Below are 57,671 nucleotides of genomic sequence, written 5' to 3'. Positions count from 1 at the left end.
TCTGCTTGGTAAGCATCTACATATTTAGAAAAGAACAATGCCCATGTATCATAATATTTTGGCAATAATTTTCCGCCAACCCATTTTTTATTGTCTTTCATCCAAGGAGCAGCCGTCCAAGGAGATGCAAATATTTTAAATCCGTCTTTAGACGCTTTCATCGCATCTTTTATCATCGGAATTAAATCATCCATATCATCTTTAATGGTGAAATGCGCTAATTCCATATCTTCTGCTACCGGAGAATATGAGTATTGACTTATAGAAAAATCACAAGAATTCATGTGGGTTCTTGTTAGCGAATAGTTTGCGCCTTCTTCTGAGAAATACGCTTGTATAATGGTATCTCTATTTTTTTTGCTTAATTTATTTAATAAATACGCAGAAGACTCTGTAAAAGCACCTCCAAAACCAGTAATGGTTTGAAAGGTTTTATCAGGATTTAAGATAATTGTAGCTGCATTTTCAGCAGAAGTGAAATCAGTAATTTTGGTAAGTTTATTTCCTGCTTTCGAAGTTTCGTAAACAGCTACTTTTAAATGATTGTCTTCGGTTTTACAACTCATAGCAATCAGTAAAATACTGCAGATTAAAAATTTAATTGGTTTCATTATTTTATGGTATTTGTACAAGACCTCACAGGTTTTAAAAACCTGTGAGGTCTAAAAATTAATTCATCTATTATATTCTGTATTCGGAACTAAGACCTTTTTCATTAAAGCATCTATATTTCCTTTATAAGTTTTTGTTATTGATTTCCCATCTCTAGTTAATCCATTAAAAACGCCTTTATCTACTAAATTCCAAAGTGCATATTTAGCTTCTCCTTTAAAGTTGATCAAACCAAAGTGATTTTCTGATCCATCTGGGTTTTCTGCATCTTTCCATTGTTCGTCAAAAGCTTCAAAATAAAAGCACGAAATGCCTTCTTTATTGGTCCATTCTCTTAAGTGATTATAATACAAACCTTGCTTATACTCATCTGTAGCTCTAGAACCATTTGTACCATAATGTCCGCTAGAAATAGTTGCCCAACCAGTTTCGCCAATATGAACAGGTTTATGAACTCCCAAACTTTTCATATAATTTACAACACCACTATATTGTTTTTTAGCAAACATAAAAGCACGCAACATTGCATTATCTACCTTTTCTTTGTCCGATAAACTTTGTTCATTTTCAGGAACTTTCCAAAACTCCGGATTATAGTGAGAGTTATGATATGCATACGTATGCATAGAAATATAATCTACCGCTTTTATCAATTTTTCTAAATCTTCTATGTGATACATTGAATCACCTCCACCCCAAGAAGAAAAATCGTCTGAACTTGTTATCCAAACCTCTTTAGATAGTTTGCCGTTTTTCTTTAAACCTTGCAGGTGATTTACCCATTTTAAAATAACATTTGGTTGTACAAAATAACTGGCTGCCCATTTAACCATAGCTTCATTACCTACAGCAATTACCTTAACAATATCCGGGTATTTATTTGCCAATGCTACTGCTCTTGCTATTTCTCCTTCATTTTGATCACTTTCTACATTGTGATCTGGTTCTTTATCTGTCCAAGCATTTAAGCAATCTATCCAAGCGCCCAACATTACATACATTTCAAAATTTGCATCTTCTTTTTTAAGTTGATGAATGGCTTCTAAAACATTTGCTGCATGTGGTAATTTGGTTTGCACATTATAGGTTCTTAAAACCTTAATACCCATTGCTGAAAGTATTTTCAAATCTTCTTTTAACTCTAATACAGTAGGCTGATTTTCTCTTGAAATCTGCCTATAACCTCCATAAGAAATAGCTAAATAATCTGAATTTCCTAAAATATCTTCTGCCGTCATTTCAACTTTTTGTTCTTGTTTTTTCTTCTGTTTAGAGTTACAACTAACACCTAAAATCAACACAAAAAATGCAAGTGATATTTTAAAAATTGAGTTCATATTTTTAATGATTAAATATTAATTACACATAAAAATTTATAACCTAGAATCGATCTATTTTAAAGACCTATTTGTATATTAAGCTGTATTTAGGCAATTACATTTTGATGTTTTTTACTTACTTCGTAAATGAATCGTTTGAATAGCTTTGGGTGCAACTTGCGTTGTAAACGTCTTTGTATCTAATACAATCGATACTTCCTGAGCTTCTTCATTATTATTATAAACAACAACAGCCATGGAACCATCAGGATTCTTTGCCGCTGTATATATCAGTCCATCTACTGCTTTACCTTTTAAACCAATTCTGTGTGCATCCGGACGAATGAACTTACTAAAATGGCTCAATAAATAATAAAGAGGTGTATAAATTACTTCGTCAGTAACTGGATTAATTAGCACCGGCGCACTGTTAAAGTTATTGTAAGGATTTGGTTGTCCCCTATTACTCAGAATACTACACCACTCCACATATCCCTGAGTTCCGTGATTTAAATCTGTAATAATATCGTAAGCATACGTTTCAAAAGGCACAAAAGTACCCGCATAGTCCGTGCTTGCTCTCCAATATTGACCAATCGGAGCATTAGCATCAATATCTATGCTCGATTCAGAATGAATCATCCCTTTGTTTGGCCAATTTTTCTGTAACTCCGTTAATTCTTTCGCATACCAATTATTTTCTTTTAATTCTGAATTTGTATACCAATGAAAAGCAGTTCCCCAAGCATACTTAGATGCTTCAGGATCTTCATACGTTTTTGCTACATAGTCATTCATTGTAGACTTATTGTGATCGTAAATTAATACGTGTAATCCAGCATCCAAATCTTCAAGATTAAGATGACCATCTTTAACCAATTGAGGCCCTAAATGATCTCTCAAAAAGTCTCTCCCTTGTTCTGGCGTAAATCCATTACTATCCCATTGCGCATTATGTGCATGTAGTGGTTCATTCTGTGGTGTAAGTCCCCAAATAGTAATTCCTTTTTCTTTATAAGCACTTACATATTTTGATAAATATTCAGCCCAAAGACCATAATATTTAGGAAGTAAAGTTCCATTTGTCATTTTAGCAGTTTCCCCTGTTTTCATCCAAGATGGTGGACTCCAAGGCGAAGCAATAATTTTAAAATCTGCTCCAGAAATGCCAGAAGCCTCTAAAATCATAGGAATAAGATCATAACTTGGTTCTATAAGTTCAATACCACGCACTTGATCGTTTTCCTCACCAGTAAACCCTTTCATGTCTTCTTGAATACTGAAAGTTGAAAGATCTTCATCGCCTTCTTTAATATAAGTATAGTGAGTATTTGAATAATCACTACTATTAATGTGCGTTCTTGTAAGCGTAAATCCGGCGCCTTCTGTTGGGCTAAAAAGTTTTGCCAAAACCTTTTTACGAGAAGCTACTGGTATCGTAGCCAAATTCCATGCTGAAGATTCAGTAAACGAAGCACCAAAACCATAATACTTTTGATATTCTTTATCAGGTAAAAGCTGTAAGGTTACTTTCTTTACTACCGCAGCGGTTTTTTTAGCTTCATCACTTGATATTAATTTAAGATTGTCACCTGCCTGTGAAGTTTGATAAACATCTGACACATAATTATCATAAGCACTTTGCGGTGAGCAACTAACAAAAACTATAGATATAAACAAAAACCAGAACCCGCTAATGTTTAGAATACCAGGCTGCATATTCATTTTTTCATTATAATTTTTCATTTTCTTTTTAATATTAAATATGTTTATTCTTTTCAATAATATGATTATGCTTCACAACTAAAAGGTAAAAAAACCTTGTGTATGACTTGCATCATTTACTTTTTTACTGAAACTTCTATTTTATCTATTTCTCCTGTTCTTTCAAACATCATTTTAGAAATATTTTTATCAAGAATTAAATTTTCTGATGCTGTTACTTCTCCATTAGTAAAAAAGATTGTTACACTTTCTTCTTCTGTATTTTTATAAATAATAGGCACCTGACAATAAGTAAAACAAAGGCTTCCCTGAGATAAATCAATTAATTTTGCTTCTTTATTAATTGCAGTATATGTAAACGTTTTAGGCGATGTAACAAATTCACTTGCTCTTAAAAGTCTTGGATTAAAATTAATTTGTCCGTCTTTTACAAAAACACCTAATTCACCAATTCTACTTAAAACATCTTCTTTAACCTGACCAGTCATACCTGGTTGTTGCGCTCCTTTTCCTCCTGGAGTATGTGAATACGGATCTGTAGGAAAAGCACCATATAATTTAGGTGATTTATGCACACCTATTCCTGCCTGAATTTCATAATAATGATCTAATAACTGACCAATTACAGCTTCATCTTCCTTATTTTTTATCGCTAATAAACAATTCTCTTGCACCGCTAATAATAATTTAGAAACCATGTGCCAATAAATAGACCCTAAACCTTCATAACCAAAGAAAGTTCCAGAACGACCTGTAAATGCTTTGTGATTAAATACTTCTTCGAAAATAGCACCTAATAAATCTGCTTCTTTTTCAACTAAAGCGGTATATGTTTCTGGTAAATTATCAAACGTTGCTTTTAAACTATTTGCATTGTTAAAATTTGCATTGAAATGATATTTTCCTAAAACATCCTTATTTATAATTTGTGTATTGTTATCTGCTATAAGCTTAGTTAACAGCTTAGAATTTTCTACTGAAGCTTTAGGAACCACATTTTTCTCATCAAAACGCGCCAATTCTTTATTCGGATATAAAATATAACTGTATTGATCTTCTCTAAACAGTGCACTTGCTTTCATTCCGTCTAAAACCTTTAAAGCTTCTTTTGGTGATAAATAGCCAGCACTTAAAACAGCCACTTGCCCTTCTAACATTTCAGATAGGTAAGAAACAGATACTTCTGCATCATTTTCAATCGTCATTAAATTATAAGAATGATATAAATTATCTGAACGCTTGTTTGCTTTTATAGTATGCTCTAAGTATTGTTTTGTAATAGATAAAAATTCTAAAAGAGCTCTTTTAGATATCGTTGTTTTTTCACTAGAAAAACCAGCCGCGTAAATAGTACTTCTATATTTACTTGCTGCAAAGCCTAAACCGTCTAAAACTGTTTTTCTATTCTTATTTGAAACTTTACCTTCTAAAATATTTTTATTTTCTTTAAGCGTGGCAACTACTTCATTAAAAAAGATTGTTAATTCTAATGAAATCTCTACCTCTTCTGTAGAAGATTTTACAACCAAATTATCAAAGAAGTTTAAAAAACGATTTAGGTAATTAAGTGTTACCATAGAAACCCCATTACCAACCAAAGCATTGTTTGCATCATTCCATTCTGGTCTTTGGGTATTCATCCAAATTCCACCTTCAGGAATAAAATTAGACACTTTTGCTAAAACGGTTGCTAATAATTTTTCGATTAAATTTACTTTATAAATAAAGTAGTTTTCGTCTCTTAATAAAGCACCATCGGCACCTAATCTTTCTCTTCTTTTTTCTATATTATCTTGCTCTTCAAAATCAAAATCAATAGTATCTTTCGAATTTTTTAAAATGTCCTCATACTTCTTTATTCTATAAGGCACATTTGCGTACACAAAAACAGCTTCAGAAAAACGTTTTTCTAATTGATTTGGATAATGGTTTTCTATAAATTCTAAGAATTTTAATAAATAAATTATTTGATGATCTCCCCAATATCCAATATAAGACCAAGGATCATTTTCTTCGATAACCTCCCAATCAAAACCATCTTTTGTAACTCTATACGGATTGTAGCCATCAAAAGTAGTTGCATTCAAAAACTTATGAATCATGCTTTCTATAAACTCTGGATACGAATGCGCTAAAGTTTCCCAATTCTGGAAAATATCTCGCCAGTTCCCTTCATAATCTAAAATTTTAGAACCATCAATTTCACTTCTTGTATTGATAGAAAACTTGTTCCAAGGTCTACTCGGGTCTCCATGTCTTCTACTAAATTTTAATGGTAAATATTCAAAACAAAGTCTTTTAAAGTTTTTATCTTCATCTTTCTCTGCTATTTCAATAATGGTATTTAGTGTAAATAAATTTGGTAATGTATTTAAAAGAACTTCTTTTGTTTTAAAAACATCCTTATTTCCTTTAGAAATGTATTTAATAAAATCCTCTTTTTCAATTTTATAATCATCATCAAAAGTACCACCTCTCATTAAATTGAAAAGTGTATTTGCAAAATGTCTTGTGTTTACCAATGCGTCATTGGTTACTTGTAAACCATCTGCAGCGCCCGTTAAAGCAATTAAGTTTTTAGTACCTAATTCAATATCATCTTGAATAATTTGAGCTAAATTTTCATCATTTATAATTGCTTTAGAAATTCTTTGAACATCTCCAATCGTTTGGTTTACGTTGGCAACAAAACGCCATTCTTTGGTTTCATTTGGTGCTAAGACTACATCTGCACTGATAAAATAAGCACCTTTTTCTGCTTTTATATCTTCTTCTTGAAACAATTCTTTTCCTCTTCTAAAGTTATCTAACTGTAATGATGATAATAAATAAGTAGGGTTTTCAACACCTAAAGACCATACTGTATTTGCTTTTAAAGCTTCACTTGGTTCTGCTTTATCAACAATTATAGCACTTAAAGCATATATACCTAATCCGCTTTCTTTTTGTAATTCGCTCTTTTTATAAGCATCTACTAAATTACTTCTAGAGTTTTGTAAATCAGTTTCTACATCCGAAGGTAAAATATTTTGTAATCCGTCTAAAAATGTAACCGCTGTTTTTTCTGATGAATTATTAACTAAAGTAGATTTTTTTACAAATCCAAATTGATCAGAAGAACTCCATTGATAACGAAAAGTAAGTCCTAGATCTTCATTAATTTCTTCGAAAACAACTTTATTACCAAAACTGTTTTTGTACAAGTTTTGTTTTATTTGATATAACCCAATTTGACGTTGAGAAAAAGGTTCCCAAACATAAGTTTTTTCATTTTTAGTAACTTGAAAAATAGATTTACTCCCTGTTATATCTGCAGACTCTGTAATTTTATCATCTGTATAATAAGGAAAAAGTGAATACTCACTATTTTTTCTACCTGCAGATAAACCTCCATTACTAGAAATGAACATCCAATGATTAGAGTCTGAAACAATGCTCATAAAAAAAGGTCTCATTTCATTGCTATTCGAAATTTTATAATACACTTCATTTTCGAAGTTGATCATTTCTCCTTTTACTTCCTGTGTTTGAAAATCTGCCTTATTTTCTCCTAAAAAAATAGTCTTTTTTGTCATCAAAATTATTCTTTTAACCTCTTGTTATTTATTTAAAGAAGTTGTTATTTATATTTAATTTTATTTTCCAAAGTCTTTTTATCGACCTCATCTGTTTTAGAAATAGTTACCTTTAAGTTTATGAAAACCTTGCAGGAACTTTTAAAACCTTATTCAAATTTTATTTCACCAAAATGTTTTGAAATTAAATCTGTTGTTATCCCTTTTGCATACGGATTTAATTGGTGTACTTTCTGCAAAGCAAAATAAGCTGCCCTTGGTGTTAAAGAGTAAAACCCTTCTTTATCAGTTGGTCCTTTTGCACAGATACCAAACCATTCTTCATTCATATTATTAGCTCCTTCTACAAAATCTATTGCATAACCACCATTTGCCCAAGAAGCATGATTGTCATGAATATTTAATCCTTTAGTCTGTCCGTATTTCCACCAGCCATCACTAAATTGAAAAGTAAAACCTCCAATAGAATTCCCTGCTTTTCCCAAGCCGGAAACATTTTCATAAATCTCTTTCCAATTTTCTACCATATAATAGGCTTGCATTTCTTGATCTTCTTTTTGTTGTATAGTGTTAAAAGCATCTGCGCCAAACTCTGTAAAAAGTATTGGCATATTCAATATTTTATTCACTCTTTCAAAAGCGTTTCCAAAAGATTTTCCTCGATACATATTTGTTCCATAAATATCTACGTCTTTACATTCTTCTGCGATAATATCTATATATAAATCGTCTCCATTACAAATAGCAACTGGGTTATTTACAGCTATCTTTTTCATTTTAATAGCCGCATCATTCATTAATCGATACATTGCTCTTCCCCTTAACTCTCCTATTTCTTTCTTTTCGGTTTCTCCTTCAGGAAAATCTTCTGTTTCTGATCCTGCCCAAAAAAGACCATAGTTGTTTTCGTTTCCTAAAAGAAATAGTAATAATCCTGGAGTGTTTTTATAGGTTTCTGCCATTTCACCAACTTCTGTTAGCAAACTTTGTTGTGCATCCACATTTCTGTAATCTGTTACTGGTTCCCAAGTACCACTTATTGAAACGCCGTATCTACCAAAAGAATGGTTTAACATGGTGTAAATACCATACTTTTCATAGATATACGTAATCCATTTTGGCTGAATCCCTGTGTAGACACGAATTGTATTAACACCCATATTTTTTAGCATAGTCATTTCTGCTTCTAATGCCGTTTTTATAAACGCATCTGGTTGCTTCCATAAACTATATGTATAATTTGTACCAATCGGAAAATAATCCCAATTCATTCCATTAATTATAAAATCTTCTCCATTTACAATTAATTTCATTCCTTGTTCATTCTTTAAAACAAATACTTTATCCGTCTTTTTAGAACAAGAATTTAAAGTAAAAACAAGCAAAATAATTGGCAAGAAAATGTATTTCATAAATATCAATTTAGATGTGTAAAATTTTAATTTAGTATTATAATAGAAGGAAGAAAAAATAAGGTCAGCCATAAAAAACTGACCTTATTAAAATAAACCAAAAATATTATTGATACACTTTTACATAATCTATCTCCATAGTATCTTCTGTAAATGTTGCATCTACATTTCCACCTAGAGAACCTCCCATTGCTACATTAAGAATTAAAAAGAAATCTGCATTAAAAGGTAAATCTGCGTTGTTAGCTAATTCATAAAAAGGAACGTCATCTACATATATTTTCACTGTCTCTGCCGACCATTCTAAGGTATATAAGTGAAATTCTGAAGAAGCATTAGAAACTGAAGTAGTTTCACCATAACTTGCATTCGAAGAACTAGCATCATCAAACCAATGCAAAGTTCCTAAAGAAGTATTTTTATCGGTTCCTTTTTGTTCCATAATGTCCATTTCTCCACATAATGGCCAACCTACCGTTGGAAAGTTAGAACCCAACATCCAAATTGCTGGCCAAGTACCTGCTGCCGCTGGCAACTTTGCTTTTACTTCTACTCTACCATATTTGAATTTATACAACCCTTGAGATTTTAATCTGGCAGAAGTATATCCACCACTACCATCAGCTTTTGCTGTAATAATTAAAGAACCACCTTCTACTTTTGCATTTTCTGCTGTATCAGTATAAGTTTGTAATTCTCCATTACCCCAACCACCTGCACCTAAATCATAGGTCCAGTTTGCAGCATCAGGAGCTCCATCTGTGTTAAAATCATCTTCCCATACTAGATTATTGTAAGTATAATCAGGAGCACTTGCTCCTTCTACAGGCTTAGTTGATGTAAATTTATGATACCAAGCAGCACCACTTCCTGAAGCAGCATTTTCTATAATTCTAACAATCATCTCATCATTAGTAATCGAAATAATATCATACGTGCTAGCACCTACATACCATCCCATAAAACCTCCATCTGAGATTTCGAATTCTGTACCTCTATAAGGTACGTTGTTATAAGATCCTTCTATACCTGCTTTAGATGTTGATGGTCCGAAAGCAACTGTTTTCACACCAAACATTGTCGTTGCTACCGTTTCATCATAACATTGATCTCCATCTACACCTATTAAATCTCCATAAGTACCAGGTATAAAAGCTGGTCCAACAGTTTGCTCAAAAGTCAGTCCGTTTGCAGTTCTTGTAAACACAAACTCATTATCATACATACAAGATTTTTCATCATCCCAAGCCTTAATTCCATTCCACCAAGCCTCATATGCAAACTCTCCATTCCCATAGTCATCTGTAGCTGGTCCCATACCTACATGTACAGCAACATCTGCTTGCCAATACCATTTTTTACTATCACCTACATTTGCACCACTTAAAAAGTTTTCTGCCTCCACATCAGAAAAAGAACTATAAACTTCTACATCTATTGTTTTTGTTGATGAAACACCACCTGTACCATTTGCTTTTACAACAACGGTATATAGATTTACACCTACTTTAGAAAACCTTTTTGTTAAGATCCCTGAAGGTGAAGCTTGTGCAACTCCATCAAAATAATATACAAAAGATGAAGCATTGGCAGCTGTTGCAATTAAATTTACAGAACCACTTCCGTCTCCATAAGGATTGTCTGCATCTGCACCTACAACTTCTGCTGTAATTACAATATCTGTTGGAGAAACAATTTCTCCGAATTCGTGCTCATTCTCTTGACAGCCGTAAAAAACTGTCATTAAAGAAAATAAGATTATATAAATATTTTTAAGTTTTTTCATAATCATTATTTTAAAATTGTGATATATCGTCTATATAAATAGTATAATTAGCAGAACCATCTCCTTCTGTACCATTATCCATTATTAAAACCAGGTTTGTAAAGTCTACAGAAGTACTTATTCCAGAAAAATCAAACGTTAACTCCTCCCAAGCATTCGCTGTGGTTGTAGTTGCTGTAATTTCTGCTGAGGCAACAGTATTTGGCCACGGAGTAGCATCTTCAAATTTTAATAATACATCTAAACCTGCTCTTGGAGACCAAACTTTAACTTTAACACTTGTTCCGCCAGTAAAACTAAATGGTGTAGGAACTGTAATTTTAGATCCTGCCCAAAGTTGACCTGCATTTTTTACAAGTTGAGCAACCATTGCAGATGCGTTTCCGTTTGTGTCTGGATTTGCAATTACAGAAATTGCACCACCATCAAAAGAACTTAATATAAACTCTGGTTCGAAATCTAAAACAGGACTTGTAGAAATATCATCTACATAAATAGTAAAATCAGATGACCCATCTCCTTCCGTACCGTTGTCCATTATTAAAACTAGATTATTAAAATCTACACTAGTACTTATTCCAGAAAAATCAAACGTTAACTCTTCCCAAGCATTCGCTACCGTTGTAGTAGCTGTAATTTCTGCTGAAGACACAGTATTAGGCCATGGAGTAGCATCTTCAAATTTTAACAATAAATCTAAACCTGCTCTTGGAGACCAAACTTTAGCAGTAATTGTTGTATTAGAAACATCAAATGTTGACGAAATTGTAATTTTAGATCCTGCCCAAAGCTGACCTGCATTTTTTACAAGTTCTAAAACTGAAGAAGATGAATTTCCATTTGTATCTGGATTTGCAATAACGGAAGCAGATCCACCATCAAAAGAACTTAATTCATAATCTGTTTCAAAAGTTAATGGAGTTACACCAGCAACTGGCGCTGAACTCGCTTTGTAAAAATAAAGATTGTCTATAAAAACAGACCCAGAACCTTCAAACTTGAATTGGTGAATATCATCTACTGATAAACCTTGCTCTGTAAATGCTGAAATAGGAATGTTAATCGTTGTCCAAGCATCTTTTGTTAATGCTGTTTTTATCATTTTCTCTCCGCTTGCAACACTAATTAAATACGTATCTAATTCTGTAGCATCTGCAGTCCAAACATCTAAATGAAGAAACTCCATACCAGAAATATCTTGTGTTTCACCAATTTGAATTCCTTGATAGTTTAAATTACTATACTGAATCATTGCATCACCATTTAACTCAAAAGGAGTATAAACAGTTGTTTGGCTCCAATTCGGGTTAAAATCTGTACCTGCAACATCTGTATAGGCATCACTAAAAATAGAAATAACATCTGCAGCGTCTCTTGCTGGTTGTGTATTTGCTGATTTTAAAGGTGCTAAAATAGCAGTAACTTCAAACTCACCGTTATATTCTGTTGTTTCAATTGCACCACCTTTAGCTATTACTTTTACAGTATACGTACCTGCTGTAGCGTATTGATAATTTATGACATCTCCAATATTAGCTGATGCTGCTGGTTGTGCTACATCTGCTTCTCCTGAATAAAAATCGTAAGTAGCTGCAAAATCTGCTTTCGCAGTAATATTTAATTGTTTAGAGATTGCAATATCATTTTCTATAGTAACTTCTAAATTTTCTGGAGCTTTAAAAGAAACTACTAATTCTTGTGTTGCTTCTGTTGCGTCTCCTTTAGTATTATAAGCTACCACTTTAACATTATACGTTCCTTCCGCATATGTATGTTGAGCCATTTTACCAGCTTCAACACCTTTTTCTTCAGCAGATGCATCTCCAAAATAAACATCAAAAAAGGTTGCCCCAACCGCAGTTGGTAAAATAGTAACCAAACCAGAATTATCTTGCGATAAATTATAACTAGCAGCAACATTAGATGGAGGTGCTACATTATCTAAGAAGTCTAAACTTCTATCTTCTTCTGAACAAGCATTAATAATCAAAAGTATTACTAATGCTTTGTATATTATTTTTAATTTCTTCATAATTATTAGTATTTATCGTTTTGTTTCCAATTTCCTTGTGAAAATTGTATTTCTTCAATCGGAATTGGAAAAACCTCATTTTTACCCGTTGTAAAACCTGGTATTTGAGCCCCTCTACCTGTTCTTACCAAGTCGAAAAATTGATGACCTTCTCCTACTAATTCTACTCTACGCTCTTTATAAATTGCAGCTGTTAAGTTAGAACCAGTTGTAACAATATTATGATCTGCATCACCAAAAGCTCTTTCTCTCACTCTATTTAAATACGTTTTAGCTTTAGCATCATCTGCTGATGGTTTTCTATTATTAGCTTCTGCTGCCATTAATAAAACATCTGCAAAACGAATAGCTCTATAATTATTAGGGTTTGTTAAGTTTAAGTCTCCTGCTGCTTCTTCACTTCTTTTTCTAGGAAGATATTTTCTATTAAAATAACCTGTATGCTCATAACCTGTAGTAAATTTTGCACCTGTTGAAGCTGCCCATGCATCAATATCTAAAATAGCAACCTCTTTTCTGTTATCTCCATCTTCAAATTGATCCACCACTTCTTGAGTTGGCACATTAAAGCTAAATCCTGAAGTAAATAAACTCCCTTCATATCCTCTTACACCCTGATAACCAACGGCAACATTACCTTCACTACACTGTAAACAATCGAAACTTGCACCTTGTGTATCTGTATATTGCACTTCAAAAACAGCGCCTGTACCGTTTTCTCCGTCAAATTCAAAAATTTTGTTGTAGTCAGACTCTAATACGTATCCTCCGTTATTAATTACACTTTCTAAAACACTTGCAGCTTCATCAAATTTATCTTGATATAAATAAACTTTTCCTAATAATGCTTGTGCTGAACCTTTTGTTGCTCTACCAACTTGAGGCGCTGTATACGTCATGTTTGCAATTGCATATTCTAAGTCTGCTTCAATTAAAGCATATACATCTGCTTTTGGCGATCTTGGTATTGTTTTTTCATCACCCAAAACAAAACGACCGTCTGCTTTAATAGGAATATCTCCAAACCATTTTACCAATTCAAAATTATAATACGCTCTTAAGAAATAAGCTTCCGCAAGAATTACATTTTTACCCGTAAAGTCGGTTTTATCTTTAAACTCAATAATATAAGCAGCTCTATTAACACCACCGTACATAAGACTCCAAAGGTCTTGAAGTTGATCGTTAACAGGAGTATGCGTCATATCATCTATTTGCTGATATCCAGGAACATCTGTAGCTGTTTCTCCACCACACAAAGTATTGTTAGAAGCTATTTCTCCCATTAATACATTTCTAAATGTAGATTGTAAAGGATCATAAGCTGCTACCAAAGCATTATAATAATCAGTTTCTGAATTGAAAAAAGATTCAGAATCTTCTGCATAAACTTTTGAATTATCTAAATATTCATCTGAACAAGCACTAAAAAGAAATAAGCTTGCCATAAAGATGAATCCTAATTTTATTATTTGATTGTAATTTCTCATCTTTTATTTTTTAAAATTCAACATTTAAACCTAACAAAAACTGTCTAGCAGAAGGATAGTTACCAGAATCGATACCAGCACCTATTGCTCCGTCATTAATAGAAGGATCGTAACCGGTGTAGTCTGTTAGCGTAAATAAGTTATTGATAGAAGTATATAATCTTAATTTAGACAGCCCTACTTTTTCTAATAAATCTGGCGCAAAAGTGTATCCTATTTGTATATTTTGCATACGTAAAAAAGAAGCATCTTCTACAAAGAAATCTGAAAACAGTCTGTTGTTTGTAGCATCGTTAGTTAACCTTGGTACGGAGTTGCTTGTACCTGCACCTGTCCATCTATCTAAGTAATAAGCCGGCTTATTTACATTTGGTAAAAAACGTTCAAAATTTCTAACCATGTCTTTTCCTAGCTCTGCATATAAATAAGAAGTAAAATCCCAATTTTTATATTTTGCAGAAATATTGAATCCCATATAGAAATCTGCTTGCGGATTACCAATGTTCACACGGTCATCAAAGTCTATAACACCATCGTTATTTGTATCTTTATATCTGATATCTCCAGGAGAAGTAACACTTGCTCCTAGCCCTGTTTGCGAAGGATGTGCATCTACTTCTGCTTGTGTTTGGAAAATTCCGTCTGTTTGTAAGCCAAAGAAATAACCAATTGGTTGTCCTACTTCCATTCTTGATATAGGAAGGTTACCGATTCCAAAATCACCTCCTTCTACAATAGCGTCGTCTAAAACGTCTGTTACTTTATTTTTTACATAGGTAACATTGTATCCAAAATTTAAAGAAAAATCTTCTTTAGAAATGGCTTTGTAGTTAATTGCCAATTCTCCACCTGTATTTTTAGAAGTACCTGCGTTTACTGTTGGGTTTTCCCCTCCTGCTGCGCCAGAACCTAATAAACCAGAAACTGGAAAGTTTTCAATTAATAAATCTTTTCTTGTTTCTTCAAAATAATCTGCAACAATTGTCAATTTATCATCAAATAGATTCATATCTAAACCAATATCTAATTTCTCTGCGGTTTCCCAAGTTGCTGAAGGATTAGACAAAGCACCTTGTGCAGTACCATCTACTAAACTTCCGTTAAACACATACTCACCTTCACCATCTAATAAAGATCTGTATAAGTTATCCCCAACTAAGTTTCCTAAAGTACCGTAACTTGCTCTTAATTTTAAAAAGTTAATTGTTTTGCTATCTTTTAAGAAGTTTTCATCAGAAATTTTCCAACCTGTAGTTACAGACCAAAAATTATCTACTCTTTGATCTTCTGCAAAAACAGAAGCACCGTCTCTTCTAATTAATCCAGAAAATAAATATTTCCCTTTATAATCATACTGGGCTCTACCAAAAAAAGAGGTTAACCTAATATCTCCATTCCCTGTATTTAAACTTCTTTGTTCACTTTGCGAATTTGTTAAACTAATGTCTGCAAATTCATAAGAATTATTTGGTACATCAAAACCAGTAGTATAAATACCATCAAACAAATCATTCTGTACACTTGTACCTAACGTAAAGGTAGTATTGTGGTTTTCTGAAAATGTTTTTTGATAAGTGGCAAATGTTTCCCAAAGAACTCTTGTTGAAGTTGTTTTATATTGATATACAGAACTTTGAGTTTTATTATACACTTTACTAGCTCCGTAATTTTGAATTGGAGTAAAAGAACGTTGTTTTTCGTTATAAATTTTATAACCAACACGAGATACTACATTTAAACCTTCAATTGGTTTATATTCTAACTTAAAGTTCCCTTCAAGCCCATTACCATTAGTTTCTCCATAAGTGTTTTCTAATAAAGTTAAAGGGTTTACAACTTCAATCCCTAAAAAATTATTGGTATCATCTTCATTTAAACCATAACTTGGAGCATAATTTAAACCATTAAATAAAAGTGAACTTGTAAATCCTTCTGAAGCACTTGTAAAATAGTTAGCTATTACAGAAAAATTAAGTTTTTCACTAATATCAACACCTATATTTAATTTAATATTATTTCTAATAAAATTAGATTTTTCTTTGGCAATAATACCATCTTGTTCTGTACGAGATGCACTTACAAAATATCTATAATCTTCTCCACCTCCCGATAAACTAATATTATGATTTATTAACATTGCATCATTAAAAAGTTCATCTTGCCAATTAGTTCCAGTACCTAATTCACTCACATTACTAAAAGGTGTTGTTTGTCCACTTGCTGCATATGCTTCATTTAAAACCAAAGCGTATTCAGTGGCATTTAAATAATCTAACTTTTTAGTAGTTTGTTGAAAAGCAGCATAAGTATCATATTTTACCGTTGCTTGTTTATTTTTCTTACCAATTTTAGTAGTTACCAAAACAACACCGTTTGCTCCTTTTATACCATAAATAGCTGCCTGCGCATCTTTTAATACGGTTATAGATTCAATATCGTTTGGGTTGATACTATTTAAATCACCTTCATAGCCATCTACAATTGTTAATGGTTGATTGTTGGTGTTAGAACTAACCCCTCTAATTAAAATATTAACTTTTGCACCAGGTGCTCCAGAAGAAAGGTTTACAGCTACACCAGAAGTTGTACCTTGTAATGCACTTGTAGCATCAATAGGTTTTAAAGCTTCTAAAGTTTTTTCACCTACAATAGATACAGAACCGGTAACATCCTTTCTCTTTTGTTTACCATAACCAACCACAACAATCTCATCTAAAGACTCTGCTAATTCTTCTAAACCTACATTTATAGTTTGTTGATTAACGGTTACTTCTTTTGGGCCATATCCCAAATAATTAAAGATAAGAGTTGTTCCTTTTTTTACTTTAGAAAGACTATAAAGTCCATCAAAATCAGTTTGAATACCAACAGTTGTTCCTTTAATTAATATACTTACTCCCGGCAATGGATCACCCGTTTTAGCATCTTTAACAACCCCTTTTACATTAATAGTTTGTGCAGTTGCACAAAAACCTACTAGTAGAAGGAGTAATAATGTGATTTTTTTTCTCATGAATTCAGCTATTTATTATTTGACAATAAAATTATTGTTAATTATTAGCTAATTCACAAAATTAACCACTACAAAAAACATACATCGTAAAAAAAAGTTTATAAAAGCAGCATATTACCAATAAAGACAAGGGATTACAAACATGTTGTAAATTACCTTATAAAGAGTATAAATTAACCTTGTATGGGTAATGTTTGGGTTAAAAATAGAGTTGTTTGGTCTTTAAATTTCTAAGATGTAATTTGTTAAGTTAGAATCATGAGGTAATTCCATCTTTTTTCTTAATCTATATCTTTTAACCTCTACACTTCTTGGAGAAATATTTAAAAGCGGTGCTATTTCTTTAGAAGATAAGTTTAACCTTAAATAAGAACAGAGCCTTAGATCATTTGGAGTTAAACTAGGATGCTTGTCCTTTACTTTCTTTAGAAAGTTTTTATCGGCATTGTTAAATGCCTCTTGAAACATTTTCCAATCATCTGTATTGTTTAAGTTTTTATCAATAATCTTAACAACTTTAGAAATATTCTTCTCATCACCATTAATCAATTCTATTTTTATAGTATTCAAAAAATCATTCTTCTTAATTATATTCATTGTAGAAGTAGCTAATTCCCTATTTTTACTATCTATATCACTTCTTAATTTATCGTTATTTAACTTTATGATCTGTTGTGAACTTTCTAACTCTTTTAACTCTGATTCTTTTTGAGCTTTCTCTAATAATTCTTCTCTTTGCTTTTTATAATATCTTTTTGAAGCAATATGCACCAAATAAAACGCTAGTAATGATAGTAAAACGTAAAGAGCAATAAAAGCATTAGACACATACCAAGGTCTTTTAATTATAAAACTAAAAGTCGCCTCATTTATACTTAATTCTCCCCCAACAATGGCCCTAACTTTAAATGTATAACTACCATAAGAAATGTTTTCAAATAAAACCGATTTAGAATCAGTAGGAATACTCCACAACTTACTTTTACCTAATAAACGATACTGATATTTTATATTTGTTATTTTATTATAATTTGGAACACTATAAAAGAATTCTAAGTTATTTTCATTAGATGAAAACTCTTTTTTTAAAGATAAATTCACCTTAGATTTGGGTTTATCCAAAATAAAACTATTTATTTTATTAATTTGAATGCCAAAACCTACTGGTTTGTTTAAATTATTTAAATCAACGGTAACATAACCATTAGAAGTACCGATAAGATATTTTTCATTTTCGAGATGTATAATATTTTCATAACCATAAGTAGCTCTTGGCATAGAAATAGAAACCGGGATGTTTTTTACTGTTGGCTTGTCACTTAATTTTCCAGGTATTAGATATTTAATATTTTCTTTAGAAAAAGACCAAAGTATATTATTTGATTTACTGAAAGCCAATTCTCCTGAAATAAAGTTGTCTTCAGAAATCAATTGACTATAAATATTATCTCTTTTAAAAATATCGTTGCTTTTATCATATAAAAAAACACCTTTTTTACTTGAATACAAAATTTTATCTTGATAAGAAATTAAACAAGAATGAAGTCCTTTAGTAAGTGATTTCTCTTTATTTATAGCTATTACTTTTTTATAATCTTTATCTAGGGTTAGTTTAAAAACTCCTTTATATTCATGATTCACAAAAAATTTGTTTGAATCATAGTTAACAAAATACTTACTAGAGTTATTAAAACCAGCTACTTTATTTCTTAAACTCCAATTATTATTCTTTTTTTCAAGTATATACAATCCATCATAACAACCTTGAATAATTTTATCCTTATCAATTTTCTTTAACCTCCAAGTACCTTGTTTATTAAATATAAGTTTCGATTTATTTTTTTCAATCAAAAAAGTCCCAGAATCATGTCCACAAAAAAGTGAATTATCAATAATATCTAAACTCCAAACTTGTCCTTGTGTATTATCTATAAGTTTAAAATTGTCTTTAGACTCCTTATTTCTATAAAATAAACCTTGGTTTGTACCTAAGTATAAATTGCCTTCAAAAACTATAGATGAATATACAGTACCTATAAAATCGCTTTTCTTATTATATATTCTAAAAGGAGAATTACTATTAATACAGTTAATTCCATTATCTAAGCCCAACCAAATATTACTGTCTATATCCTCAAAAACAGATAAAAGTGTATTGTTACTTAAACCAGAACCTTGTGTAATTTGATAATTAACTGATCCATTACTGTTTAAATATATAAAACCATCAGAAATAGTACCTAAAGCATAATCATTATTTTTCAATAATTTTGCGCTATAAACTGTTACGTTTTTTAAAATTGATTCTGATGGAGTTTCCCATTTTGAAAATTCGTTACCTTTTAAATAGAAAAAGCCATTTTTTTGGGTTAGAAACAGTAATTTACCATCTTTTTTGAAGATTTCTACAATAACATTTTCTTTTAAAATTTGATGATCAGAAATTAACTTAGGAACACCATTTTCAATTTTAAAGACACCTTTATTTCCTTCTTGAAAATAAATAACACCACTTACTTTTGATAGTTTATGAATCCTAAACTCTGAGTTTATGATTTTAACTTCATTTGTTTCTAAATTGTAGAGATATATTCTTTCTAAAGATTTAAAAAGCACCCAACCATCAACCTCTAAAATATTCCAAATCTGCTCATCTTCTAGCATTTGGATATTTTGCTTCTTTACAATAGAACTAAATACTAACTCTCCAAAATCGTTTTTTTGCCAAAAACCAAAATCCATAAAAAATCCTGTATAAATTTTATCTCCTAAAACTTTTACAGACCTCATTATGGTTTCATTAGGTGTTGGGTACAATTGCCAAATTGCACCATTAAACTCTAATAAACCTTTATTATTGGCTATATAAATAAATTTATTATCAGATTGTGATATTGCCCAATTTTGGTTTTCAGCTTTATAATCTTTAGCTGTATAAGTATTAATTGGTGGTAATTCTTGAGCAATACTTGAAAAAGAAATAAAAAGAAATAAAAAAAGGACTCTATACATAAATTGGTAACTCAATGTTGAGTTACCAATTTACGTTAAATATCACAAAACTAAGATAAAAACTATTACTTGTATGGTTTTTGTATAGGTTAAACAACGTTTGTAATTAATAGAATTAAACTTTTTCTTAGAGCATAAACAACTTAATAACATGGAAATAAGCGGAAATTCATAACTTTAAAACCACAAATAATACCATTGACTTTTATCATTATTTTAAAACTACAAAACAAGCAGAATTTTTATACAGTTGTATAGAAGATACCTTAATGAGAATTATACAAAAGAAATTAGTTATCTGCAAAAGTATGATGAATTTAAAAAATACTTAGATAATCATTGTGAAATGCTTGATAAAATAGTTGCAATACTTGTTCTCTTAAAACTTATTTAAGTTAGAATAATACTGTCTATCTCTAATTTAAAACCTTCTGCTCTTTTATTTCCAATTAAAAAAGCTATTTCTTCAAGACTTTCTTTAGCATAATTTGGCTTTTGTAATTTATTACCTCTAAATGTAGGATACATATCTGATAATAATATTTCAATATCTTCCCATTCATTAGACGTTTCAAAAAAAGAAATATAAACATGATCATCAGAAAACCTGCTTCTTAATCTAAATTGATACCGCTTTCCGTCTCCTTTAACTTTTATAATAATTTTAGAATACTTTTGAGTTTTTACCGCATCAAAACGACACCTCAACAAAGAAAAACCTCCGTTATTTTCTAAGGATACATTTCCTTCAAAAACACAATTTCCTTTTTCATTAAAAAAGTAACTACCTAAGGAATTCCCTCCCATAACAGCATCATTAATAATTTTCCAATTATCTGGACTGTTCTTTTCTAAATTAAAAACAACTAACGATTCCATATCTTTTGTTTTAAAGCTTTAATAAATATACTTCTCCGTTTTTTATATGATTTTCTTTCTTTTCATCAGGCATTTTATCAAACATTCTAACCAACATTCCTAATCTTGGATTCGACAAAAAGAAATCACGATGTGTATCCATAAATCGCCAAAAAAGACCATCCCAAGTGGCTTGCCAATCTCCCTTTTTATAGTTGCTCATTTTCATTAGATAATTACTACCACTAATATAAGGTTTCGTAGCCATTAAACCACCATCTGCAAACTGACTCATTCCATAAATATTAGTTACCATAACCCAATCGTAAGCATCTATAAACAGCTCCATAAACCACTTATATACTTCATCTGGATCAAATTCACACAACATCATAAAATTACCTAATATCATTAGGCGTTCTATATGATTACAATATCCTGTTTTTAATACTTTCTTAATCGTTTGATCAATTGGAGAAATACCTGTAGTTCCGTCGTAAAACGATTTTGGAATCTTCTTCGTGAATTTCCAAAAATTAGTAGTGCGTTCTTCACTTCCTCTCGATTCGTAAATACCTCTTATAAACTCTCGCCAACCAATAATTTGTCTTACAAATCCTTCTGTAGAATTAATAGGAACGTTATTTTCTTCAGCATACACCAAACAAGTATCAATTATATATTTAGGCGTTATTAAACCAACATTAAGCATTGGCGTTAACACACTATGGTTTAATATTGAATTTTCAGAAACGATAGCATCTTCATACATTCCAAATTCCATAAAACGTTGTTCAAAAAATTGAATTAACCAGTCTTTACTCGTTTTAAAACTTGTTGGATATAAAGCATAATCCGTCAAACTTCCTAAATTCTTTGAAAAATTAATATTAACATATTCTTGCGCCTCTTTAAAATATCCATCAACATCAGGAAACTGAATTGATGGAGGTGTTTTTTTTGAAGGGTATTTTTTTCTATTCTCAGCATCAAAAGTCCACTTTCCTCCTGTTGGTTTCCCATCAGGTTCTAAAAGAATATTTCTTTTTTTACGTTGCTCCGTATAAAAAGTGGTTTGATGATATTTCTTTTTATCCTTTCTAAAGAAAACTTGTAATTCTTCTTTCGAATTTAAAAACAAAGGCGAGTTATAAACTGTAGTGCTAATATTTTGTTCTAAACATCCTTTTTCTATTCTTTTCTGAAGCCAATTATCCGTAGGATCTATATAATTAATATGTTCAATTCCTTTTTGCTTCAAAGCAGGAATCAATGCTCTAATATCGGAAATTTCTGTTATTGCCTCAATATAATGAACATCAACATTTTTTTCTTTCTGAAGAAAATCAGCATACCGTTTCATAGTAGCTCTATGGAAAGCTATTTTCTGTTTATGAAAAGAATACTGCCTAAAAAACAAATATTCTTCTACTAAATAGACAGGGGAATCTATTTGAAAAATTGGTGATTCTTCAAATAATTGATGTGGAAATATTAAGTTGATTGTTTTCATTTATTTCTTCTACAGCGTTCGCTACAATATTTTACCGTTTCCCAATTCTTATCCCATTTTTTGCGCCAAGTAAATGGTCGCTTACAAACCACACATATTTTTTCGGGTAGATGCTCTTTCTTCATTCTTAAAACTCAGGCACTTCATCTATTCGTACATACGGATGCTTCGCTACCTTTTTTAAGGAATAATAACTATTTAAACCAGAAATACCGATGCTTTCCGTAGCTTCTAAATCAATATCACCATCCACGATAGCATCATCTGGAAAAATAAGCTGTTCTATTTCTCCTATAACTAACTTCGTTCCGTTATGTTTTATATCAATAGCTTCTACAAAACACATCCCTATTTTAAAATTACTTTCTTTTACAAAAGGCGCCTTAAAATCTTTAATATATTCTTCGGTAAGATTACAGCGCTTAAATTCTGAAATATCTGCATCAAACTTTCCTGAGGTATAATGGGCGTTCTTTATAAAACCTTGATGAATATGATTAATCGTATATACTTCGTTTTCTTGGATATTAGCATACGTATGCCCTACTTCTGCTGTTTGTGGTCTTGTAACAAAACCTAACAATGCTGGGCTACTACCTAAATGAACTATAGAACTAATAATAGCTAAATTACTTTGCCCTTTATTATTTATGGTACCTATAAGGTTTGCTGGTTTTATGCCGGTTACCGAATTAATAATTTTTAATTTAGTTACACGGTCAAATCCTTCTATATCTTCTTTATTGTAAATCATCATTTTCTATTTACGTGCATATTTAAAATTCTATTCTTTTCTTTTTGCACAGCAGGATGCTTTTTATGTCCCCAAATTTTATCTCTTGCTAATCTGGCACTTTCTTGTAAATCTACAATTGGCAACGGGTAATCTTCACCAATAACAACTTCGCAAAAAGTTTGCTCCATACTGGTCATTTTCCAAGGTTCGTGGATGTATGCTATTGGAACATTTGCTAATTCTGGAATCCATTTTTTTATAAAAACACCTTCTGGATCGTGTTCTTCAGAATTTTTTACAGGATTATATAAACGTACTGTATTAATACCTGTAGTACCAGCTTGCATTTGAAACTGCGGATAATGAATACCTGGGTCGTAATCTAAAAACTGTCGTGCCAAATGGTACACTCCATCTCGCCAATCTTGATCTAAATTCAATGTTAAAAATGAAACGACCATTGCTCTCATTCTAAAATTAATCCAACCTGTTTGTTCAACGGCACGCATACAAGCATCAATTAATGGAAAACCAGTCGTACCTGTTTTCCACGCTTTAATAAATGTTTCATTTTTTTGATGTACTAATAACTCATACCCTTGGTTAATACAAGCCGTTTCATACCTGCATTCTACCTCAAATTTTTGAATAAAATGACAATGCCAATGCAAACGTGTTAACATTGCAGAAAATGCTTTATCGTTTTTTGTTCCATTAGGATGTGTCCCTACAAACTGAAAAGCTTGCTTTATTGTAATGTTTCCCCAAGCTAAATATGGTGACAATCTGCTACATCCTACTCTACTTTCTGTAGGTTTTGAAATATGATTTTGATAATTTTTGCCTCTTTCTGCTGCAAATGATTTTAAATAACGCCAAGCATTTTGCTCTCCTGCGGGTTGAAATTGTTTTGGATATTCTTTCCATGTTGTTTCTAATGCTTCAGGTAACAAAAAAGGATGTTTCAGCGTTGCTTCTTTAGAGATTGAATAGGTATTTTGAATTACCTGAGTATGCATGGTTATATGCCATTGCTTATTCCAATTATCTCTATTTTTAATACCTCGTAAAATACCGTCACGTTGAAACTCTTGCCAAACTATTTTATTTTTCTTGAAAAATGAATTCATTATTTTATCTCGTTGCCAAGTAATTTGAATTCCACTTTCTTGATAGCTAAAAACATTTTGTACATTAAATTCTTCATTCAAATAATGATACACCTCCAGCGCTTCTACATAAAATACACTTACGTTTCTGTTAAAAGGTTTTAGACTATTATTTAAGGATTGAATAGAATTATAGATAAACTTTAAATGTCTTGGACTGGTATCTGGGTATTCAATAATTGAAGGTTCAAACACATAAATTATTTTGTACGGAATACCAGATTGCTCAGCTTTATGCAAAGCTTCGTGATCTTGTGAACGAATATCTCGTTTTAACCAAACAATATTTATAAGTTGTTTTTTCAATAGATATTTAAGTAAATTAACTCGATATAAAACACGAGTTTTTTAGATATTATTTTTAGCCTTAAAAAATATAGGAATTAAAGACTTTGCTATCAACTTCTTATTAACGTTTACTTATTCTATTCCCCGAAATTGCTTTTTGACGAGAACATTTAAAACGTGTAATATCTGGATTGCGTTTTTTTAAGTGTTTTTGACTAACACCACTATGCACTCGTTTACGCCAACGCTTAAAACTAGATTCTTTTAAATTACCTCGCATTACCAATATCACTTGCTTTTCTGGTAAGCCAAATTGAAATTCAATCGCTTCAAAAGGAGTTCTATCTTCCCAAGCCATTTCTATAATACGGTCTAACTCCCTTTCTGTAAATTGTTTTGTATCTAATTTCATATTATACCTTTTGCCAAATTTGATCGGCATTTAAATAAAAACTTCCTAAAGAATTAAAACGACATTCATTTGGAGCTATAATTGATAAAAAAGTTTTTTCGTTATCTCTTTTGTACAAATGATATATTTCTCCAAGAATAGGTTCAAAAGTAAATTCTGCATCAAAAATCATTTTATTATACTCATACTCCTTCATCATATTTTCATATTCAGCTTTTAGTTCTAAATACTTCGATTTCATTTTATGATTCACCTTATTAATGCTTCTGTTTTTCCAAGCTATACTATCAGAAGTTGTTATTACCGGAGCACTAACAGAAGTTGCGTATGGCTTTAGCGAAGCATCATATTTTTGCGTTTCTGTATTAAAAACTACATTATCTGGTTTTTTATCTTCTTTCATCATTCTTAAAGAAATCTAAACATTTAATTTTTCAAGTTGCTTCATGATTTCTTCTGCTTCAACTATTTTACCATCGCTCTTTTTTCTATCTACAGTAGATAATGAATGCGCTTGTTTTAACAATTTCTCATATTTATTCTGTAATTTTTCCTTTGCTGATTTCTTTTTAAATATTCCGAACATCTTTATTTTTTTGTAAAGATACAAAATGTTTAACATATTCTATATTTAGTTAAACAAAACTATTTCTAAAGTAATTTAGATATATAAAAACCGATGCTTTTATATTCGTTTTATCACAGTAATTAGTAAAGTGATTATCTAATAAAGTTTAAAGTTCATATAATCTCACAGTTTATCAATCAAAGTATTTAATTGATATTTCCGAAACCATATAAAGTTAAATATTTTAATTAAACCAGTCTTAATAAGTCACCTATCTAAAAAGAAATTTATTAATTTTATAGAGTTTCTAAAAAAATAGCGAGGTGCAGCTTAGTCGATGTCGGGAGCGGAATAGGTTTTGAAGATTCTTAATAAAATATAAGAAACTACCAAGAGTAAGATTAGAATAACTAGAGTCAACTTAAAAAATATTTGTACATTTATTCACTTAACTATAGCTAAAAGAATAGAAATGTGTACTACTTTAATAAAATAGCCACAAACCCAATAGAATACGTAAATATCACCTATTGTATTGATAATTCAAACACTAATTATCAGTTCGTTATTTTTAAATCATATTATTAAGCAAAAAATGAAATGTCCTTGTAATCCTTCAAAATTATATGCTGATTGTTGTCAGAAAGCCCACATTAATATTAAAAGTGTAACTACTCCAGAAGAATTAATGCGTTCTAGGTATAGTGCATTTGTGATGGCTAATATTGACTATTTACTAAAAAGTCATCATAGTAAAACAAGACCATCAAATTCTGAAAAAAAAGAAATATTAGCTTGGACAAAATCTATAGAATGGGTAAAATTAGATGTTTTAAAATCCACAGAAAACACGGTCGAGTTTAAAGCTTTTTTTTACGAAAATGAATCTTTAAATGTAATACATGAAAATTCCTTTTTTGTAAAACAAAATAATTATTGGGTCTATAAAAGTGCTTTATAAAAAATATAATATGAAGTTATTCACCTCATATATCTATAGTTTACATAGAAATTACCATTAAAAAAGCGTTTGTCTTTTCTAATTTAGAGGCTCTATAATTAAAGGTTTAAATACTGAAAAACTTCTTGTCTTTTACGTGATGAGATCGTTACTTTATCGTTATTAATCATCAAAAAATATTCCTTTTTATAAGTAGATGCAATATGATTTTTGTTTATTAAATGCGATTGATGACATCTAACAAAATTATTACCTAAAAGATCTTCATAGTACTTTTTGATTTTTCATTATTTTCTATGGCTTTTCTAAAATAAGTTAAGGATTTTTTATCATCGTCTTTAACTCTATTGTAATTATTATGGTAATTCAACTATTTCTAAGTAAAATAATCACAATAAATTTAAAGTAAACTTAATTAAATCAAATATTAATTTTATTTACATATTTATTTACATATGGCTTAACAAAAAAAACATTTGTTACCCTTAAAAGCCTTAAATATATGAACATTTGTATAATAAATTTAAAACAAAATAATATGAAATTCAATTTACTTGGCAATTGGAAACTCAAAGTTTATTATTTAACATGTCTGTTAATTTTTAGCTTAAGTACAATGCAAGCTCAAACAACTTCTATAAAAGGAGTTGTTACTGGAGATGGACAACTCCTACCAGGTGTTAGTGTTCTTGTTAAAGGAACCACTAACGGTACGGTAACAGATTTTGATGGTAATTTTAAAATTAGGGCAACACCTAACAGTGTATTGCTTTTTAGCTACCTTGGGTTTGCCATTAAAGAAATTAAAGTAGGAACTAAGACAACAATTAATGTTATTTTAAAATCTGATGTTGATTCTTTAGATGAAATAGTTGTAGTTGGCTATGGTACTCAAAAGAAAAAAGAAGTTACAGGAGCTGTTGCTCAAATTAGTTCTGAAGAAATTGGAAAAATGGCCTCTCAAGATTTAGGAGCTACTTTACAAGGACAAATTGCAGGTGTAAATGTTACTGCTAGTTCTGGAGCACCAGGTTCCGATTCAAACATACTTATTCGTGGTTTAAGTTCTGTAACCGGTAATAGTTCTCCTCTTTATGTTGTTGATGGTATACCATATAGTAGTGATCCCAAATTAAGTATGAGTGAAATTGAATCGATTGATATCTTAAAGGATGCTGCCTCTTCTGCAATTTATGGTACTCGTGGTTCTGGTGGGGTAATTTTAATTACAACAAAAAAAGGAAAAATTGGACAAATGAAGATTTCTGTTGATGGATATCGTGGAATCCAAAATATTACTTCTGGGACAAACTTAGTAAATGTTGAAGAAGATTTATATGTAACATTTCTTTCCAAAAACACTTTAAACGGAACTACATATGGAAATAGCTGGACACCAATTGAATATAACCCTCAACAATTGACAAATAACTCAGATTTAAGAGATATTGTAGAAAATGACAATGCTACTATTGAAAATTATAGTTTAAGTATATCTGGTGGTAAAAAGGGTTTATCTTATAACGTCGTTGGAAACTTATTTAGTCAAGACGGTATGATTATTAACTCAGGTTATGACCGTTTTAATTTAAGAGCAAACACTCAATTTAACAAAGGTAACTGGAAAGTAAATACAGGATTGGGGTTCAGAATCGAAAACCAAGAATATGCAGCATATAATTTAATTTTAGATGCCTATAAATTTCACCCTTACCAAGACAAAATTGACCCCAACCAAGAAACAATTGAAACCTCAGGACCAGGAAACAGTGTTGAGGCTTTAAATAGAAGTAATTTAGCTCAAAAATTTCAACAAACAGATGTCCGTGACGGAAATCAATTTAATGGAAATATCAATGCTGAATATAAAATTAATGATTATTTAAAATTCACATCTAGAGCAGGTATAGAATATGGAAATGACAAACGTGTTAGAATAAATCCATTATTTAAAGCTTATGACGGAGATGGAAACGTTATACCAACATCTACAAGGTCAGGTACTTATAACTACAGTAGTAGTGCTACTAAAAAAACGTGGGATAACTCATTAGATTTCAATAAAAAATTCGGAGATCATCAAATAAAGGCATTGCTTTTATATTCTTCTGAAAAATATACATTTACATCTTTTTATGCTCAAAAATTCGATTTATTAAGTAATGATATTACGGTATTAAATGGAGCTACTTTAGATCCCGCAGCTGGTTCTGGTACAGGATGGGGACAAGATAAAACAACTTCCTTGATTGGTATGTTAGGCCGTTTACAATACAATTACAAAGGTAAATATCTGTTTAGTGCTAGTGTACGTAGAGATGGTTCTTCAAGATTTTCAGAAGAAAATCGCTGGGGTATATTTCCATCGGCATCTGCAGGATGGAATGTTTCTGATGAAAATTTTTTCAGCCCTATAAAAGACGTCGTAAATTCTTTAAAACTTAGAGGTAGTTATGGTACTACTGGTAACCAAGGCTTCCTTGATTACAGTAATGCTGCAACTATTACGTTATCTCAAGATTATGTTTTTGGAGCAGAAGAAAATGACAATTTAGCTTTAGGTGCAACACAAACAGCATTTGCAAATAAAAATATAAAATGGGAAACTTCTAAACAGACTAACATTGGTTTTGATTTTGGATTCCTTAAAAATAGATTAAAATTTAGTGGAGATTTTTATAAAACGAAGAAAGAAGATATGTTATTCCCTTTATTATTACCACCAACAACAGGAGCTGGTCTTAATAAAACTGTTATTCTAAATGTTGGAGATATGGAAAACACAGGTCTTGAATTTGCTTTAAACTATAGACATAAAGGAGACCTTACTTGGAGTGCTGGAATAAACTACTCTCATAATGAAAATATTGTTACAAAAATGAGTGGAGCTAACAAAATTGCCTACCTTGAAGGAAGTAAAGTTGTAAACTCTAATAGTGAAGATTTAGTATCCGTTTTGGCAGAAGGATATACCGCTGGTTCATTTTTCTTAATTCCTACAGATGGAATCATAAAAACAGAAGAAGAGTTAAACGAATATAAAAATCTTTTCCCTGGTGCTAACTTAGGAGATTTAAAATATATTGACGCTTTAACTGTTGACACTGATGGCGATGGTATTCTTGATGCTGGAGATGGAGTAATAACAAACGATGATAGAGTTAATTATGGTAGTGGAACACCTTCTTTTGAAATGGGACTAAATTTCTCTTTAGAATATAAGAATTTCGATTTTTATATGCAATGGTACACTTCTCAAGGAGCTGAAATTTTAAATGGTAATAAAGCTTTTACCTATAAATATGCAACCAATAAAGATTTAGTTTATCAATGGACTCCACAAAATACTAGTTCTAATATTCCAACAAATAGAGGTCGAGATCACTATAATTATAGAGGTTATACAGATTATTGGCTTGAAGATGGTTCTTTTATAAGATTAAGAAATGTTAATCTAGGATACACAATAACAAATAGTTTTTTAAAAAAAGCCAAAATTAATAAATTACGTATTTACATTACTGCTCAAAACCCACTTACTTTTACTAAATATACAGGATTTGATCCTGAAGTTGGTAATAACGGTTTAAGTACCAAAGGAATTGACAAAGGTAATTATCCTGTTAGTTCTCAATATAAAATGGGTATTCAACTAGACTTTTAATCAAAAAACATATAATAATGAAAAAAATATTTAATAATAAAATTGCAATTGTGATGCTTATAGCCCTCTCACTAATTGCATGTGATAAAGAGTTTCTAGAAGAAACAAACCCAAATGAAATTTCAACAGATAGTTTTTGGAAATCTGTTGATGATTTAACTTTAGGTATAAATGCCGTTTACAATACCTTTAAAGATGGTAGTATTATGCTTACTGGAGATGAAACTGTAAGAGCAGATTTAGCATACCCTGGCTACGGTAGACCTAACACCACAAATGAATATTACCTTAAAACTTTTAATGATGCTTCTACTTCTGTAAATAATAAATGGCAAGCTCTTTACAAAGGTATTTTTAGAGCCAATCAAGTTATTGAGGCATGTGATCGATTAATGGGAACCTTGGGATCTACCCAAAAAGAAAAAAGTGCTTTAGAAATTTTAGCTCAGGCCAAATTTTTTAGAGGCTTATTCTACTTCTATCTTCATAATTCATTTAATCAAGGAGCCGTTCCTATTTTTAATTTTGTTCCAGCTACCGAGTCAGATTTTTATCAACCTATAAGTACCGCAGAAACTGTTCGTGATTTTTATATTGCCGATTTAGAATTTGCAAAGGAAAATTTACCTGCAACTTGGGAGCTTTCTAATGATAAAGGAAGAGTGACTTCTGGGGCAGCAACAGCTGTGTTGGGAAAAAGTTATTTATATGCAAAAGACTATGTTACAGCAAAAGAATACTTTAAAAGTGTAATTAATGATTTTGACTATAGCTTAACACCTAATATTGGAAGTAATTTTACCACTGCTGATGAATTAAATAGTGAATCTATTCTTGAGATTAACTACTCCCTTAATTATAAAGCTGAAATTAACCCATATGCTGCAGAACAAACTTCAAGCTTACTTAACTTTACATTTTCTTCTGCTCAAACAGGAGGATACAGATCTGTATACCCAGCTTGTTGGTTAATTATGGAGTATAAGAACGAAAAATTAGATTATAGTGATGAACGTAATTTAATTACAGAAGAAGATGGAACCGTTAGATTAAGAGATTACTCTTTACGTACTTCTTATTCAATTGCCTTAGTTGATGATAGAGATCTCGAATACTATGGAGCTACAACAGCTCAAAAATCAATATTTAACGGTAAGGAAACTGCTTATTGGAGAAAATACACAAATTGGGACATTACTGATAACGAAAAAAACATATCACAATCTACACCTAGATCTGGTGTAAATGTGCGCGTTATTCGTTTGTCTGATGTACTTTTAATGTATGCTGAATGTTTAATTGAAGGAGGAAATAATGATGGTGGAGTTGATGAAGCTTTATTAGCAATTAATAAAGTAAGACATCGTTCTGCTGTTCAATTATTAGGATTAAACCTAACAGGAGATTACCCTGCCAATGACCATGATAATATATCATATACAGCTCAAAGCTTAATGCACCACTTAATGTATATTGAAAGACCTTTAGAATTATCTGCTGAAGGAATGGCTATTCGTGTAATGGATTTAAGAAGATGGGGTATTACAAAACAACGTTATCAAGAATTATCTTTAAAAAGATACAATGTTAAAGATTATGATTTTGTTGATCTCAACGGAAAAAATCAAACTAGATGGGGATCTGTTTTAATAGAAACAGATGAAGCTGATTCACACCCAGACTTAAATGAATTTGAACAATCAGCAGAAAATTATAATGAAGCTGAACACGGATATTGGCCAATTCCAAATAGCGAAGTTGTAGCAAACCCAAATTTGTATAACAACAAATAAAACGATATTCTAAAATTAGAATTCAATTTATTAGATAGTAGTAATTTTGTAAAATATAAAAATATAAAAATGAAAAATAAACTAATTTTAATGGCACTGTTACTAACATGTGTCTTCATTGGATGTGAAGATGATGATTATGACGCCCCTAACTCTCTTTCAGATATAGGATGGTATACTAGCTTATTAAGAGCCGAAGAATTTAATATAGGAATTAACGATTATATTTCCTTTTCAGACCTTTCTCAAGGAACCTTAGACCATACTTGGACCATATCACAAGGCTCTTATTTCTTAGAAGGTCCTATTAAGAGAAACGATACTCTATATGATCAATATATAACCGATACTATTTCTTTAAAATCTACTAATAAAACAATTCACGTTTTATTTAAAAAATCTGGATTACAAGAAATTAACCTTTACAACACCTTCAAAGATTCTGTAACATTTAAAGGTGTTAAGGGAATAACTGACGTTGTTCTCCCTTCAAAAAGAATTGAAGACAGATGGGTAATTGATACAACTTTTGTTGTAGATGTATATGATACCATTGTACCCGCAATGAGAATTGAACAACATGGTGTTGTCGTTCCTCATGAAAGTATTTTAGATACTATTTATGTTGAAGCAGGTGATAACATACAATTATTTGATTTAACAACTATTGGACGTCCAAACACTTGGTCTTGGAAAATTGGTGATCAATATTCTAATGGACAAGAATCTACCATGGTCCTTAAAAAGTTAGGTACATTTGTAGGACAATTTACAGCAAGTAGAACGGGACAAAACATCCCTGGAGATTTTGAAACGTACAAAATTCCAGCTATTTTTAAAGTAATACCTTCTTCTCAACCATTTATTATTGCAGGTAAAATAAAAGAACTTAAAGATGAAACTTTACAAGTTCCTTTTAATGGTGAATTTACTTCTTTTGAAAATAAAGAACAATTTTTTACTGTAAAAGTAAATGATGTTGTGTTCCCTGTTGCTTCTGTATCAATAAATAGTGATGATGCTACTATACTTGACTTAGTGTTACAAGATCCTATTTATAGACCAGATATAATTACAGTAACTTTAGAACCAGATTCTGGTTTAGAATCAACAGACACCAGAACACCTGTACCCTTTACAGATTCTCCCGTAGAAATGCATAATGTTAATTTATGGGATGATAATATATATGGTTTTGAAGATAATGCAGAAAGTTGGATTACATCAGACGGTCCAGGCGGTACTTATTCAACAGAACAAGCTTCAAAAGGATCGTACAGCATGAAATTGACAAGTGATGATGGTTGGTCAAGAATTTCAAGTGAAAACTTCCCTGTTGTTGTAGAAGGCGGTAAAACCTATACAATTTCTTGGAAAGTTTGGGTTGACCCTGCTACAACCGTTAATAGTTTTGGTCCATGGTTCTACTTCTCCGGAGGAAACCAACAATTCTGGACTTCCTTAAAAGACGTCCCTAGAGGAGAATGGGTAACAATGTCTAGAGATTATGACGTAGCTAATACTGGCCCTACTTATTTTGCTTTCAGAATTAATAAAACATCTGTACTTTATTTAGATGAAGTTCATATTGTAGAAACGGAGATTAGACCTTAACTCATTTATATTACTATTTTAAAAGCCTGTTTGTAAATTCAAACAGGCTTTTTTTTATATGTATCTTTATTTTTTCCCTAAATAAAACATCTGTGGTAGTCATTATTTAAATTAATGTCGAATTTTATACTTCCATAAATTAAATTAAAATGACCCATAGAATTCTTTTTCTTTGTTTAATACTATCGTTTAGTATTTCATGCTCAAAAACATCAATAAAAAAATCGCCTAAAAAGCCAAACATTATTTATATAATGTCTGATGATCACACCACACAAGCTTTTGGTATTTATGGCAGTAGATTAGCTGGTTTAAACCCCACTCCTACTTTAGATAAAATTGCCAAACAAGGTATTATTTTTGATAACTGCTTTGTAAACAATTCAATTTGTACACCAAGTAGAGCTGCTATTATGTCTGGTCAAAATAGCCAAGCTAATGGTGTATTAGATTTGGAAGGAAACTTACCAATGAACCACCAATATTTACCTATTGAAATGAAAAAATTAGGATATCAGACGGCAATGATTGGTAAATGGCATTTAAAAGACGAACCAAATTTTGATTATTATAATGTATTTACAAAACATGGTCAACAAGGTACTTATTTTGATCCTTATTTAACGGAAACAGGAATGCATTTTACCAATGAGAAAGATCCTGCTTATGAAGCAAAACAATACAAAGGATATAGCACGGATATTATTACAAATATTTCTTTAGATTGGTTAAAAAATAAAAGAGACAAAACAAAACCATTTATTTTATTTCATCAATACAAAGCTCCACATGATGATTTTGAATATGCACCACGATATAAAGATTATTTGGCAGATGTAGAAATTCCTGAGCCTGCTAATTTGTACGACAATAAAAATAATGGATCTATTGCTACTAAAGGTAAAAATGGAGAACTATTATCAGTAATAGGCTCATCTGTTTCTAAAAGAAATACCATAAGAAATATGGGAATGAAAATTTGGAGTAAAACATATATAAAAAGAAACAATCCTGATTTTGATATTCACCAAGCGGATAATTTAGAAGGAGATGCATATACACATGCTACGTATCAAGAATACCTTAAAAGATATTTACGTTGTGTAAAAGGTGTTGATGATAACGTTGCTCGTTTAATAGAATATTTAAAAGCAGAAGGACTATATGACAACACTATAATTGTTTATACTGGCGACCAAGGATTTATGCTAGGTGAACATGATTATATAGACAAACGTTGGATGTATGAAGAGTCTTTAAGAATGCCGTTTTTTGTACGTTATCCAGAAAAAATTAAAGCAAACACAAGAACTGATGCAATTATTAATAATACTGATTTTGCTCCTACTTTAATTGAAATGGCTGGTGGAACTCCTCCAAAAGAAATGCAAGGTCATAGTTTTAAGCATATTTTAGAAACAGGGCAAGAACCTAAAGGATGGCAACAATCTACCTACTACAGATATTGGATGCACATGGCACATGCACATGCAAATCCAGCTCACTTTGGTATTAGAACAAAAAAATATAAATTAATATTTTTCTATGGAAAATACTGGGTAGATACTCATAAACCCGGAGCTAAATGGAATAAAGCAAGTTGGGGAAATAGATTTGAATTTGATACACCGGCAGCTTGGGAATTTTATGACTTAACAAAAGATCCTACAGAAACTAATAATGCTTATAAAGACCCTGCTTATAAAGAAACTATTGCAAATTTAAAAGAGCAATTAATAGCAAAACGTAAAGAACTTAATGAAGAAGATGGAGATAAATACCCACATATTCAAAAAGTTATAGACCAACATTGGAATGATTAACTCCTTTTTAAAATAACATTAAAACGCCTTACTTTCATAACGATGGTTTGGCGTTTTCTAATCTAAAAAACATCTTGTAATGCGATTTATATCATATTTAATCTTATTATCTCTCCTAGTTTCATCATGCAATTCTAAAAAAATAAACATTCCTCCAAGACAGGAAATTGATTTTAATTTTAACTGGCAATTTTTTAAAACAAAAGAACAATTAAATATATCAGACATTTCAACTAATAATGATTGGAATGAAGTTAAAACACCTCATGATTGGGCTATTAAAACACCCTACAACCAAGCGTATAAAATTACAGACTCTACCCCTAACTTAGGTTACATTGGTTGGTATAAAAAAGAATTCATTGTATCAAAAGATTGGAAAAACAAAAAAATTAGAATAGATTTTGATGGCGTTTATAACAATGCTGAAGTTTATTTAAATGGTAAAAAAATTACAGAAAGACCTTATGGTTTCAGTCCTTTTAGCGCAGAAATTTCTAAAAGCATTAATCTTGGTGAAAAGAATACACTTTTAGTAAAAGTTGACAGAACTGCTTTTTTAGATGCAAGATGGTACAATGGCGCTGGTATATATAGAGATGTTAAATTGATTATTACTGAACCTATTCATATTAAAAAATGGGGAATTGGAATTACAACTCCAAAAGTTTCAAAATTAAATGCAACTATCTATATTAAGGCTGAAATTATAAACTCACTTCAAAAAGAAAATCTATCTATTAGATTCCAAATTAAAGACAACTTAAACAATGTTATTAAAGAAGAAACAACAAAAACTTTCGAAGGAAAAACAAAAATTTCATTCATAATATCAAATCCAAAACTTTGGAATACCGAGAGCCCAAATTTATACACCTTAACTACAACTATTATAGATGAAGATGGTAGAATTTGGGACACCAAAGACGAAACATTTGGAATTAGAAGTTTAAAATATACCGCAAATGATGGATTTTTTCTTAATGGAGAAAAAACATATTTCAAAGGAGTTTGTTTGCATCAAGATGGTGGTGGAATTGGGGTTACTGTGCCTACTGATGTTTGGAGAAGAAGATTAAATATGCTAAAAAAGGGGGGTGTAAATGCTATTAGAACAGCACATAATACCCCTTCTAAAAACTTTTTAGACCTCTGTGATGAGTTAGGTTTTTTAGTGCTAGATGAAGCGTTTGATGAAATGGACTATCCTAAAGACAAACGTAGAAATTATAATTTAAAAGGGAAAAAAGATCCTTTAACGGAAGGATACAGTAATTTCTTTCAAGAATGGGGTGAACAGGACTTAAAAGATATGTTGTTGCGCGACAGAAATCATCCTTCAATTATTATGTGGAGTATTGGTAATGAAGTTGAATGGACCTACCCTAGATATGGACAATCTTCTGGATATTGGAATTCCGATAAGAAATATTATTATGACGAACCACCAATTTCTATTGCTGAAATGAAGGAAAACATGAAAAATAATCCACCAAAAGAATTTGAATTAGCTAAAACAGCACAAAAACTATCTAAATGGGTAAAAGCAATTGACACAACACGTCCAGTTACAGCCAATTTAGTAATACCAACTATAAGCCATTTTTCTGGTTATACAGACGCTTTAGATATTGTTGGTTATAGCTATAGAGCATCAATATATGACTATGGCCATAAAAATTATCCTAAAAAAATGATTTTAGGTACCGAAAACTGGGCAAATTATGTAGAATGGAAATCGGTTTTAGACCATCCGTATATTCCAGGTATCTTTTTATGGACCGGAATTGACTATATGGGAGAAACTAGTAATGTTGCAGAACGCGGAAGCTCTAGCGGATTGTTAGACTTTGCAGGATTTCCCACTCCACGATGGTATATGTTTAAAACTTTATGGAATGATGAGCCTGAAATTTATGCTACGACAATACCATTAAAAAAATCTGATTATCTTAATATTAATGGTCAGCCTATTGAAAAATCTAAAGATTTATGGAAAAAACGACGTTGGGGATTTCAACCTTTTAATACACATTGGAATTATAAAGAAGGAGAAAACATCGTTGTTGAGGTGTATACCAACTCACCTACTGCAGAATTGTTTATAAACAACAAATCTTTTGGTATAAAAAAATTAGCTGCTAATGAAGATCATATTATAAAATGGATTGTACCTTATATAAAAGGAACTCTAAAAGTTATTGGTAACAATGATAATTTAATTTATGAAATAAAAACAGCTAAAAAACCTTCTAGAATCGAAGTAAAAACAGATAAAACCAAACTAAATGCTAACTCCTACGATGTTGCACATATTGAAGTACAATTGATTGATAAATCTGGAATACCTGTTAAACACGTAAATCAAGAAATAACTTTTGAAATTGAAGGGCCTGCTACTTTATTATCTACTGATAATGGAAATAATGTTCAACGAAAAAGATTTGATACGAATACTTGTATCACCGAAAAAGGAAAAGCTTTATTGATTATTCAGAGTAAAAGAGAAAAAGGAATTATTAAAGTAAAGGCCTCTTCAAAAAATTGCTTTTCAAAAGTCATAACAATACTATCAAATTAATAACTCATGAAGAATTACAAGCTTATATTTTTTTTACTTTTTTGTGTAAATATTCTTTATTCTCAAATTAAAGTAGAAAAATTTAAAATGATAAAACATATCAAGTTCAAAAATGGGAAGTTTTAGATATTATAATCGCTACTAAAACAGCAATAAAATCACCTTTTACAGCTAATTTTGGCGCTACTTTTGTCCATGAAAACGGCACAAGTAAAAACGTTAATGGTTTTTACAATGGTAAAAACGAATAGATTATTCGTTTTTCAAGTTCATTAAAAGGCTACTGGAGTTTTAAAACTTTTGGAGGTTCAAAAAAGTTAGCAGATAAAAAAGGAAAAGTAACAATTTTAGAAAACAAAAAAGACAACCATGGAGCTATTGTTATTCATAAAGAAAACCCAAAGCTTTTTTATTATGAAGATGGAACTCCTTATTTTTTATTAGCTTTTGAATGTGATTGGTTATATGCATTAGATTATCACAACGAAAATAAATTACCTAAAACTAATCATTTATTAAATTTAATAGATAAAAATGGTTTCAATCAAATTGTAATGAATGTTTTTTCTTATGATGTTAGCTGGAAAAAAGATAAAAATATAAAAGAACATCCCGAGCACGAGTTTGGAGGTCCAACTGATATTTTTCCCTTCTTGGGGAATAATGACAATCCAGATTTCTCATCTTTAAACCCCGAATTTTTTAAAAAATTAGATAGAACTATAAGCTTACTGCATGATAAACGAATAGTATCTCATTTAATGATTTATGTTTGGAATAAGTTAGTTGCATGGCCAAATATGAATTCTGATGCTGATAATATGTATTTTGACTACGTAATAAAACGCTACCAGGCATTTCCAAATATTGTTTGGGACATTTCAAAAGAGGCCTTGCTTTATGGTCGTGCTGATGAACCTTATATTAAAAACAGAATTATTAGAGCAAGAAAAAACGAGACCTACAACAGGCTTTTATCTGTACATGATTATAAATATTGCTCAAAAAAACCTGAGGATGTAGATTTCATTTCAACTCAAAATTGGTCTCACAATATTTACAACAAAATGCTAGATGATTACACTAAATTTAATGACAAACCCGGTTTTAATATTGAACATGGTGGTTATGAAGCTTCTCCGTATAAAGTTTTCTCTGGTTCTTATACAAATGCAGAAGTTTGCTTAAGACGTAATTATTTATGCCTATTTGCAAGAACTTACACCACCTACTATTGGCAAGGAACTTCTTGGAATTTAATAATTTATAATCCCTATAAACAACCTGATGATTTTATAAAACCAAAATTCGAATATTTTAAATATATGCAAGATTTATTTAAACAATTTGATTATTCGAAAATGAAACCGACACCTTTAAAAAATTCCGCAGGATACAATTTAACGAATGATGAAGGCACTATTTTACTTTATTTCCCAAAAGAAAACGTAGCCATTAATGCCTGGTTTTTAAATCCAGATCGTGGAGAAAGAACAATACAATGGTTTAATACATTAACAGGTAAATACACATATATTAAAACAATTAAAAAAGGACAAAAGTATATTTCTCCATGGACAGAGAAAGCAGATGCTATTTTAATATCAAAACTTAAAAAATAACCTAGTTTTAAACATATAATGCAGTTTAAAAATCATTTGTTTTTATCAAAAAAAATATATAACAATAATTTAGCATAGCACAATAAGAATAATAAAATTAAGATGAAATTTAGCAAATTCAATTTATTAACTTTATTTATAATAGCTATTTTAAACTATTCTTGCACTGATAAATCTAGTCGAAAAAAATTAACTGAAGTTCAAAAACCTAAATTCGAGGCTAATTGGAAATCTATAATAAAGAATTATAAAGATCCAGAATGGTTTAATAAAACTAAATTCGGAATCTTTATACATTGGGGTGCTTACACAGTTCCTGCCTTTGGATCTGAATGGTACCCTCGTCAAATGTATATGGATACAGCTGTCTTTAACGCACAATTAGGCCTCATAAAAAAGGGACCATCTGAAGATTACTTACATCACAAAAAAGTTTGGGGTGACCAAAAAAAGTTTGGATATAAAGATTTTATTCCAATGTTTAAAGCAGAAAAGTTTAATGCAAATGAATGGATTGATCTTTTTAAAGCTGCTGGAGCAAAATATGTAATTCCTGTTGCAGATCATCATGATGGATTTGCGATGTACAAATCAAACACCACAAGATGGAATGCTTATGAAATGGGACCTAAAAGAGATGTTTTGGGAGAGTTATTTAAAGCTGGACGAGAAAAAGGAATGATAATGGGAGTTTCGTCTCATTTTGCATTTAATTGGTCTTTTTATAATAAAAAAGATTATTTTGACACGTCAGACCCTGTATATGCCGATTTATATTCTTCTAAAGGTAAAGATTTATCAGAACCTGTTTCTGAAGCCTTTAAACAACGTTGGTGGGAAAGAACAAAAGATGTGATAGATCATTATCAACCAGATATTTTATGGTTCGATTTCTATTTAGACATTCCTGGTTTTGCAGATATGAGACCTAAAGTTGCCGCTTATTATTATAATAAAGGAATTGAATGGGGTAAAGAAGTAGTCTTACAAGATAAAAACTACGCTCATGAAGCTTTTCCTATAGGAACAGCCATTTATGATTTAGAGCGAGGAAAATTACCTGGTATTCGAAAATTACCTTGGCAAACAGATACCTCAATTGGTAAAAACTCTTGGAGTTATGTAACCAATTGGCAATCTAAAACCACCAATCAATTGGTTGATGACTTAATAGATATTGTAAGTAAAAATGGGTGTCTATTATTAAATGTTGGTCCCAAATCTGATGGAACAATCCCTATAGATCAAAAAAAAATATTACTACAAATGGGTAATTGGTTAACCATTAACGGTACTGCCATTTACGATACTAAATACTGGAACACTTTTGGAGAAGGCCCAACAGAAGTTAAAAAAGGACATCATTCTGAAGGAAAAAATAAAGATTTCTCTGCTAAAGATATTCGTTTTACACATAAAGGAAAGAACTTATATGCGATTCTGCTAGATTGGCCAAAAGATGGAAAAGTAAACATAACTACGTTGGCTAAATCTTCTAAATATGCTAAAAACCTTAACATTAAAAACATTAATGTTTTAGGAAGTAAAGAAATTATTAAATGGCAGCAAACCAATAAAGGTTTACTCATAACAATGCCTACAGAAAAACCATGTGATTATGCTTATACAATAAGTATATTACTTAAATAATATGAATTGAATTAGTCTCTAAAAGAGGTACATTTAAACCTACATTACGTACCTTTTTTTCTTTTATAAATTAGATATGAAACAAAAAAAACACCTTTTCTATTTCATGGTTGCAATTATAGTAACCATCTCTTTTTACCGTTGTAATACCAATCAAAAAAAAGAAACTCAAAAGCAAGTTATTCATAAATTTAAATGGGATAACCTTTCTCTTTCTAATGAAGAAAGGGTAGATTTATTAATTGCTGAAATGACTTTAGAAGAAAAAACCTCGCAATTATTAGACATTTGCCCTCCTATTAAACGATTAGAAATACCTGAATACAATTGGTGGAATGAAGCTTTACATGGAGTTGCTAGAAATGGTAGAGCAACAGTATTCCCACAAGCAATTGCATTTGGAGCAACGTTTGATGAAGAATTAATTTTAAGAGTTGGTACCGCAATTTCTGATGAAGCTAGAGCAAAATACAATGAATCTATTAAGATAGGAAATAGAAGTCGATATGCAGGATTAACTTTTTGGTCTCCAAATGTCAATATTTTTAGAGATCCACGTTGGGGACGTGGTCAAGAAACTTATGGTGAAGATCCTTATTTAACAAGTAGAATTGGCGTTAATTTTGTAAAAGGTTTACAAGGTGATGATCCTAATTATATAAAAGCTGCTGCTTGTGCAAAACATTATGCAGTGCATTCTGGTCCTGAGGAATTTAGACACGAATTTAATGCTATTGTGAATAAAAAAGACTTATTTGAAACTTACTTACCTGCTTTTAAAGCATTGGTTACAGAGGCAAATGTTGAAGGGGTAATGGGAGCCTATAATAGAACTTTAGGAGAACCTTGTAGTGGAAGTCCTTATTTATTACAAGATATTTTAAGAGATAATTGGGGGTTTAAAGGATATATTGTTTCAGATTGTGGTGCCGTAAGCGATTTTCATAGATTTCATAAAGTAACACAAACCCCAGAAGAATCGGCGGCGTTAGCCTTAAAAAGTGGTACAACCATTAACTGTGGCAATGTTTATAGTGTTTTAGAAAGTGCATTAAAGCAAAAATTAATTACACTAGAATTAATAAATACAAGACTTAAAGAAAGTTTATTAACGCGTTTTAAATTAGGTCTGTTTGATCCTATTGGTACCAATCCGTATGATGCTATTAATTCTAAAGTAATTGATTCTGAAAAGCACCGCCAAATTGCAAAAGAAGTTGCACAGAAATCTATTGTTCTATTAAAAAATAAAAATAACATATTGCCTTTAAAAAAAGATATTAGAAGAATGTATGTTGTAGGTCCCAATGCTTCTAGTGAGGAAGTTTTATTAGGTAATTACTACGGTTTAACCAGCAGTACACAAACTATTTTAGATGGTATTGTAAGTAAAGTAAGTCCCGGAACTACTATTAATTATAAATCTGGAGTATTGCCTTTTAGAAAAAATGTAAACCCAATTGATTGGTCTACTGGAGAAGCAGATCGATCAGAAGTTTGTATTGCTGTTATGGGAATTTCTGGTTTACTAGAAGGAGAAGAAGGTGAAGCTATTGCTTCCAACGCTAGAGGAGATCGAAAAGACATTAAATTACCTCAAAATCAAATTGATTATATCAAAAAATTAAGATCAAAAACTAAAAAGCCCATTGTTTTAGTATTAACAGGAGGAAGTCCTATTGCAATTCCAGAATTACACGATTTAGTAGATGCTATATTGTTTGTTTGGTACCCTGGTGAAGAAGGTGGTAATGCTGTTGCTGATGTACTATTTGGAGACGTTGTGCCATCAGGAAAACTACCTATTACATTTCCTAAATCAGTAGCTCAATTACCTCCATATATTGATTACAATATGGCAGGAAGAACTTATAAATATATGGTAAAAGAACCCTTATATCCTTTTGGCTTTGGATTATCATACGCTTCCTTTGAATACGATAACCTAAAAATCGATAAGAATTATACAACCACCGTAAATGTTACAAATAGAAGTAACCTAGCTGCCGAAGAAGTTATTCAACTATATATTAGTTCACCTTTGGCTGGTAAAAAAGATCCTATTTACGATTTAAAATCATTTAAACGTACTTCTTTTAAACCTGGAGAAACAAAAAAAATTACCTTCAAACTTAAAAAAGAAACTTTTAATCAATTTAATATTGAAGGAAAAGAAGAAATAAGAAAGGGTGATTATACCATATATGTTGGCGGCTCATTACCTTCCAAAAGAAGTAATGATTTAGGTGCTTCAAAGGTTGCTAAAACCACCTTTAAATTTTAATTGATAATAAAACTGTTTTTCAGCTTTTTAGTTATTACCCTATAACTTCAAGTACTTTGTAAAACAATGTTATTCAACTTTTAAAATGAATAAAACTATTTAAAACTAAAAAGGAAAAACACTACTAGTACTAAAAAAAAACATTAGTACTAGTCTATTAAACATATGTAAGTATCCTATTTTACGTTTAACTCTAAATTTGCTTTAGTAAAAAAGATAATTATGAGAATCCTAAAAATCGGGTTTATATGCATTGCATTTGCAATAACTACCCAAAATAATGCACAAAAGAAAGTCGCTCATTTTGAAGAAAACTGGAAGTCTTTAGAAAAAGCAAACAAAGCTCCAAAATGGTTTCAAGATGCTAAGTTTGGAATTTACACCCATTACGGTCCTGTTTCTTCTGTTTTTGAAGGTAGTGATCCTGATACTTGGTATGCAGGTTGGCACGGAATGAAAATGTATGAAGACGGTAAAAAAGTACCAACAAAGAATGGCAAACCTTCTAGTAATTTTATTCTTCATTCAAAAAAATACGGAGACCCCGCAAAATTTGGTTATAAATACATTATCGAGCAATTTAACCCCTCAGCTTTTAATGCAAAAGAATGGGCTGATTTATTTGCACAATCAGGAGCTAAATTTGCAGGACCTGTAGCAATGCATCATGATAATTTTGCCATGTGGGATAGTAAAGTTACCCGTTGGAACTCTATGAATTATGGAGGAATTGACCCTTCTGCTTCTCTAAAAAAAGAAATTGAAAGTCACGGAATGAAATTTATGGGTTCTTTTCATCATGCTTTTACTTGGAAATATTTTGCACCTGCACATGCTTATGGAGGTATTGACCCTGCAGACTATGATTTATATACCAATCCACATTCTCTAGAATCCGATACCCCTGATAAAGATTTTTACAATGCTTGGTGGGCCAAAATAAAAGAATTTATAGATGTATACCAACCTGATGTTATTTGGTTTGATTGGTGGCTAGAAAACATGAATGAAGAAACACGTGAAAAATTTTTGGCTTACTATTATAATAAAGGTATTGAATGGGGGAAAGAAGTTGTAGTTTGCTATAAAGAAAATACTTTTCCAGAAAAAAGTGCTGTAAAAGATTTTGAACGCGGACGTCCAAATCAACCAAAAGAACAAGTATGGTTAACAGATACCTCTCCTGGTTCTTGGTTTTATCGACCAAATGCAAAATTTACTACTGCAAATGAATTGGTAGATATATTGGTTGATATTGTTTCTAAAAATGGACTCATGTTATTAAATGTTCCTCCTAATCCTGATGGATCTATACCTCAAGAAATGAAAGATTTATTAATTGATATGGGAGCTTGGTTAAAAATTAATGGACATGCAATTTATGGAACACGTCCTTGGACTATTTTTGGTGAAGGCCCAACAAGACTTCCTGAAGGTGGACATAAAGTTGAAAAAATTAAAATTTCTTATACAAATACTGACATCCGTTTTACAAAAAAATCTGATAAAGAATTTTATGCAATTGTAATGGATACTCCCGTTAATGAAATCATTATTAAATCATTAAGTACACAACTAGGAGTATTGAACTCAAAAATTCAAAAAATAGAGCTTTTAGGGAGTAATGAAGAAATTAAATGGAGAAGAAATGAAAAAGGGTTAATTATTAAAGCTCCTAAACAATTTCCATCCAATTTCTCACATGCTTTTAAAATTACTTTAGAAGGTTATACAGAAAGTAGTATTGGTGGAGACGTAGATACTCATGTAGATTAAAAAATTTTAATATTAAATAAAATAACAATAATTAATGAAAAATTATAAAATACTTCTTGTGTTTTTAGGCATAATTCAAGCTAATTTTGCTCAAAACCCATTAGTAACAGATCTATTTACTGCAGACCCTACAGCTAGAGTCTTCGATGGCAAGTTATATGTTTATCCATCACATGATATTGTTCCTCCAGAAGAAGTTAAGGCTCCGAAGTTTTGTATGCCAGATTATCATATATTTTCTTTAGAAAACGGAAACACATGGAAAGATCATGGCGTTGTATTAGATCAAAATGAAGTGCCCTGGGGAAAGAAAAACTCATTTGGTATGTGGGCTCCCGATTGTATTAAAAAAGGAGATACATATTACTACTACTACCCTGCTAAACCAGAAGATGAATCTACATTTAGAAGAATAGGTGTAGGAACTTCTAAAAGTCCTGTAGGTCCATTTAAATGGGATAAAAACTATATAAAAGGTGTTAGCGGCATTGATCCTGGCTTATTATTAGATGATGATAACAAAGCTTATTTATATTTTGGAGGTGGCCAAGAATTATTTGTTGCTCCTTTAAAAGAAAATATGAATGAAATTACACAGAAACCAATTAAAATTGAAGGACTACCTGCTGGTTATAAAGAAGGTTCTTTTTGCTTTAAGAAAGAAGGCGTTTACTATTTTACATTCGCTCATGTTTTTCCTAATGAAGGCTATACAATTGGGTATGCAACCGGTGATAATCCATTAGGCCCTTTTGTCTATCAAGGAAAAATTATGGATAATATTAATAATGGAACCAACCACCATTCTGTCGTAAATTACGATGGAAAATGGATTTTATTTTATCATTATTGGCAAGTAAGTGGTTACAATAAGTTACGTTCTATGAGCGCAGATTATATAGAATTTAAAAAAGATGGAACTATTAAAAAAGTAAAGCCTACTCTAAGAGGAATTGGATATCCAACCATTGGTGAAAAAATTCAGGTAGATAGATATAATGAAATAAACAATGCAAATACTGCTTTCGTTGGAGGAAACGAGCCTCTTGGTTGGATGGTTTGTGATACAAAAATGATGAGTGATGTTAAGTTCAATAATGTAAATTTTGGAGATGGTTCTGCTACAAAAATGGAGGCTAGAATTTCATGTGGTCAACGCATTGGTCATTTTGAAATACATTTAGGAAAAGCAAAAGGAAAACTAATCGCTGATTTTCCTGTAAAATATACGGGAGGTTGGAATACTTGGCAAACTATTGAAACATCTCTGCTAGAAAAAGTAACCGGAAAACAAAATATTGTGGTGGTATTTATCTCTGATTGGGGCGCAGAAAAGGTTGTAAATTTAAACTGGTTAAAACTGAAATAAATTTGAGATTCTAATTAAGATGTGTTACTTTCTTAAGAACATTGGCTTACACAAAAAAACTAATAAAATTATTATCGTCCCCCTATTTAGAAAAATTACACCAAATGAATGTTAGAATTATTGATAATAAATTTGAATTATTTTTTCTTAATATGAAATAGAAAATGGAATCATATCCCTCGTTATGGTTCTATTCTATATTAAAACACTAAGGGAAAAGAAGCAGATTTAATCAATCATTTTGATGTTTATTTGGGATTAACGAAAAGAAGAAATGATTTTCACAAATACACATGTTCCCCCAGCCTTGTGTGCTCCCACTCACTATGCGATTATGACTAAAAATCATTGTTATAGAAGTTATGCTCCTTAGTGAGTTTTTTTGGGGAGGTATCAAACTTCCTCCCATAAAATGTAATCAATTAACTTTATGTTGATATTAGTAAAGTGATAGATAAAGAGCCTGTACAATATGGGCTTGCCTACAATTTTATGTATCCTACAGAAATGCTAGCTGAACCTTATACTACTTAAGAAAACGGTATCATGACTCCTTTAAAAGAAAATTCAGAAATTATACTTATCACCAAAGAGAATATGTCTAAAATTAGTATTCAATTATATAAAAAAAGATTTAGGGGATAGCAATTGGAATCCTCACAATACGGGGTCTTTATAAACTAATAAAGTAGTTAATTTTATTGAAAAGAAAAGCAATTCCCCCAACCTTTCTTTATATAATATATTGTTCACTAGCAGTAAATAACCCTCATAATCCATCTAAAAAGTTAAACGGAGTTACCAATGCAGAAACTACTCTATCCTTTCATTTAGACATGCTAAAAGAATTAGAGCTCATAATCTTAGACTTACAACAAAAAGCGAACAAATTTCCTAAGACTTATGCTACATCTCTTAAATAATTAATTTCTAATTCTACTTCTACTTCTTTAAGTATTTTATAATTTAATGAAGAATGTAACCTTCTTTTGTTTTACCTAATTTCTATACATTTAAGGATTTCTAATTTCATTTGTACTCTATTAATCAATTACTGAGTTCTACTGCTTTTGTTTTAAATACTTCTATTTACTGATTCTTAAACTTTATAATCTATTGAAAATAGATTTATTAACATAATTTTAAGATTTTAAACATATGTCCTAATTAAAAAACCATTTGTTTACCAGTAAGTCTTAAAATAAATTAAAATTTGAATATTATTAACTAAAACAAAACGATATGCAACTAACATTATTTTATCACTTTAAATTGAAAACTTGCTATGTTACACTCATCTTTTTAATGAGTTTTTGTGTAATTCAGGCTCAAACAAATCCTGTAAAAGGAATTGTTACTACTAACGGGGAGCCTTTACCTGGTGTAAGCATAATTATTAAAGGAACATCAAAAGGTGTTACTACCGATTTTGATGGTAAATTTCAAATAAATGCTAATTCAACTGATGTATTGGTATTTAGTTATATTGGTTTCCAAACGACAGAAGTAACTGTAGGCAACCAATCAAGTATTACTATTTCTTTGCAAGAAGATGCCGCTAAATTAGATGAAATTGTTATAATAGGTTATGGGGCACAGAAAAAGGAAAACTTAACAGGGGCTGTTTCGAGTGTTACTAGTGAAAACATTGAAAACCGCCCTGTGCAAAATGCACAACAAGCTTTGCAAGGGCAAGTGCCAGGTTTAACTATTTCACAATCAAATGGTATTCCAGGGGCTGAAGGACTTAGTATGACAATTCGTGGTCTTAACTCATTTGGTAGCAATAACTCTCCACTTGTTTTAATAGATGGTGTTGAAGGAAATATTGGTGATTTAGACCCAAGCGTCATTAAATCTGTAAATGTTTTAAAAGATGCTTCATCAGCTGCTATTTATGGATTAAAAGCTGCCAACGGAGTTATTTTAGTACAAACAAAAACTGGAGGTAAAGAAGCTATGGTAGTTACTTATGACGGTAGTTACCAAATAAGTGATCCTACAATGCTTCCAGATATGATTACCAATTCAGCCGATTTTATGACGTTATATAATCAATCGGTACTAAATTCAAAAGGATCTGCTACAGGTGGTTACCCTCAAAATATAATAGATGCGTATCGCAATGCAAAAAACGATCCGTTGTTTCCAAATACCAATTGGACAGATTTGGTTATGAGAACTGGAATTGTAAAGAAAAATACTATTGGGTTAAACGGAACATCTGGTAAAACTTCATACAATCTATCACTAAGCAGTTGGAACCAAGATGGTTTGATTAGAAATACAGATTATAATAAATATAATTTCTTCTTTAATTTTAAAACACAAATTACTGATAAAATTACTGTTGGAGGAACTTTTTCTGGCTTAACTTCAGATAGAAAAGGACCTAATGATGACTGGGGAAGTGTGTTGCTTAATGCCTTTCGAGTGCGCCCTACTTGGGGACCATATACAGCTGATGGAACTGGTCACTTTGCTGCAAAAGCATTCTCTGGATCTACAAATGATCCAAGTGGATTTATATTTGATGAAGGATTTACTCGCGAAAATCCATTATTAAGATTGTATGGTCAAAACGGAACAAGTAGCGAAAAATACAACTTCAATGGAAATATGTTTACTAGTATTCAACTATTAGATAATCTTACTTTTGATGCAAAAGGTGCTTATAAATTTGATTATACACGATCAAAAAACCAAGTTTTAATGCTAGACGAATATAATTTCCGTACTGGAGAGTATAACCGTACAACACGTGATGCTTCAAAAATTGAAGTTGGTAATTTGTTCTCTAAGGTTACTACTTTTTATTCAACCTTGACTTATGACAAAAATATTGAAGATCATAATTTAAAACTCATGGTTGGTTATAGCCAAGAAGCAAGAAATAAAGAATGGACCAATTCTACAAGATTTGGAATTTCTAGTCAATCACTTACAGAATTGGATGGGGCCGGAACGGCAAACCAACTTACAGATGGATCAACAACAGAAAGTAGCGTACGAAGTGGTTTTGCTCGTTTAAATTATTCTTTCGACGACAAATACCTTTTTGAAGCAAATGTACGTTCTGATAAGAGTAGTAGGTTTGCTGAAGGTAATCGTGTTGGAGTTTTCCCTTCTTTTTCAGCAGGGTGGAGATTAGATCAAGAACCTTTTTTAGAGGATGTAGATTTTGTTAGTCAATTAAAATTACGTGCTTCTTGGGGTAAACTAGGGAATGATGGAAGCAATGATTATCCATACCAATCACGTTATTCATTTGGAGACTATAATGCTGGTAATTTTGTAACAACACATACTTCTGGTTCTCATGCGTATCCATTTGGAGCTGCTATATCACCTGGTGTAGTTTTAGAAAATTTCACGAATGCTGATATTAATTGGGAAACTACTACTATTACTGATTTGGGACTTGATTTTACTTCAAAAAATGGATTAATTTTCGCTACTGTAGATTATTACCAAAAAGTAACTTCAGATATTTTACGTCAATTGCAAGTTTCTATTGAGTCTGGAGCAGGTGGACCACAAGTAAACCAAGGTGAAATGAAAAATACAGGTTGGGATATTGCAATTGGAACACGTAAAAATATTGGCGATTTTAGCTATAAAGTAAGTACCAACTTCTCATGGTATAAAAACAAATTGGTAAAGTATGGTGCAAGTGAAATTGGTACTAATACAATCAATGAAGAAGGTTATGCTTTAAATGATTTCTATATGTGGGAAGCTGATGGTTTATTTAATACTCAGGATGATATAGACAATGCGCCTACGCAACCTCTAACTCCTTATTTAGGAGGAATTCGCTTAAAAGATCAAAATGATGATGATATAATCGATCAAAAAGATAAAATTCATATTGATGGGCAACACCCAGACTTAATGTATGGTGCTAATATTTCAGCTAAATACAAAAACTTTGAGGTAAGTACATTTTGGCAAGGTGTTACAGGTCAAATGTCTTATCGTCAAGATTACGGAGTTGAGCCTTTTACTCAAGATGGAAACACATCTAAAGTTTGGTTAACCGATTCTTGGACTCCTGATAATACCAATGCTAAATTACCTGCAGTTTATAATGAACCACTTAGTGATTACGGTGCTAAAAAATATGTTAATTCATTCTGGCTGATGAATACTTCGTATTTTAGAATGAAAAATATTACTGTTACTTACACAATTCCAAGTAATTTTACGGATAAACTGAAACTTAAAAATGCGATGATTTATTTCTCAGGTGATAATTTACTAACATTGTCTGGTGAAAACCTATTTAATGTAGATCCTGAAACTATTGAATCCTTTACATATCCAATAGCTAAGTCGTATACTTTAGGTATTAAAGTTACTTTATAATCCATTTAAATTTAAAAAAAATGAAAACAAAATATATTTATACAGTCCTACTCTTTACTTTTTTTATAGCATTAACAGGCTGCAGTGAAGAATTTTTAGATAAACAACCCGGAGATGCCATATCAAGTGAAACCTTTTGGGATAATGAAAGTGATGCACAAATGGCTCTTACAGGAGTATACAGTAATTTACAAACAAATTTTTATTCTACTTTAACACTTAGTAAATGGAACAAAGGGCCAAGCATACAACAAGGTTGGGAAGAATTAACAGACAATGCATATGGATCTCGTGATAATGGGTATCGTGATATATTAACGGGAGTTTGCAATCCGAATGGACAAGATCGACGTGCTATAAAAGGATTATATGCAGTTAGTTATGTTGGAATAAATGGTTGTAATGAATTTTTGGATAAGATTGATAATGTATCCGTTAGTGAAAGTTTATTAAATCAATGGAAAGGTGAGGTACTCTTTATACGTTCTTATTTTTACTATTACTTAGCAGCTACATATGGAGATGTTCCACTACGTTTAGATGCCAGTACAGTAGAGAATCAGTATACAGCTAAAAGCACTCAAAGTGAGGTTTTTGCTCAAATTTTAAAAGATTTGGATACTGCAATAGATTATCTTCCATCGGAAGGATATGACGGACATGTTAAAAAAGAAGCAGCTCTTGCTTTAAAAGCTAAGGTGTTGCTTTATACAAAAGATTATGACAATGCAGCTATTGCAGCAAAAGCCGTAATAGATGGTGGTAATTATATGTTATCACCTAAATATGACGATTTGTTTTTAGACGAAGGACAAAATAATAATCCCGAAATTATATTTTCAATAAAAATGGAAGGAACTCCGGGAGAAAGTGCATTGTGGTCATCTCAGATCATAATAGGTTTTTGGGGTAATATGTATCCAACGATAGATCTTGTGAATTCTTACGAATGTACTGATGGACTTCCTATTACATCATCAGCGTTATATGATGCTGCGCATCCAATGGAAAATAGAGATCCACGTTTAAGTGCAACCGTATATGAAGGTAATTGGAATCCTTTAGCAGAAATAAAATCAGTAACAGGTTATTCTTTCATTAAAGGTATGAGTCCTAGTGTTGTCAGTACATTAACGCAACCACTTAATGATGGCACAGACTTTATTCACCTTAGATATGCCGATGTTTTGCTAATGTATGCTGAGGCTAAAATTGAGGCTAACCAAATAGATCAGACTGTTTTAGATGCAATTAATAAGGTAAGAGCAAGAGCTTATGGCGTAGATTATACTGATGTAGTAAATTATCCTGCAGTAACATCTATGGATGTGACTACTTTACGAGCAAAAGTACGTAATGAACGTAGAGTAGAATTTACATTGGAAAACGTTCGTTATTTTGATCTGAAACGCTGGGAAATAGCAGAATCTGTTCTAAATAACTTTACAGGAGATCCTGTTTCTCAACGTGTATTTCTTACTAAACATTATAAATGGCCATTACCACAAGATGCTTTAGATAAAAATCCAGAATTAGTTCAAAACCCAGATTATCAGTAATTAATTTTCCTTAACAATAAAAAAAGCACTTGTAAAATATTTTTACAAGTGCTTTTTTTAAGGCTATAAAGGTTCCTTATATCCCTTTTAAGGGGAAATTGATTGAATGAAAATAGACCGCAGAAAATAAATTAAAGCTTTAATCAACCTATCGAAACTTTACTTTTGGATATTGCATTTTATATTCCAAAACAACTTATAAATCAAAAAATACTCAAGGAGTTTGAAAATCAAACTATAAAGAAAATTAATGGAGTTTTAAAATATAAATACGACTTAAAACTAACAATTAAAATCAGAACATTCCAGGTCTTGCATATCAGGAATATTTAAAACGATATTTACGATGTGTTAAAGGTGTTGATGATAATATAAAGTAATTATTCTATTACCTTAAAGCAGAAAACTTAATGGATAAAACTATTACTATTTACACTAAATATAAAGGTCTTACATTAAAATAGCATGATTATTATATAGATAAATGCTAGATGTACGAAGAATTGATGCGAATGTCTTTCTTAGTTCGTTATACTAAAACAATAAAAGCAAATTCCAGCCAAATATCCTGCATCTAATTCCGAATTCCATTTTTTGAGCGTTGATAACAAACTATTCTTCCTAACCAATCATTCAATATCATATGGTATTGCATATCGGTTTTCCAAATTACAGAATCTTACTATGTACGTAAACATCCAGTTATAATTCTATTTTTGTTCGTATTTTATTAAATTATCTAGTTTACCGCTGGAATAATATTTTTAGGAATATCTAATTTTTTATCATCTGATCCAACCGCAAAATTGCTAATTTTATAATCATCCTTTTTGCTCCAATCAATTTCCACTCTACCATCTCCCAAAACAATATCTGTCAATTTTTTTCTAAACCATTCTGAAAGTTTTCTATACTCTTTTTTTAGAGCCACATTATTTCTTTCATCCGCATCATTTCTTAAATCAAACAAAGCAACCTCTACATTTTCTAGTGATTCATTTCTGGCCCAATCCAGTCCTGTTCCAGGAGGAACTTGTTTACCCGGTTTAGAGTTTTTTTCTTTTATTCGCATTGAAAATGCAAACTCTTTATTTCTAATATACGCTCTAGGACCATAAACGTGATTCATTTCTCCTAAAACATATTCTCTTTTAATACCTGTTCCCTTAGCAATATCTTCCATATCAAACCCATCTAAATATTTAAATCTAGATGCATTAATATCAATATTTGCTGCTGATAAAATAGTTGTATAGATATCAACATACTCTACATACTCTTTACTTACTTTATTTACCGGAAATTTATTTTTAATTGAAGAAGCAACAACAATTGCCCCTCTATTAGAAACATCGTAAGGAGCAAATTTAGCTTCAATACCTTGCTCTCCCAATTGCCAACCATGATCTCCAATTGTTAAAATAATTACATATTCTTGATTATTTTCTTTACTATATTTTTTAAAGTCTTTAATAGCTTTTCCTATTAAGGCATCAGCATAAGCACAAAAAGCATAATAATCTTGAACTGCTTGTTGTTTTTCTGCCTCTGATAAACCATCAATTTTCATTGTTTTATATAACTTTTTCAACTGTAAAGGCAACTTACTTAATTCTGTATTTTTATCAAAAGCAGGAATTTTATATTTCTTATTTTTAAATTGATCTCTAAATTCTTTTGGTGGTAAAACAGGTGTGTGAGGTAAATGGAAATTCAAACTCATAAACTGTGGTTCACTTGTTTTTGGGCCAATAACAGTTCTTCCAGAGTACGTTTTAAAACCCTTATTAGGACTGTTTAAATAATTATCAAATTCCTTCAAAATAAAACCATCAAAAGTTTCAAAAGCGGGTTTAGGGCTTTCACCACCAATAATCATTTTACTTTGTTGTCTCGTATATGCTCTTAAAATAGATAACTTTTTATCAACTCTTGCTAATTCATTGACATCTTTTTTACTTTTAGCTTCTGGAATCACTCTTAATTTAGTTCCATCACTAAAGATAAAATCTTCTGTTCCTACATCTGGCTTTCCTTTTTCTTTAATTTTATCCCATTTGCTATAATCTGTAAATCCTAAAATTTGCAAATCATTTTTACCATTTAACTCGTGGTCATAATACCCTGGACTTTTAAAAGATGCCTTTTGCTTCTTTTCATCCCAAGATAGTATACGATAGCCAAACTTTCCATAAATAGAAGTTCCATAACCGTATTCTTTTAAGACTTCTGGAATTAACTTTTTTGTGATTGAAGTTTGATTATGCCCTAATTCAAACCCTGTAATTCCATCATGGTGTGGATACAAACCGGTCATCATGGAAGCTCTAGATGGTGCACATGCAGGAGAATTACAATAAGCATTTACAAACAAAGTACCTTCTTTTGCTAGCTGATCTATATTTGGAGAACTTACATAACCCAGTTTACTTTCCTTGCTGCCAATGGTTGCTTTGTTAAAACTTTCTACAGCGTCTGCTCTATGGTCATCAGTCATAATCCATAGAATATTAGGTTTTTCTTGAGCTTTCATATAAAATTGCCCTAGTAATATTAGCGTAAGTAAAAGTGTATTTTTCATTTTAATGTATTGTTATAATATTTTAAAAGGAACTCTAAGAATCATGTTTAGCCCCATAGATATTATCTTTTTTATCACCCAATTCAATAGTTTTAGCTTTCATTTCTTTTCTCATTTCTACAACTATTGTTTATTATAGGCACCAAGCTTTATCCATTTACGGAAGTTGGATTCTCTATACCTGCTAAATTACAAATGGTAGGAAAAATATCATGAATATAACTAATGATTTTTATTTCTCTCTCTTTTTTCTTAATCAATCGTCTAGAGGTATCTACATAATCATCCTCATGTTATCGATATTCTGCACGTACTAAATCTGCCAGGAGTTTGGTGTTACTAAATCGCTAAATAATACTTTGTAAATTTTATATCTGATGGTTTAACTTTCATAGTACCTGTGCTTGCTCCATGTTGTAAATTAAAACTTTAGGAAAGTATAAAAGGTTTATTTACTAGTTTTATATTTAAAAATTTAATACCTCCCTTTAATTTTTGCTCGTTAGGATAAAAACAATATTAGCACCTTCTTAAGTATTTATTTTAAAAGATATTCCGATAAATAGTACTAAAATTATTGATTTTATTTTCACCTTTTTCTAATTTGTTTTAATTGCACATTTTACGGATTGTAATCCTTTGGAAGTTGCTGTAATATTTATAGTTCCTTTTGTTTCTGTAGATTTTACAACTAATAAACACATACCACTAAATGCTTTTCTATTTGGTACTTGAAAAGAAGCCAATGATGTTTGATCTCCGTTACCCACAGCTGCTAAAACACCTTCTCCTTCAATATTAAAATTTACTAGGTTATCCGCCATCGGACATATATTTCCATCCTTATCTTCAATTTTAACAGTAACAAATGACAAATCGTTTCCGTCAGCATTAATTTCAGTTCTATCAACACTTAAACTAATATTTGCTGGTTTTCCTGCTGTTTTAATTTCTTTGGATACAACTTTTTTACCTTTAATATACCCTACCACTTTTAAACTACCTGGTTGATAAGGCACATTCCAAGACAAACGGTATTTAGATTTATACAATCCCTTTTTAAAGCCGTGATATTCTGCGGGAATTTCGGTTATATCTTTCCCCTTAACTTTTTTACCAAAAGACTTTCCATTTACAAACAATTCAACTTCTTCACAATTTGTATAAGAATACACAGGGATAATTTTGCCTTCTTTTCCTTCCCAATTCCAATGAGGTAAGACGTGTACCATCGGTTCACTAGTCCATTGACTTTGATATAAATAATACCTATCTTTTGGGAAACCGCACAAATCAACCGGTGCAAAATAGGAAGAACGAGATGGCCAATCATCATTCCAATAACCATCTGTTGAATTATCTCTTCCTCCATAAGGAGTTGGTTCTCCAATATAATCAAAACCAGTCCACATAAATTCACCTAAAGATTTTGGTGCTTTTGCTTGTGCATCAAACTCTACATCTGGTGGATAAGCCCATGGTGGACCAACAATAACATCATAACTAGATACATGATTTGTATCATGCTTTTCAGTAAATTCAATTGGTAAGTTATAAACACCTCTGCTACTTGTTAAAGAAGATGTTTCAGATCCATATACAATCATATTTGGATTTGCTTCTAATATTTCATTATAATTTTCTGGCCAATAATTCATGCCAACGATATCTACATATTGCGCCAACTTATTATCAAAAGGTTGTGGATAATAATTAAAACCAACAGTAGTAGGACGTGTATTATCCTCATCATGGCAAATATCATTTAACATCTTTGCTACTTTCCAACCATCTTTTTTTCCCTGTTCCAAAATTTCATTTCCAATGCTCCACATAATTACAGATGGATGATTACGATCACGTTTAATCATATCTCGTAGATCTCTTTCATGCCAATCATCAAAAAATTTGTTGTAACCATTTTTAACTTTCCCTATTTTCCATTCATCAAAAGCTTCAACAATTACAACAATTCCTAGTTCATCACAAGCTTTTAAAATTTCTGGTGAAGGAGGATTATGACTTGTACGTAAAGCATTAACGCCCATACTTTTCATGATTTCCATTTGACGTTGTTTTGCTCTAAAGTTAATAGCTGTACCCAATGAACCTTGATCATTATGCATACAAACACCGTTTAATTCTACGGCATTTCCGTTTAATAAAAATCCTTTGTCTTTATCAAATTTAATAGTTCTAATTCCAAATTTTGTTTCGTATTCATCTACAATTTCATTATTTACCTCAACTTTACTTATCGCTGTATATAAAACGGGATAGTTAATATCCCATAAATTTGGATTTTCTATATTTAAAACAATGGATGTTTTTTCTTCTGAAGTTCCATTGATTGATACTTCTGAAATATTATTAGCTACTACATTTCCTTCTGCATTTAAAATAGTTGTTCTCAATTTTACTTTTGAAGCTAAATTTTCTATTGTTTTAATTTTTGTTTCAATATTTACTTGAGCGTTATTCTTGTTAACATTCGGAGTAGTTATAT

35 protein-coding genes (2 of these 35 running past the window's edge) are annotated in these 57,671 nt (G+C 31.0%); 14 read left to right on the top strand and 21 right to left on the bottom strand.

Annotation, left to right across the window (positions count from 1 at the left end; all coding sequences use genetic code 11):
- The 18 genes from MPF19_RS04285 to MPF19_RS04200 form a co-directional block, all read right to left on the bottom strand.
- Positions 1–611 carry the 5' end (the start) of a glycoside hydrolase family 30 protein gene (locus MPF19_RS04285; protein WP_249986931.1) on the bottom strand. 880 nt of this gene lie to the left of the window's left edge, so only the first 611 of its 1,491 coding nucleotides appear in the window; its start codon is at positions 609–611; its stop codon lies beyond the left edge, outside the window.
- 63 nt (positions 612–674) lie between these two features.
- Entirely contained in the window at positions 675–1,949 is a 1,275-nt protein-coding gene (locus MPF19_RS04280) for a glycoside hydrolase family 17 protein (RefSeq protein WP_249986930.1), read from the bottom strand.
- A 114-nt stretch (positions 1,950–2,063) separates the two neighbouring features.
- Positions 2,064–3,677 (bottom strand): glycoside hydrolase family 30 protein, encoded by a 1,614-nt coding sequence (locus MPF19_RS04275; protein ID WP_249986929.1) that lies wholly within the window; start codon positions 3,675–3,677, stop codon positions 2,064–2,066.
- A 95-nt stretch (positions 3,678–3,772) separates the two neighbouring features.
- Positions 3,773–7,231, bottom strand: a complete 3,459-nt coding sequence (locus tag MPF19_RS04270) for a 1,3-beta-D-glucan phosphorylase, GH149 family (RefSeq protein WP_249986928.1) — start codon at positions 7,229–7,231, stop codon at positions 3,773–3,775.
- Positions 7,232–7,380: 149 nt separating this feature from the next.
- Positions 7,381–8,643, bottom strand: coding sequence for a glycoside hydrolase family 2 protein (locus MPF19_RS04265; protein WP_249986927.1), 1,263 nt, complete (start codon positions 8,641–8,643; stop codon positions 7,381–7,383).
- A gap of 106 nt (positions 8,644–8,749) precedes the next feature.
- Positions 8,750–10,429, bottom strand: coding sequence for a family 16 glycosylhydrolase (locus tag MPF19_RS04260; protein ID WP_249986926.1), 1,680 nt, complete (start codon positions 10,427–10,429; stop codon positions 8,750–8,752).
- Positions 10,430–10,439: 10 nt separating this feature from the next.
- Positions 10,440–12,461 carry a PKD domain protein gene (locus MPF19_RS04255; protein WP_249986925.1) on the bottom strand — a complete coding sequence of 674 codons (2,022 nt, stop codon included), beginning with the start codon at positions 12,459–12,461 and terminating at the stop codon, positions 10,440–10,442.
- A gap of 5 nt (positions 12,462–12,466) precedes the next feature.
- A complete protein-coding gene (locus MPF19_RS04250) occupies positions 12,467–13,951 on the bottom strand; it encodes a RagB/SusD family nutrient uptake outer membrane protein (protein ID WP_249986924.1) in 1,485 nt (494 codons plus the stop codon).
- Between the two features lie 10 nt (positions 13,952–13,961).
- Complete coding sequence (locus MPF19_RS04245) at positions 13,962–16,964, bottom strand: SusC/RagA family TonB-linked outer membrane protein (protein ID WP_249986923.1); 3,003 nt, start codon at positions 16,962–16,964, stop codon at positions 13,962–13,964.
- 222 nt (positions 16,965–17,186) lie between these two features.
- A complete protein-coding gene (locus MPF19_RS04240) occupies positions 17,187–19,976 on the bottom strand; it encodes a helix-turn-helix and ligand-binding sensor domain-containing protein (RefSeq protein ID WP_249986922.1) in 2,790 nt (929 codons plus the stop codon).
- A 390-nt stretch (positions 19,977–20,366) separates the two neighbouring features.
- Complete coding sequence (locus MPF19_RS04235) at positions 20,367–20,855, bottom strand: CIA30 family protein (protein ID WP_249986921.1); 489 nt, start codon at positions 20,853–20,855, stop codon at positions 20,367–20,369.
- A 10-nt stretch (positions 20,856–20,865) separates the two neighbouring features.
- Positions 20,866–22,347, bottom strand: a complete 1,482-nt coding sequence (locus MPF19_RS04230; RefSeq protein ID WP_249986920.1) for a cryptochrome/photolyase family protein — start codon at positions 22,345–22,347, stop codon at positions 20,866–20,868.
- Positions 22,344–22,472 carry a DUF2256 domain-containing protein gene (locus MPF19_RS04225; RefSeq protein ID WP_203393047.1) on the bottom strand — a complete coding sequence of 43 codons (129 nt, stop codon included), beginning with the start codon at positions 22,470–22,472 and terminating at the stop codon, positions 22,344–22,346. The genes MPF19_RS04230 and MPF19_RS04225 overlap by 4 nt, the downstream gene beginning before the upstream one ends.
- Before the next feature lie 2 nt (positions 22,473–22,474).
- Positions 22,475–23,101: a flavin reductase family protein gene (locus tag MPF19_RS04220; protein ID WP_203393153.1), complete on the bottom strand. Its 627-nt coding sequence runs from the start codon at positions 23,099–23,101 to the stop codon at positions 22,475–22,477.
- Positions 23,101–24,558, bottom strand: coding sequence for a cryptochrome/deoxyribodipyrimidine photo-lyase family protein (locus tag MPF19_RS04215; RefSeq protein WP_249986919.1), 1,458 nt, complete (start codon positions 24,556–24,558; stop codon positions 23,101–23,103). Before MPF19_RS04215 ends, MPF19_RS04220 begins: the two co-directional genes overlap by 1 nt.
- Before the next feature lie 103 nt (positions 24,559–24,661).
- Positions 24,662–24,952 (bottom strand): TIGR03643 family protein, encoded by a 291-nt coding sequence (locus MPF19_RS04210; RefSeq protein WP_203393049.1) that lies wholly within the window; start codon positions 24,950–24,952, stop codon positions 24,662–24,664.
- 1 nt (position 24,953) lies between these two features.
- Complete coding sequence (locus MPF19_RS04205) at positions 24,954–25,355, bottom strand: DUF2452 domain-containing protein (RefSeq protein ID WP_249987095.1); 402 nt, start codon at positions 25,353–25,355, stop codon at positions 24,954–24,956.
- 15 nt (positions 25,356–25,370) lie between these two features.
- Entirely contained in the window at positions 25,371–25,538 is a 168-nt protein-coding gene (locus tag MPF19_RS04200; protein ID WP_249986918.1) for a Lacal_2735 family protein, read from the bottom strand.
- 577 nt (positions 25,539–26,115) lie between these two features.
- Here MPF19_RS04200 and MPF19_RS04195 point away from each other — a divergent pair.
- Positions 26,116–26,481 carry a YchJ family protein gene (locus MPF19_RS04195; protein WP_249986917.1) on the top strand — a complete coding sequence of 122 codons (366 nt, stop codon included), beginning with the start codon at positions 26,116–26,118 and terminating at the stop codon, positions 26,479–26,481.
- Between the two features lie 98 nt (positions 26,482–26,579).
- Here the strand turns inward: MPF19_RS04195 and MPF19_RS19465 are convergent, their stop codons facing one another.
- Entirely contained in the window at positions 26,580–26,762 is a 183-nt protein-coding gene (locus MPF19_RS19465; protein WP_502924994.1) for a LytTR family transcriptional regulator DNA-binding domain-containing protein, read from the bottom strand.
- 335 nt (positions 26,763–27,097) lie between these two features.
- Between MPF19_RS19465 and MPF19_RS04190 the strand changes: the two genes are divergently transcribed.
- The 13 genes from MPF19_RS04190 (at position 27,098) to MPF19_RS04130 (ending at position 52,584) form a co-directional block, all read left to right on the top strand.
- Positions 27,098–30,145: a SusC/RagA family TonB-linked outer membrane protein gene (locus MPF19_RS04190; RefSeq protein WP_249986916.1), complete on the top strand. Its 3,048-nt coding sequence runs from the start codon at positions 27,098–27,100 to the stop codon at positions 30,143–30,145.
- A gap of 17 nt (positions 30,146–30,162) precedes the next feature.
- Positions 30,163–31,938 carry a RagB/SusD family nutrient uptake outer membrane protein gene (locus tag MPF19_RS04185; RefSeq protein ID WP_249986915.1) on the top strand — a complete coding sequence of 592 codons (1,776 nt, stop codon included), beginning with the start codon at positions 30,163–30,165 and terminating at the stop codon, positions 31,936–31,938.
- A 69-nt stretch (positions 31,939–32,007) separates the two neighbouring features.
- Positions 32,008–33,552 carry a hypothetical protein gene (locus MPF19_RS04180; RefSeq protein ID WP_249986914.1) on the top strand — a complete coding sequence of 515 codons (1,545 nt, stop codon included), beginning with the start codon at positions 32,008–32,010 and terminating at the stop codon, positions 33,550–33,552.
- A gap of 254 nt (positions 33,553–33,806) precedes the next feature.
- Positions 33,807–35,375, top strand: a complete 1,569-nt coding sequence (locus MPF19_RS04175) for a sulfatase family protein (RefSeq protein ID WP_249986913.1) — start codon at positions 33,807–33,809, stop codon at positions 35,373–35,375.
- Between the two features lie 79 nt (positions 35,376–35,454).
- A complete protein-coding gene (locus tag MPF19_RS04170; RefSeq protein WP_249986912.1) occupies positions 35,455–37,956 on the top strand; it encodes a glycoside hydrolase family 2 TIM barrel-domain containing protein in 2,502 nt (833 codons plus the stop codon).
- Positions 37,957–38,084: 128 nt separating this feature from the next.
- Positions 38,085–38,207 carry a hypothetical protein gene (locus tag MPF19_RS04165; protein WP_349666062.1) on the top strand — a complete coding sequence of 41 codons (123 nt, stop codon included), beginning with the start codon at positions 38,085–38,087 and terminating at the stop codon, positions 38,205–38,207.
- Positions 38,208–39,578, top strand: a complete 1,371-nt coding sequence (locus MPF19_RS04160) for an apiosidase-like domain-containing protein (RefSeq protein WP_349666061.1) — start codon at positions 38,208–38,210, stop codon at positions 39,576–39,578.
- Positions 39,579–39,680: 102 nt separating this feature from the next.
- The gene (locus tag MPF19_RS04155; RefSeq protein ID WP_249986911.1) at positions 39,681–41,228 is read left to right on the top strand and encodes an alpha-L-fucosidase; all 1,548 of its coding nucleotides are present in this window, start codon (positions 39,681–39,683) and stop codon (positions 41,226–41,228) included.
- 76 nt (positions 41,229–41,304) lie between these two features.
- Positions 41,305–43,512 carry a glycoside hydrolase family 3 C-terminal domain-containing protein gene (locus MPF19_RS04150; protein ID WP_249986910.1) on the top strand — a complete coding sequence of 736 codons (2,208 nt, stop codon included), beginning with the start codon at positions 41,305–41,307 and terminating at the stop codon, positions 43,510–43,512.
- 222 nt (positions 43,513–43,734) lie between these two features.
- Positions 43,735–45,288, top strand: coding sequence for an alpha-L-fucosidase (locus MPF19_RS04145; RefSeq protein ID WP_249986909.1), 1,554 nt, complete (start codon positions 43,735–43,737; stop codon positions 45,286–45,288).
- Positions 45,289–45,322: 34 nt separating this feature from the next.
- A complete protein-coding gene (locus MPF19_RS04140; protein ID WP_249986908.1) occupies positions 45,323–46,657 on the top strand; it encodes a family 43 glycosylhydrolase in 1,335 nt (444 codons plus the stop codon).
- 1,305 nt (positions 46,658–47,962) lie between these two features.
- Positions 47,963–51,025 carry a SusC/RagA family TonB-linked outer membrane protein gene (locus tag MPF19_RS04135; RefSeq protein ID WP_249986907.1) on the top strand — a complete coding sequence of 1,021 codons (3,063 nt, stop codon included), beginning with the start codon at positions 47,963–47,965 and terminating at the stop codon, positions 51,023–51,025.
- Between the two features lie 20 nt (positions 51,026–51,045).
- Positions 51,046–52,584 (top strand): RagB/SusD family nutrient uptake outer membrane protein, encoded by a 1,539-nt coding sequence (locus MPF19_RS04130; protein ID WP_249986906.1) that lies wholly within the window; start codon positions 51,046–51,048, stop codon positions 52,582–52,584.
- A 739-nt stretch (positions 52,585–53,323) separates the two neighbouring features.
- On the opposite strand, the gene MPF19_RS04125 is transcribed toward MPF19_RS04130, so the two are convergent.
- Together MPF19_RS04125 and MPF19_RS04120 are read right to left on the bottom strand one after the other, a co-directional pair.
- Entirely contained in the window at positions 53,324–55,165 is a 1,842-nt protein-coding gene (locus tag MPF19_RS04125) for a sulfatase-like hydrolase/transferase (RefSeq protein ID WP_249986905.1), read from the bottom strand.
- Between the two features lie 599 nt (positions 55,166–55,764).
- On the bottom strand, positions 55,765–57,671 hold the 3' portion of the coding sequence (locus tag MPF19_RS04120) for a glycoside hydrolase family 2 TIM barrel-domain containing protein (RefSeq protein WP_249986904.1). Its footprint extends 523 nt past the window's final position; the window shows 1,907 of its 2,430 coding nt (coding positions 524–2,430); its start codon lies beyond the right edge, outside the window; its stop codon occupies positions 55,765–55,767.

The organism is Polaribacter sp. Z014, from assembly GCF_023555435.1.
Lineage (GTDB): Bacteria > Bacteroidota > Bacteroidia > Flavobacteriales > Flavobacteriaceae > Polaribacter.
This window is presented reverse-complemented; position numbering and strand designations above follow the sequence as displayed.

What these genes read in the sequence shown, in the direction of transcription:
- MPF19_RS04180 (WP_249986914.1), top strand. Translation starts at nt 32,008, where the DNA reads ATGAAAAATAAACTAATTTTAATGGCACTGTTACTAACATGTGTCTTC.
- MPF19_RS04190 (WP_249986916.1), top strand. Translation starts at nt 27,098, where the DNA reads ATGCAAGCTCAAACAACTTCTATAAAAGGAGTTGTTACTGGAGATGGA.
- MPF19_RS04220 (WP_203393153.1), bottom strand. Translation starts at nt 23,101, where the DNA reads ATGATTTACAATAAAGAAGATATAGAAGGATTTGACCGTGTAACTAAA.
- MPF19_RS04210 (WP_203393049.1), bottom strand. Translation starts at nt 24,952, where the DNA reads ATGAAATTAGATACAAAACAATTTACAGAAAGGGAGTTAGACCGTATT.
- MPF19_RS04275 (WP_249986929.1), bottom strand. Translation starts at nt 3,677, where the DNA reads ATGAAAAATTATAATGAAAAAATGAATATGCAGCCTGGTATTCTAAAC.
- MPF19_RS04205 (WP_249987095.1), bottom strand. Translation starts at nt 25,355, where the DNA reads ATGAAAGAAGATAAAAAACCAGATAATGTAGTTTTTAATACAGAAACG.
- MPF19_RS04270 (WP_249986928.1), bottom strand. Translation starts at nt 7,231, where the DNA reads ATGACAAAAAAGACTATTTTTTTAGGAGAAAATAAGGCAGATTTTCAA.
- MPF19_RS04280 (WP_249986930.1), bottom strand. Translation starts at nt 1,949, where the DNA reads ATGAACTCAATTTTTAAAATATCACTTGCATTTTTTGTGTTGATTTTA.
- MPF19_RS04240 (WP_249986922.1), bottom strand. Translation starts at nt 19,976, where the DNA reads ATGTATAGAGTCCTTTTTTTATTTCTTTTTATTTCTTTTTCAAGTATT.
- MPF19_RS04150 (WP_249986910.1), top strand. Translation starts at nt 41,305, where the DNA reads ATGAAACAAAAAAAACACCTTTTCTATTTCATGGTTGCAATTATAGTA.
- MPF19_RS04175 (WP_249986913.1), top strand. Translation starts at nt 33,807, where the DNA reads ATGTCTGATGATCACACCACACAAGCTTTTGGTATTTATGGCAGTAGA.
- MPF19_RS04230 (WP_249986920.1), bottom strand. Translation starts at nt 22,347, where the DNA reads ATGAAAACAATCAACTTAATATTTCCACATCAATTATTTGAAGAATCA.
- MPF19_RS04170 (WP_249986912.1), top strand. Translation starts at nt 35,455, where the DNA reads ATGCGATTTATATCATATTTAATCTTATTATCTCTCCTAGTTTCATCA.
- MPF19_RS04125 (WP_249986905.1), bottom strand. Translation starts at nt 55,165, where the DNA reads ATGAAAAATACACTTTTACTTACGCTAATATTACTAGGGCAATTTTAT.
- MPF19_RS04155 (WP_249986911.1), top strand. Translation starts at nt 39,681, where the DNA reads ATGAAATTTAGCAAATTCAATTTATTAACTTTATTTATAATAGCTATT.
- MPF19_RS04195 (WP_249986917.1), top strand. Translation starts at nt 26,116, where the DNA reads ATGAAATGTCCTTGTAATCCTTCAAAATTATATGCTGATTGTTGTCAG.
- MPF19_RS04250 (WP_249986924.1), bottom strand. Translation starts at nt 13,951, where the DNA reads ATGAGAAATTACAATCAAATAATAAAATTAGGATTCATCTTTATGGCA.
- MPF19_RS04185 (WP_249986915.1), top strand. Translation starts at nt 30,163, where the DNA reads ATGAAAAAAATATTTAATAATAAAATTGCAATTGTGATGCTTATAGCC.
- MPF19_RS04145 (WP_249986909.1), top strand. Translation starts at nt 43,735, where the DNA reads ATGAGAATCCTAAAAATCGGGTTTATATGCATTGCATTTGCAATAACT.
- MPF19_RS04265 (WP_249986927.1), bottom strand. Translation starts at nt 8,643, where the DNA reads ATGAAATACATTTTCTTGCCAATTATTTTGCTTGTTTTTACTTTAAAT.
- MPF19_RS04130 (WP_249986906.1), top strand. Translation starts at nt 51,046, where the DNA reads ATGAAAACAAAATATATTTATACAGTCCTACTCTTTACTTTTTTTATA.
- MPF19_RS04245 (WP_249986923.1), bottom strand. Translation starts at nt 16,964, where the DNA reads ATGAGAAAAAAAATCACATTATTACTCCTTCTACTAGTAGGTTTTTGT.
- MPF19_RS04260 (WP_249986926.1), bottom strand. Translation starts at nt 10,429, where the DNA reads ATGAAAAAACTTAAAAATATTTATATAATCTTATTTTCTTTAATGACA.
- MPF19_RS04235 (WP_249986921.1), bottom strand. Translation starts at nt 20,855, where the DNA reads ATGGAATCGTTAGTTGTTTTTAATTTAGAAAAGAACAGTCCAGATAAT.
- MPF19_RS04255 (WP_249986925.1), bottom strand. Translation starts at nt 12,461, where the DNA reads ATGAAGAAATTAAAAATAATATACAAAGCATTAGTAATACTTTTGATT.
- MPF19_RS04135 (WP_249986907.1), top strand. Translation starts at nt 47,963, where the DNA reads ATGAGTTTTTGTGTAATTCAGGCTCAAACAAATCCTGTAAAAGGAATT.
- MPF19_RS04140 (WP_249986908.1), top strand. Translation starts at nt 45,323, where the DNA reads ATGAAAAATTATAAAATACTTCTTGTGTTTTTAGGCATAATTCAAGCT.
- MPF19_RS04225 (WP_203393047.1), bottom strand. Translation starts at nt 22,472, where the DNA reads ATGAAGAAAGAGCATCTACCCGAAAAAATATGTGTGGTTTGTAAGCGA.
- MPF19_RS04200 (WP_249986918.1), bottom strand. Translation starts at nt 25,538, where the DNA reads ATGTTCGGAATATTTAAAAAGAAATCAGCAAAGGAAAAATTACAGAAT.